This window comes from Bradyrhizobium sp. 138, from assembly GCF_023074075.1.
Classification (GTDB): Bacteria; Pseudomonadota; Alphaproteobacteria; order Rhizobiales; family Xanthobacteraceae; genus Bradyrhizobium.
Genome location: NZ_JADPKT010000053.1, coordinates 57672 through 113774, shown reverse-complemented (window position 1 = coordinate 113774; position 56103 = coordinate 57672). Strand labels below are relative to the sequence as shown.

General features: G+C 63.2%; 55 protein-coding genes, 1 tRNA gene and 1 pseudogene (2 of these 57 running past the window's edge). 23 read left to right on the top strand and 34 right to left on the bottom strand.

Annotation, left to right across the window (positions count from 1 at the left end):
• From IVA79_RS18810 to IVA79_RS18795, 4 genes are all read right to left on the bottom strand, one after another.
• On the bottom strand, positions 1-144 hold the 5' portion of the coding sequence (locus IVA79_RS18810) for an exodeoxyribonuclease VII small subunit (RefSeq protein WP_247555318.1). It extends 108 nt beyond the left edge of the window; only the first 144 of its 252 coding nucleotides appear in the window; it begins with the start codon at positions 142-144; the stop codon falls past the left edge of the window.
• A 74-nt stretch (positions 145-218) separates the two neighbouring features.
• Positions 219-1148 carry a histone deacetylase family protein gene (locus tag IVA79_RS18805; protein WP_247555316.1) on the bottom strand — a complete coding sequence of 310 codons (930 nt, stop codon included), beginning with the start codon at positions 1146-1148 and terminating at the stop codon, positions 219-221.
• Positions 1149-1281: 133 nt separating this feature from the next.
• Positions 1282-2937, bottom strand: coding sequence for a bifunctional metallophosphatase/5'-nucleotidase (locus IVA79_RS18800; RefSeq protein ID WP_247555314.1), 1656 nt, complete (start codon positions 2935-2937; stop codon positions 1282-1284).
• A gap of 245 nt (positions 2938-3182) precedes the next feature.
• Positions 3183-3941, bottom strand: a complete 759-nt coding sequence (locus IVA79_RS18795; RefSeq protein ID WP_247555313.1) for an enoyl-CoA hydratase-related protein — start codon at positions 3939-3941, stop codon at positions 3183-3185.
• 232 nt (positions 3942-4173) lie between these two features.
• Between IVA79_RS18795 and IVA79_RS18790 the strand changes: the two genes are divergently transcribed.
• Positions 4174-5412: an MFS transporter gene (locus tag IVA79_RS18790; RefSeq protein ID WP_247555397.1), complete on the top strand. Its 1239-nt coding sequence runs from the start codon at positions 4174-4176 to the stop codon at positions 5410-5412.
• Positions 5413-5528: 116 nt separating this feature from the next.
• Here IVA79_RS18790 and IVA79_RS18785 read toward each other — a convergent pair whose 3' ends face one another.
• Positions 5529-7307: an acyl-CoA dehydrogenase gene (locus IVA79_RS18785; protein WP_247555311.1), complete on the bottom strand. Its 1779-nt coding sequence runs from the start codon at positions 7305-7307 to the stop codon at positions 5529-5531.
• Between the two features lie 250 nt (positions 7308-7557).
• Between IVA79_RS18785 and IVA79_RS18780 the strand changes: the two genes are divergently transcribed.
• The 3 genes from IVA79_RS18780 to IVA79_RS18770 all read left to right on the top strand — a co-directional run bounded on the left by IVA79_RS18780 (position 7558) and on the right by IVA79_RS18770 (position 8828).
• Positions 7558-7632 (top strand) — tRNA-Gln (locus IVA79_RS18780).
• Positions 7633-7774: 142 nt separating this feature from the next.
• Positions 7775-8137 (top strand): PDZ domain-containing protein, encoded by a 363-nt coding sequence (locus IVA79_RS18775; protein ID WP_247555309.1) that lies wholly within the window; start codon positions 7775-7777, stop codon positions 8135-8137.
• Positions 8138-8615: 478 nt separating this feature from the next.
• Positions 8616-8828 (top strand): hypothetical protein, encoded by a 213-nt coding sequence (locus IVA79_RS18770; protein ID WP_247555307.1) that lies wholly within the window; start codon positions 8616-8618, stop codon positions 8826-8828.
• A 225-nt stretch (positions 8829-9053) separates the two neighbouring features.
• Here IVA79_RS18770 and IVA79_RS18765 read toward each other — a convergent pair whose 3' ends face one another.
• The 3 genes from IVA79_RS18765 to IVA79_RS18750 all read right to left on the bottom strand — a co-directional run bounded on the left by IVA79_RS18765 (position 9054) and on the right by IVA79_RS18750 (position 12877).
• Positions 9054-9947 (bottom strand): complex I NDUFA9 subunit family protein, encoded by an 894-nt coding sequence (locus IVA79_RS18765; protein WP_247555304.1) that lies wholly within the window; start codon positions 9945-9947, stop codon positions 9054-9056.
• Between the two features lie 278 nt (positions 9948-10225).
• The gene (locus IVA79_RS37010) at positions 10226-11536 is read right to left on the bottom strand and encodes a phosphoribosyltransferase family protein (RefSeq protein WP_346658192.1); all 1311 of its coding nucleotides are present in this window, start codon (positions 11534-11536) and stop codon (positions 10226-10228) included.
• 3 nt (positions 11537-11539) lie between these two features.
• Positions 11540-12877: an erythromycin esterase family protein gene (locus IVA79_RS18750; protein WP_247555301.1), complete on the bottom strand. Its 1338-nt coding sequence runs from the start codon at positions 12875-12877 to the stop codon at positions 11540-11542.
• 230 nt (positions 12878-13107) lie between these two features.
• Here IVA79_RS18750 and IVA79_RS18745 point away from each other — a divergent pair, with 230 nt between their 5' ends.
• Both IVA79_RS18745 and IVA79_RS18740 read left to right on the top strand, forming a co-directional pair.
• A complete protein-coding gene (locus tag IVA79_RS18745; protein WP_247555299.1) occupies positions 13108-13677 on the top strand; it encodes a YbhB/YbcL family Raf kinase inhibitor-like protein in 570 nt (189 codons plus the stop codon).
• 285 nt (positions 13678-13962) lie between these two features.
• The gene (locus IVA79_RS18740; protein WP_247555297.1) at positions 13963-14226 is read left to right on the top strand and encodes a DUF4167 domain-containing protein; all 264 of its coding nucleotides are present in this window, start codon (positions 13963-13965) and stop codon (positions 14224-14226) included.
• A gap of 142 nt (positions 14227-14368) precedes the next feature.
• Here IVA79_RS18740 and IVA79_RS18735 read toward each other — a convergent pair whose 3' ends face one another.
• From IVA79_RS18735 to pdhA, 5 genes are all read right to left on the bottom strand, one after another.
• Complete coding sequence (locus IVA79_RS18735; RefSeq protein WP_247555400.1) at positions 14369-14557, bottom strand: hypothetical protein; 189 nt, start codon at positions 14555-14557, stop codon at positions 14369-14371.
• A 56-nt stretch (positions 14558-14613) separates the two neighbouring features.
• Entirely contained in the window at positions 14614-14940 is a 327-nt protein-coding gene (locus IVA79_RS18730; protein WP_247555295.1) for an antibiotic biosynthesis monooxygenase family protein, read from the bottom strand.
• A 459-nt stretch (positions 14941-15399) separates the two neighbouring features.
• Positions 15400-16500: a dihydrolipoamide acetyltransferase family protein gene (locus tag IVA79_RS18725; protein WP_247555293.1), complete on the bottom strand. Its 1101-nt coding sequence runs from the start codon at positions 16498-16500 to the stop codon at positions 15400-15402.
• Positions 16501-16519: 19 nt separating this feature from the next.
• Entirely contained in the window at positions 16520-17500 is a 981-nt protein-coding gene (locus tag IVA79_RS18720; protein ID WP_247555393.1) for an alpha-ketoacid dehydrogenase subunit beta, read from the bottom strand.
• The gene (pdhA, locus tag IVA79_RS18715; protein ID WP_247555292.1) at positions 17493-18557 is read right to left on the bottom strand and encodes a pyruvate dehydrogenase (acetyl-transferring) E1 component subunit alpha; all 1065 of its coding nucleotides are present in this window, start codon (positions 18555-18557) and stop codon (positions 17493-17495) included. Before pdhA ends, IVA79_RS18720 begins: the two co-directional genes overlap by 8 nt.
• A 229-nt stretch (positions 18558-18786) precedes the next feature.
• Between pdhA and IVA79_RS18710 the strand changes: the two genes are divergently transcribed.
• Positions 18787-19005 (top strand): hypothetical protein, encoded by a 219-nt coding sequence (locus IVA79_RS18710; protein WP_247555290.1) that lies wholly within the window; start codon positions 18787-18789, stop codon positions 19003-19005.
• Positions 19006-19623: 618 nt separating this feature from the next.
• Here IVA79_RS18710 and IVA79_RS18705 read toward each other — a convergent pair.
• From IVA79_RS18705 to IVA79_RS18695, 3 genes are read right to left on the bottom strand one after another with little or no spacing between them, the layout of a single operon-like run.
• Positions 19624-21792, bottom strand: a complete 2169-nt coding sequence (locus IVA79_RS18705; RefSeq protein ID WP_247555288.1) for a S8 family serine peptidase — start codon at positions 21790-21792, stop codon at positions 19624-19626.
• Positions 21793-21818: 26 nt separating this feature from the next.
• A complete protein-coding gene (locus IVA79_RS18700; RefSeq protein ID WP_247555286.1) occupies positions 21819-22925 on the bottom strand; it encodes a phosphatase PAP2 family protein in 1107 nt (368 codons plus the stop codon).
• Positions 22926-22951: 26 nt separating this feature from the next.
• A complete protein-coding gene (locus IVA79_RS18695; protein ID WP_247555281.1) occupies positions 22952-24655 on the bottom strand; it encodes a hypothetical protein in 1704 nt (567 codons plus the stop codon).
• A gap of 622 nt (positions 24656-25277) precedes the next feature.
• On the opposite strand from IVA79_RS18695, the gene IVA79_RS18690 reads away from it, so the two are divergent.
• Together IVA79_RS18690 and IVA79_RS18685 are read left to right on the top strand one after the other, a co-directional pair.
• The gene (locus IVA79_RS18690; protein ID WP_247555278.1) at positions 25278-27068 is read left to right on the top strand and encodes a vanadium-dependent haloperoxidase; all 1791 of its coding nucleotides are present in this window, start codon (positions 25278-25280) and stop codon (positions 27066-27068) included.
• An 83-nt stretch (positions 27069-27151) separates the two neighbouring features.
• Complete coding sequence (locus tag IVA79_RS18685) at positions 27152-27904, top strand: hypothetical protein (protein ID WP_247555276.1); 753 nt, start codon at positions 27152-27154, stop codon at positions 27902-27904.
• Between the two features lie 258 nt (positions 27905-28162).
• Here IVA79_RS18685 and IVA79_RS18680 read toward each other — a convergent pair whose 3' ends face one another.
• Positions 28163-28921 (bottom strand): SDR family NAD(P)-dependent oxidoreductase, encoded by a 759-nt coding sequence (locus IVA79_RS18680; protein WP_247555275.1) that lies wholly within the window; start codon positions 28919-28921, stop codon positions 28163-28165.
• Between the two features lie 164 nt (positions 28922-29085).
• Here IVA79_RS18680 and IVA79_RS18675 point away from each other — a divergent pair, with 164 nt between their 5' ends.
• From IVA79_RS18675 to IVA79_RS18650, 6 genes are read left to right on the top strand one after another with little or no spacing between them, the layout of a single operon-like run.
• On the top strand, positions 29086-30351 hold the full coding sequence (locus tag IVA79_RS18675; RefSeq protein ID WP_247555273.1) for an extracellular solute-binding protein: 1266 nt from the start codon (positions 29086-29088) through the stop codon (positions 30349-30351).
• Between the two features lie 2 nt (positions 30352-30353).
• Entirely contained in the window at positions 30354-31295 is a 942-nt protein-coding gene (locus IVA79_RS18670; RefSeq protein ID WP_247555271.1) for a sugar ABC transporter permease, read from the top strand.
• Positions 31288-32133: a carbohydrate ABC transporter permease gene (locus IVA79_RS18665; RefSeq protein WP_247555269.1), complete on the top strand. Its 846-nt coding sequence runs from the start codon at positions 31288-31290 to the stop codon at positions 32131-32133. Before IVA79_RS18670 ends, IVA79_RS18665 begins: the two co-directional genes overlap by 8 nt.
• A gap of 22 nt (positions 32134-32155) precedes the next feature.
• Positions 32156-33253: a Gfo/Idh/MocA family oxidoreductase gene (locus tag IVA79_RS18660; protein WP_247555267.1), complete on the top strand. Its 1098-nt coding sequence runs from the start codon at positions 32156-32158 to the stop codon at positions 33251-33253.
• Between the two features lie 10 nt (positions 33254-33263).
• Positions 33264-33908, top strand: coding sequence for a ThuA domain-containing protein (locus IVA79_RS18655; protein WP_247555265.1), 645 nt, complete (start codon positions 33264-33266; stop codon positions 33906-33908).
• Positions 33905-34954, top strand: coding sequence for a LacI family DNA-binding transcriptional regulator (locus IVA79_RS18650; RefSeq protein ID WP_247555263.1), 1050 nt, complete (start codon positions 33905-33907; stop codon positions 34952-34954). The genes IVA79_RS18655 and IVA79_RS18650 overlap by 4 nt, the downstream gene beginning before the upstream one ends.
• Positions 34955-35002: 48 nt before the next feature.
• Here IVA79_RS18650 and IVA79_RS18645 read toward each other — a convergent pair whose 3' ends face one another.
• Complete coding sequence (locus IVA79_RS18645) at positions 35003-35320, bottom strand: hypothetical protein (protein WP_247555260.1); 318 nt, start codon at positions 35318-35320, stop codon at positions 35003-35005.
• Positions 35321-35430: 110 nt separating this feature from the next.
• Positions 35431-35883, bottom strand: a complete 453-nt coding sequence (locus IVA79_RS18640) for an Hsp20 family protein (RefSeq protein ID WP_247555258.1) — start codon at positions 35881-35883, stop codon at positions 35431-35433.
• Positions 35884-36213: 330 nt separating this feature from the next.
• Between IVA79_RS18640 and IVA79_RS18635 the strand changes: the two genes are divergently transcribed.
• Positions 36214-36438, top strand: coding sequence for a hypothetical protein (locus IVA79_RS18635; protein ID WP_247555256.1), 225 nt, complete (start codon positions 36214-36216; stop codon positions 36436-36438).
• Entirely contained in the window at positions 36435-36614 is a 180-nt protein-coding gene (locus IVA79_RS18630; protein WP_247555254.1) for a hypothetical protein, read from the top strand. The genes IVA79_RS18635 and IVA79_RS18630 overlap by 4 nt, the downstream gene beginning before the upstream one ends.
• Before the next feature lie 4 nt (positions 36615-36618).
• On the opposite strand, the gene IVA79_RS18625 is transcribed toward IVA79_RS18630, so the two are convergent.
• The gene (locus IVA79_RS18625; protein WP_247555252.1) at positions 36619-37506 is read right to left on the bottom strand and encodes a hypothetical protein; all 888 of its coding nucleotides are present in this window, start codon (positions 37504-37506) and stop codon (positions 36619-36621) included.
• A gap of 165 nt (positions 37507-37671) precedes the next feature.
• Between IVA79_RS18625 and IVA79_RS18620 the strand changes: the two genes are divergently transcribed.
• Positions 37672-38859, top strand: coding sequence for a CoA transferase (locus IVA79_RS18620; protein ID WP_247555251.1), 1188 nt, complete (start codon positions 37672-37674; stop codon positions 38857-38859).
• Here IVA79_RS18620 and IVA79_RS18615 read toward each other — a convergent pair.
• Entirely contained in the window at positions 38856-39578 is a 723-nt protein-coding gene (locus IVA79_RS18615; RefSeq protein WP_247555249.1) for a DUF72 domain-containing protein, read from the bottom strand. The two genes, IVA79_RS18620 and IVA79_RS18615, sit on opposite strands and share 4 nt — an antisense overlap.
• Before the next feature lie 93 nt (positions 39579-39671).
• Between IVA79_RS18615 and IVA79_RS18610 the strand changes: the two genes are divergently transcribed.
• Positions 39672-39890, top strand: a complete 219-nt coding sequence (locus IVA79_RS18610; RefSeq protein WP_247555247.1) for a hypothetical protein — start codon at positions 39672-39674, stop codon at positions 39888-39890.
• A 6-nt stretch (positions 39891-39896) separates the two neighbouring features.
• Here the strand turns inward: IVA79_RS18610 and IVA79_RS18605 are convergent, their stop codons facing one another.
• The 4 genes from IVA79_RS18605 to IVA79_RS18590 all read right to left on the bottom strand — a co-directional run bounded on the left by IVA79_RS18605 (position 39897) and on the right by IVA79_RS18590 (position 45033).
• Positions 39897-41045 carry an amidohydrolase gene (locus IVA79_RS18605; RefSeq protein WP_247555243.1) on the bottom strand — a complete coding sequence of 383 codons (1149 nt, stop codon included), beginning with the start codon at positions 41043-41045 and terminating at the stop codon, positions 39897-39899.
• 277 nt (positions 41046-41322) lie between these two features.
• The gene (locus IVA79_RS18600) at positions 41323-42411 is read right to left on the bottom strand and encodes a mandelate racemase/muconate lactonizing enzyme family protein (protein ID WP_247555240.1); all 1089 of its coding nucleotides are present in this window, start codon (positions 42409-42411) and stop codon (positions 41323-41325) included.
• A 153-nt stretch (positions 42412-42564) separates the two neighbouring features.
• On the bottom strand, positions 42565-43758 hold the full coding sequence (locus IVA79_RS18595) for a M20/M25/M40 family metallo-hydrolase (RefSeq protein WP_247555237.1): 1194 nt from the start codon (positions 43756-43758) through the stop codon (positions 42565-42567).
• A 33-nt stretch (positions 43759-43791) separates the two neighbouring features.
• Positions 43792-45033, bottom strand: coding sequence for an MFS transporter (locus tag IVA79_RS18590; protein ID WP_247555235.1), 1242 nt, complete (start codon positions 45031-45033; stop codon positions 43792-43794).
• A 266-nt stretch (positions 45034-45299) separates the two neighbouring features.
• On the opposite strand from IVA79_RS18590, the gene IVA79_RS18585 reads away from it, so the two are divergent.
• Positions 45300-46718 (top strand): TAXI family TRAP transporter solute-binding subunit, encoded by a 1419-nt coding sequence (locus IVA79_RS18585; protein ID WP_247555391.1) that lies wholly within the window; start codon positions 45300-45302, stop codon positions 46716-46718.
• A gap of 111 nt (positions 46719-46829) precedes the next feature.
• Here IVA79_RS18585 and IVA79_RS18580 read toward each other — a convergent pair whose 3' ends face one another.
• The 5 genes from IVA79_RS18580 to IVA79_RS18560 form a co-directional block, all read right to left on the bottom strand.
• Positions 46830-47231: an avidin/streptavidin family protein gene (locus tag IVA79_RS18580; RefSeq protein ID WP_247555234.1), complete on the bottom strand. Its 402-nt coding sequence runs from the start codon at positions 47229-47231 to the stop codon at positions 46830-46832.
• 10 nt (positions 47232-47241) lie between these two features.
• A complete protein-coding gene (locus IVA79_RS18575) occupies positions 47242-48774 on the bottom strand; it encodes a CYTH and CHAD domain-containing protein (RefSeq protein WP_247555232.1) in 1533 nt (510 codons plus the stop codon).
• A gap of 212 nt (positions 48775-48986) precedes the next feature.
• The gene (locus tag IVA79_RS18570) at positions 48987-49427 is read right to left on the bottom strand and encodes a CBS domain-containing protein (RefSeq protein WP_247555230.1); all 441 of its coding nucleotides are present in this window, start codon (positions 49425-49427) and stop codon (positions 48987-48989) included.
• 161 nt (positions 49428-49588) lie between these two features.
• Positions 49589-49891 (bottom strand): HGGxSTG domain-containing protein, encoded by a 303-nt coding sequence (locus tag IVA79_RS18565; RefSeq protein WP_247555228.1) that lies wholly within the window; start codon positions 49889-49891, stop codon positions 49589-49591.
• On the bottom strand, positions 49888-50541 hold the full coding sequence (locus IVA79_RS18560) for a hypothetical protein (protein WP_247555389.1): 654 nt from the start codon (positions 50539-50541) through the stop codon (positions 49888-49890). Before IVA79_RS18560 ends, IVA79_RS18565 begins: the two co-directional genes overlap by 4 nt.
• 453 nt (positions 50542-50994) lie before the next feature.
• Between IVA79_RS18560 and IVA79_RS18555 the strand changes: the two genes are divergently transcribed.
• Positions 50995-51978 carry a tripartite tricarboxylate transporter substrate binding protein gene (locus IVA79_RS18555; protein ID WP_247555226.1) on the top strand — a complete coding sequence of 328 codons (984 nt, stop codon included), beginning with the start codon at positions 50995-50997 and terminating at the stop codon, positions 51976-51978.
• Between the two features lie 34 nt (positions 51979-52012).
• On the opposite strand, the pseudogene IVA79_RS18550 reads toward IVA79_RS18555, so the two are convergent.
• Positions 52013-52261, bottom strand: a pseudogene (locus IVA79_RS18550) (NUDIX hydrolase); the annotation flags it as partial.
• Between the two features lie 117 nt (positions 52262-52378).
• On the opposite strand from IVA79_RS18550, the gene IVA79_RS18545 reads away from it, so the two are divergent.
• Positions 52379-53491 carry a DUF1236 domain-containing protein gene (locus tag IVA79_RS18545; RefSeq protein WP_247555224.1) on the top strand — a complete coding sequence of 371 codons (1113 nt, stop codon included), beginning with the start codon at positions 52379-52381 and terminating at the stop codon, positions 53489-53491.
• A 42-nt stretch (positions 53492-53533) separates the two neighbouring features.
• Here IVA79_RS18545 and IVA79_RS18540 read toward each other — a convergent pair whose 3' ends face one another.
• Positions 53534-54496 carry a lytic transglycosylase domain-containing protein gene (locus IVA79_RS18540; RefSeq protein ID WP_247555223.1) on the bottom strand — a complete coding sequence of 321 codons (963 nt, stop codon included), beginning with the start codon at positions 54494-54496 and terminating at the stop codon, positions 53534-53536.
• Between the two features lie 177 nt (positions 54497-54673).
• Here IVA79_RS18540 and IVA79_RS18535 point away from each other — a divergent pair, with 177 nt between their 5' ends.
• Positions 54674-55708, top strand: a complete 1035-nt coding sequence (locus IVA79_RS18535; RefSeq protein WP_247555221.1) for a L,D-transpeptidase family protein — start codon at positions 54674-54676, stop codon at positions 55706-55708.
• An 8-nt stretch (positions 55709-55716) separates the two neighbouring features.
• Here the strand turns inward: IVA79_RS18535 and IVA79_RS18530 are convergent, their stop codons facing one another.
• Positions 55717-55992 carry a hypothetical protein gene (locus IVA79_RS18530; protein ID WP_247555218.1) on the bottom strand — a complete coding sequence of 92 codons (276 nt, stop codon included), beginning with the start codon at positions 55990-55992 and terminating at the stop codon, positions 55717-55719.
• A 77-nt stretch (positions 55993-56069) separates the two neighbouring features.
• Positions 56070-56103: the final stretch of a VOC family protein gene (locus IVA79_RS18525; RefSeq protein ID WP_247555215.1), read on the bottom strand. It continues 824 nt past the right edge of the window; the window shows 34 of its 858 coding nt (coding positions 825-858); its start codon lies off the right edge, out of view; the stop codon is at positions 56070-56072.

Below are 56103 nucleotides of genomic sequence, written 5' to 3'. Positions count from 1 at the left end.
CAGCGCCTCGCCGCGCTCGTAGATCGTCACGGATTCTTCGAGCGGCACCTTGCCGTCTTCGAGCCGCTTCACGATCGTCTCGAGTTCCTCGATCGCGCGCTCGAAGGTGAGCCTGGAGACGTCGACTAGGGTGTTTTCGGCCATATCCGTTTCCGATTGCCCGATTCGCTTTCCTTGCAGTGAAGGCGGGTTTTGCGGGCTTAATGTGGCGGGCGTCGTCAGGCGCCCATCAGGGCGCCGACATGCGCCGTAACAGATTCTTTCAGTCCTTGCAGGTCATAGCCGCCCTCGAGCACCGAAACAACGCGTCCGCCTGCGGTCTTGTCGGCGAGATCCATCAGCTTGCGCGTCACCCAGGCATAATCCTCCGCGCGCAAATTCAGCGAGGCCAGCGGATCACGATAATGCGCGTCGAAGCCGGCGGAGATGACCACGAGCTCGGGGCTGAATTTTTCGAGTTGCGGCAGGATCAAATTCTCGAACGCGGAGCGAAATTCCGGCCCGCCGTCTTCGGAGGCAAGCGGCGCGTTGACGATGGTGTCGTGGTCGCCGCGTTCGCCTTTCGCGCCGGTCCCCGGAAACAGCGGCATCTGGTGTGTCGAGCAGTACATCACGGTCGGGTCCGACCAGAAGATGTCCTGCGTGCCGTTGCCGTGATGCACGTCGAAATCGACGATGGCCGCGCGCTTGATGCCGTATTTGCGCTGCGCATGGCGCGCGGCGATGGCGACGTTGTCGAAGAAGCAGAAGCCCATCGGCTTGCCGATCTCGGCGTGATGTCCGGGCGGGCGCACCGCGACGAAGGCGTTGCGATGCTCGCCCGCCATCACCGCTTCGGTCGCCGCCACCGCGCCGCCGACGCCGCGCATCACCGCTTCCCACGTGCCAGGGGACATCGAGGTGTCGCCGTCGATATAGACCTGTCCGCTGGTCGGCGCGATGTGACGCAGCTCGGTGACGTAATGCTCGTTATGGCAGAGCGTGACGAGATCGAGATCGCCTTCCGGCGCCTGATCGCGCACCAGAAACTGGAAGCGCTCATGCGACAGCGCTTCCTCCACCGCACGAAGACGATCCGGCCGCTCAGGATGTCCCGGCGGCGTGACATGGTCGAGGCAGGCCTTGTGGGAAAGGAGAAGCGTGCTCATCAGGTCGGCCTCACAGGAAACGGGCGTTTGGCGTCGTTGGCGCATCCGGCGCCAAAACGCAATGCAAAACGCAATCTAGGCGTTTGAACGGCAATGGCAAAGGTTTGTCCCGCGCCGGCCCGTTTGATCCGGATCAATTCACCCGCAGGATGCGGGTCAGCGGTAGCGGACCGACCGGCCCATGCGCGCGGAAGAACGCGAACAGCGCATCCGCGTCGTAGCCGCCATATTGTGGCGCCGTGCCCTGCTTGGCGACGGTAAAACCGTCGCCGCCGACGGCGAGGTAATCGTTGAGGGTGACGCGGTAGCCGCTGGCCTGTTCGATCGGCCTGCCGTTGAGCGTCATCCTCTCGGCGATCACGCGCTCGCCGAATGGCTTCGCCGCATCCCAGGCATAGCTGAATCCGTTCGAGACCTGGAGGATCCGCGGCCGCTTCGGGTCGAGCCATTGCTGCTCGAGCATGTCCTTGAGCTGACTGCCCATCAGCGTCATGGTGACGAGGCGGTTGCGGAACGGCTGGCTGGCGAAAACATCGCCGAACGTTATCGCGCCGTTCTCCTTTGGGACGATGTCGATGCGGATGCCGCCGGGATTGGTGAGCGCGATGACAGCGCTGCCATCCTTCGCGTCGCGGGTTGCGAGCAATTGCGCGTCGGCGATCACATCGCCAAGCGCGCTTTCTCCAGCCTCGTTCGGCACGCGCGACAGCGTCTGCGTCACCGAACCGGCCGGCCGGTTGGCGATCGGGGCAGAGAGCTTGTCGTAGGCGTCGATCAATGCGGTCTGCTCTGGGTCCTTGGCCAGCGAAGCGTTGGCGACGATGATATTCTCGCCCCTGGCGCTGACGATATCGCGCGTTGCCGGGTCGAGCTTCAGGTCGATCGCCGTGACCAGCGTGCCGTATTTGTCGCCGCTGGTGACGAGCCGCCCGTCGATGTCGCAGATATAGGCGCGGTGGGTATGGCCGCTGACGACGATGTCGACGGCGCGGTCGAATTTCCTGACGATGTCGACGATCGGCCCCGTGATAGCCGGGCATTCATTGTAGTCGCCGGCGGGCTCGCCGCCCTGGTGGATCAGCACCACGATCGCCTCGACGCCACGCGCCTTCAACTGCGGCACGAGCGCATTCACCGTCTCGGCCTCATCGCGGAATTCGAGCCCGGCGATGCCCGACGGCGAGACGATGCCCGCGGTCTCCTTCAAGGTCAGCCCGATGAAGGCGACGGGGATGCCGTCGAATTCCCTGATCTCGTAGGGCGGCAGCACGCTGTTGCCCGTCGCGGTCTCGATGGTGGACGCCGCGAGATAACGGAATTTGGCGCCTGTGAAGGGATGCGGTCCCTGGCAGCCGTCGAGGGGATGGCAGCCGCCGTTCTGCATCCTGAGCAGCTCGGTCTTGCCCTCGTCGAATTCGTGGTTGCCGACGGAGGTGATCGCAAGCCCCATCATCGACAGCGATTCGATCGAGGGCTCGTCGTGAAACATCGCCGACAAAAATGGGCTCGCGCCGATCAAATCGCCTGCGGCGACGAAGATCGTGTTCTTGTGGCCTTCGCGCAGCTGCTTGACCAGCGTCGCCATGTATTCCGCGCCGCCGGCCGCCACCATCACTTTTTTGCTTTTGTCCTCGGGATCTCCGATGCGGATACCACCCGGCGGCGGGCGCAGATTGCCGTGGAAATCGTTGATCGCCAGGATGCGCAGCTCGACCGGCGCGGCGGTTTGGGCCGAGGCGGGGAGGGTGGTGGTGAGGGCAAGCGCGGCAAGGATGGATCGGTATCGCATGGAACCAAGTCTAATCGCTCCACGCAAAGATTTCACGAAGCATTGTCGTGAATGGGCCGGACTTCGCCCCGACTTCAGCATCGTAGGGAGGGCAAAGCGACTTGTCCGCCGTAGCTCGAAGAGCGAAGGAGGAAGCGTGCTCACCATCTGACCGTGATCGAAGAAAAGTCGTAGGCACGGCGCAAGTGCGCCTTTGCCCACCCTACAATACCGGACTCGCGAAGATGGCCCTCACTGTCTCACCCCTACCGCTTCTTTCTGTTCGCGAACGCATTGAATGCCGCCACCGCTTCCTCTGACTTCAGCCGCTCGCCGAACAGGTGACCTTCCTGGTCGATGCGGCGGGTGAGCTCTTCGGTCGGCGCGCGCAGCAACTTGCGCGAGATCGCGACGGCTTCGGCCGGCAGCCTGCAGATATCGCGCGCCACCTTGCGCGCCTCGACCTCGGTATGTCCCGGCGACACCACGGTGTTGACGAAGCCGGCGGCATGCGCCTCCGCGGCGGAAAAAGTCCGCCCCATCACCAGCATCGCGAAGGCGCGCTGGTAGCCCATCGTATTCGGCATCAAGAGGCTGGCCGCGCCGACCGGCACCAGGCCGAGATGGATATAGGGCGCGGAAAAGGTCGCAGCGTTCGAGGCGAGCACATAGTCGCAGTGGAACAGCATCACGGTGCCCATACCGATCGAGGCGCCGTCGACGGCCGCAATGATCGGCTTGACGTTGAGAGCGAGCGAATAGAGAAACTTGGTGCCCTCCGACAGCGTCTCGGGACGCGAGGTGTCGGCGTGCATGAAATCGTCGATGTCGTCGCCGGCGGTGAACACGCCGGAGCCACCGGTGACGATCATGCAGCGGATATCGGGGTTGTTCTGCGCGGTGTCGATCGCGCGGCTCATCTCCCGGTACATGTCTTGGGTGATCGCGTTCTTCTTGCCCGGACGGCGCAGGGTGATCACGCGTGTTCCGCGCTCTTCGGTGATCACGATATTGCCATTCGGCATGAGAGCCCCCTGCGCTGGCTGCGACGCTCGCCGCTTCGCGAGGCTCGCCAAACGTCAGCCTACATCATCCCGCAGGCATGCCAATGCGCTGGCTCAACCTTTTCGGCGCCAATTTCCACATGCCGGCGCATGGCAGCCGTCACCGCAACAAATGGCTACAATGTTTCATTTGAAAAACCGGTGGTTGTGGTGCACGATCTCGCGCGGTTCCATTTGCTCGATTGCTCGATTGATGATTGCCGCAACCCGCGTCGACGAATCCTCGCTGCACTACCGCGGCTGGCGCGTCGTGCTGGCCTGCTTCCTGATGGCGTTCTTCATGTTCGGCTTCGGCCTGTACGGCCAGGGCGTCTATCTTGCCGAGCTGCAGCGCGCCCATGGCTGGCCGGGCACGCTGGTCTCCGCTGCCAGCACGTTCTCGTTCCTCCTGACCTCCGTGCTCGTCATCTTTACCGACGATCTGCTCGCCCGCATCGGGTTGCGCTCGCTGATCCTGTGCGGCCTGGTGGCGCTCGGCGCCTCGACGGTGCTGCTGGCGCTGATGCAGACGCCCTGGCAGCTCTATCTCGCCTATGGCCTGATGTCGCTCGGCTGGACCGGCATGGGCACCGTGGTGATCGCGACCGTGCTGAACTCCTGGTTCGAGCGCCGCCGCGGGCTCGCGCTCAGTCTCGCGTTCAACGGCGCGACCTGCGGCGGCATCATCCTCGTTCCGCTGCTGCTGTCGCTGTCCGGCAGCATCGGCTTTCGGTCGGCCATGCTGGCGGCCACGATGGCGATGATGGTGCTGGTGCTGCCGGTGGTCGTGATCTTCATCGGCTGGCCGGCCGGGATGTCGCTGGCATCGGACGGACGTTCCTCCGGCGGAGGCGCGGCCGCGCCAAGCCATTCCCGCAAGACGCTGCTCGCCAACGCTGCGTTCTGGACCATGGTGTTGCCGATCGCGATCGCGCTGCTGGCGCAGATGGGATTCATCATCCACCAGGTGACGTTTCTGGAGCCGCTGATCGGCCGCTCCGCCGCAGGGCTCGCGGTCACCGTCATGGCGGCGATGGCGGTGGTCGGCCGCCTGTCGCTCGGCCTGTTCGTCGACCGGCTCGATCCGCGGCTCGCCTGCGCGGCGTCGATGACGAGCCAGGCGGCCGCGCTGTTCGTTCTGCTGCAGAGCACGAACCCGACGATGCTGCTGGTGTGCTGCGCCGTCTACGGCTTCTCGATCGGCAACATGATCACGTTCCCGCCCTTGATCATCCAGCGCGAGATCGGCGCCAGCGCCTTCGCCGCCGCCATGGGATTGGGCACGTCGATCAGCGGCATCGTCAGCGCCTTCGGCCCAGGCATCGTCGGGCTAGTACGGAGCTTTACAGGCAACTACACGACGGCGTTTGCGATGTGCGTGGTGCTGGATGTTGTCGCGGCGGGCATCGTGCTGTGGCGGCCGGGGAAAACGGCAAAGCTCGCAGCCTCGTAGTCCGTAGGGTGGATTAGCGAAGCGTAATCCACCTCTTCTGTTCACCAGCAGGCGGAAACGGTGGGTTACGCCTACGGCTAACCCCACCCTAGGCATCGACGCCCCGCGGCAAACAACTACCCCAACAACACCGCATCCGCCGCCGCGACCGACTCGGCGCTTTCCGTCACCGTGCGCTCGAGTGCGGGCGCCTGCACCGTGATGTTCTCGGCGAAGAAGCGCGCGAGCGAGACGTAGCGCGCGGCGTCCGTGTTGCCGTCGGCCTTGGCGGCAAGCGCTTCGGAGGCGAGCAGGCAGCCACCGAGCGTGGCGCCGAACTGCTGCAGATAAGGCGACGCGCCTGCAAGCGCCTCGTTCGGTGCGGACGCGACGCGCTCGAGGAGCCATTTGCTGGTGCGCGTCAGCGCCCCGAGTGCCTCGCGCAGCTTCGTACCCGTGGTGCCGAAAGCGGGATCGTTGGAGGCCTCGACTTGGCTGACCGTTGCGGCGAGCTCGTCGAGCAGCGCCCACACCGAAGCGCCGCCATTGGCCGCGAGCTTGCGCGTGACGAGGTCGATCGCCTGGATACCGTTGGTGCCCTCGTAGATCGCGGTGATGCGGGCATCGCGGTAGTGCTGCGCCGCGCCGGTTTCCTCGATGAACCCCATGCCGCCGTGGATCTGCACGCCGAGATAGGCGACCTCGTTGCCGATATCGGTGGAATAGGCCTTGGCCATCGGCGTCAGCAGCGCGGCGCGCGCGGCGGCATCAGCCCGCACCTTGGGATCCCTGGCGCGCGTCGAGACGTCGATCGCGACCGCGGTCGCATAGCAGATGGTCCGCGCGGCCGCGGTCTGCGCCCGCATCCGCATCAGCATGCGCTTGACGTCGGGATGGACGAAGATCGCATCCGAGCCGTCGCTCTTGCTATCGACCGCGCGGCCCTGCTTGCGCTCCTGCGCATAGGACAAGGCCTGCTGATAGGCGCGGTCGGCAACGCCGACGCCCTCGAGGCCAACGCCGAGGCGGGCCTGGTTCATCATCGTGAACATGCAGCGCATGCCCTGGTTCTCTTCGCCGATCAAAAAGCCGATCGCGCCGCCATGATCGCCCATCGTCATGGTGCAGGTCGGGGAAGCATGCATGCCGAGTTTGTGCTCGACGCCGCTCGCGAAGATATCGTTGCGCTGCCCCAGCGAGCCGTCAGCGTTGACCATGAATTTCGGCACCAGAAACAGTGAGATCCCCTTGGTGCCGGCGGGCGCATCGGGCAGACGCGCCAGCACGAAATGCACGATGTTGTCGGTCATGTCGTGCTCGCCATAGGTGATGAAGATCTTCGTCCCCTTGATGCGATAAGTGCCGTCGGCCTGCTTCTCGGCGCGGGTGCGCAGCGCGCCGACGTCGGAGCCGGCCTGCGGCTCGGTGAGTTGCATCGTGCCGGTCCATGCGCCGGAGACGAGTTTCTCGAGATAGATTGTCTTCAGCTCGTCGCTGCCATGCGCCTCCAGCGCCTCGATCGCCGAGGCCGTCAGCAGCGGGCAGAGGCCGAAGGCGACGTTGGCCGCGCTCCAAATCTCGGTGCAGGCGGCGTTGATCGCGAGCGGCAGGCCCTGGCCGCCGAAATCCTCGGGGCCGGACACCGCATTCCAGCCGCCCTCCGTCCAGCGCTTATAGGCGTCCGGCCAGCCCGGCGCGGTCGTGACCTTGCCGGCATCGAGCTTGATGCCATGCTCGTCACCAACCTTGTTGAGCGGGGCCAGCACGTCGGATGCGAACTTACCGGCTTCCTCCAGCACGGCCGCGGCAATGTCCGCGTCGAAGTCGCCGTAATGACCGGCCTCCACGGCAGCCTTGAGGCCGGCGCCATGGTTGAGCGACAGCAGCATGTCAGAGATCGGCGCGCGGTAGGTCATGGCTCACTCCCGTGGACAGGTCTTTGCGCCGTATTCCCACGAAACGAAGGCGGTCTCAATGGGCCGGGAGAAGGGGGATGGCGCCGGCGCGGAGCGATCCGGCTATATCAGAGTGAGGTGGGGGCCGGTGGACCCGTGTGGTATTTTGCCCCTCCAGGCGGTTGAAATGCCGCGCCGCTGCCTATAGACCGGCTACGACCGGAGGGAATCCGCGGCGGCCCGTTCTTTCGCCATTCCGTCCGTCGCCTGTTGGGGCGTAGCCAAGCGGTAAGGCAGCGGATTTTGATTCCGCCATTCGGAGGTTCGATCCCTCCCGCCCCAGCCAGCAAGCTGCTGAGTTCGTTAGTTAAGCAGCTCCATTCCCGCCAGATTTTTTTTGGCGCGTTTGGAAATAGAGCTTCTAATGCGCAGTCCAGAATCGAACTAAACGTGTCGCTTTTGCTATTCCCTCCAATACGGTCAAGACAGTGATACCGCAACTGAAAGACAAGGGCAGCGTCACGCGCGGATGGATCGGCGCTGAAGTTCAATCGGTCACGCCTGATATTGCCGAAAGCCTTGCCGTGCACGATTCCCGCGGCGCCATCGTCGTCGGCGTCGAGGAGAACGGTCCGGCCGCCAAGGCCGGCCTGAAGAGCGGAGACGTGATCTCCTCGGCGGGAGCCGAGCCGATCAAGCGCGCCAGCGAACTGACCAGAAAGATCTACGCAATGGCGCCCGGCTCCGCGATAGAACTCACTGTGCTGCGACAGGGCCGCGAGAGCCGCTTGAGTGTGACCGCGGGCCGGCGTCCCGACCAGTCCAGCGCGCCAATCGCCAACCCAAGATAGTGCGATCCAAGATAATGCTATCCAAGATAATGCAAGATGTGGGGCTCTGCACGGAGCAGATTACGCGCGGGCCGCTGCCCGGCGAGACCGATCAGCGGGCCACCCTATGTCAGTACCATGTAGGCCGTCGTGATCAATGCCGCAGCGGCGATCAATGCCGTAAATAGCATTCCATAGCTTCGCGCTTGCGCGCGTAATGGCGTATCCCTAACAGGTGCGGTCGCAGGCTCAGTCGGGCCTTCACGTACCATCATTGTGCTCCAAAGAGGCGTAACAGTCCATGCTTCACAGCATATGACGTATCAGAAGTGCGATCGTTCCGGCCGTCTCAAACGCCTCTGAGCATGCCGGGATCGGTCGCAGCCTAGCAACGAGCGCTTCATCCCTCGTCTTCTCGAGAACATTTCCGACCATGACGTTTGTTCCTGTGTTACAGTTTGCCGCCGAGCAAAGGGGATGAGGCATGCCGATAAGGCGCTTGTTGGAGGACAGCAGGCTGGATCAGGACGAAATTGAGATTCTGACTCGGGCCTTCAATCACGCGCTGCATTCGCTGAGCCTGATTGACCGCCGCGACGACCCGCTTGCCGAAATGGTCGCAAGAAAAGTGATTGAGATCGGCGCTGGCGTTCGCGACCCGGTTGAGATTTCCAGGATCGCTATCAAACAGCTTGGAATATCTCCTGCGTGACTCGCATGGCGTTCTCTTTTCCGTAGATGATAGGATGGTGGTGCAGAGGGGCGGTTGCCAAGGCAGTGGCGCCCGAAACCGATATGAAGGAGAAGTGAAAACAACGTGCGTTGAATCGCGCGTTGCCGCCGCGTGAGACCAGAGGCCTGATTAGTCAGTCAACCTGTTCGGAATCGAGCATGACAACGGACCTAAGAAGTTCCGATGGCTCCCAGCATCTGTCTTTCAGCGTTCAGCGAGAGCCGCTTCGATTCCATCCGGCTCGATACCGAGCTCACTGAACCCCGAGCTGCCGGGTGAGGCGACGTTGTCGAGTCGCATCAGTTCGATCTGATTTCGCGTAACGGGAGGCTGGGGCAATCGCTCAGCGAAAGAGGCCACGGTCTGCCAAATGGCAAATGGCACCGGAAGCAGCATACGTCGCACGCCGAGACGATTGCTGACTGTCTCCAGCAGGCCTCTGTATGAGTAAACGCGGGGACCTGCGAGTTCGTAAACGGCCGCCGGTTGCGGCGCTTCGAGTACGCGTGCGATCGCTTCTCCTACGTCTTCGACATAAGCCGGCTGCAGCATCGTTTGCCCGCCACCGAACATCGGAAAGACAGGAAACTTGCGAAGCAATCCGGCCAGAGGGATTAGAAACGCGTCGTCCGGGCCGAACATGACCGCAGGGCGAATGATGGTCGCGGCCGGCAATTCCGTGCGCACGGCATTTTCGCCCTGTCCTCGGCTGCGGATGTATCGCGACGACGAAGTGGCGTCAGCGCCGATACCCGAGATGTGCACCAGACGCGCGACACCTGACTCGCGCGAACACTTCGCAAGCTGGGCGGCTGCATCGACATGAACTGCATGGAACGTCTGAGTGGAGCGCTCGAGATAGAGACTTACGGCGTTCACGACCCCGAAGACGCCTGCAACGGTGGCGCTGATTGATGCATCATCCCCGATATCTGCCCGGACCAACTCCAGTCCTGATGGCATGTCGCGAAAAACCACCTTGCCGCTCATGGGATGTCGTGACGCGGCCCGCACCGAAAAACCGTGGTTCAGGAGATGCACAACCACGCGCCGGCCCAGGAAGCCGGTGCCCCCGAAGACTGCGATCGTCTGTGTCATTGCGACCGCCTATTGCCCGCGCTTCGGTTGCTGTGACGCCCATCAGGCGGGCGATCGGCCCTTCTCTCCATGGTGCTGCCTTGTACTCTCAAGATCTTTGTTGCTCTCAAGATCTTTGTGCCGTAGTTCGCGATTGATCACTTCGGGTGATCCCTCCGCCGGATCTTGCTGTGAACTTGATGGCTCAGCCTTCATGCTGGTCATCTTGACCTCTCACGATTCGGGCGCTGGCTTTGATTGATCTCAACTGTTTCGGTTAGCGACTGAACGCAGAACGACTAAGTCCTTCCGCGACGCAAAAGATCCGCAACCTCCTGATCGGACGTCTGGCGGAAATCGCGATAGTGTATTCCGACCGCAAAGAAGGGATCGGGGCTCATCAGGCAAATGACCTCGTCCGCCTCTGCACCTAGCTCGTCGAGTGACTCGCGCGGTGCGACCGGCACGGCAAGTACGAGATAGCTCGGTTTTGCCTTCGCGAGCGCTCTAAGCACGGCTTTCACAGTGCCGCCGGTGGCGATCCCGTCATCGATCACGACGACCGTGCGCCCGGCGATGTCGAGCGGTGGTTTGCCATCGCGGTAGAGGCGACGGCGGCGCTCGATTTCGGCAAGCTGGCGGGAGGTCTCCGCTTTGAGATAGGCGGCGTCGGGCCGGACCTCGCGGACGATCTCTTCATTCATCACCACTTGCGGATTGGCGCCGTCGACGACCGCGCCGAGTCCGAGTTCCTCGTGTCCGGGCGCACCGATCTTGCGCACGAGCGCAACGTCCAGCGGGGCATTCAGCCGCTGCGCAACCTCGAACGCGACGGGCACTCCGCCGCGCGGTAGGCCGAGCACGATCGGGTTCGCATCCCTGAACTTCATGAGCGCCGACGCCAGCCGGCGTCCGGCGTCCTGCCGGTCGGCGAAGACAGATTCGGCATCGGCGACTGCTTTCGATAAAGGTGACGACAGAAACTTGCGGAACCACTGCTTCGCATGCTGCATGGCCTGCTCCAGCGCGCCAGGTTCTTCGAACAAATGGCTTGCCCCCGGCACGATCACGAGGTCCTTCTCGCTACGAAGCTCGGCGAAAGCGGAGCGGTTGAGCGGGATGACCGGCAGATCGGCCCCGCCAACGATCAGCAGGGTCGGTGCACTGACCGCGTGAAGCGCATCGCCGGCGAGATCCGGGCGACCGCCGCGCGAAACCACCGCAGCGACGTTCTGCCGTTCGGCCGCCGCTACCAGCGCGGCCGCAGCACCGGTGCTCGCGCCGAAATAGCCGATCGGCAACGTTGCAAGCTGCGGCACGTCCCGCGCCCAATCCGCGGCGTCCGCAAGCCGCGATGCCAAAAGCGGGATATCGAACACGTTGCCGCGGTTCCGCTCCTCCTCCGGGTGGAGAAGATCCAGCAACAGGGTGGCAAAGCCGGCTTCGCGCAGACCCGCTGCCACCTGGTTATTGCGCGGGCTCAGACGACCGCTACCGCTGCCATGCGCAAAAATTACGATGCCGGTCGCGCCATGAGGCACGCCCAAAATGCCCGCGAGATTGTGCGGCCGGATCAAGACTTCGCTGAACTGCTCTCGTCCACTCGACATGAGTTAGAACCCAAAAGGATAGGTCTCCACTGCGGCGGTTCCGGGTTGAGCGCCAAGCGGCATCACCGCCTTGGTCTCCTCGAACCAGACGAACGCATCGAACTGATCAGGCAACACCGCCTCGAAATAGTGGCTGAGGAGTTCCGTCTCCGGTCGGTAGATGACGCCGATTGCCCGCTCAAGCCTAGGTCCGGTCAATCTGTCGCGCAGCTCGGCTCGCCCGGACGACCGCCAATCGGTCAGGGACCGCGCCAGACCTGTGCGGCGGAACAGGTATTCATAACTCTCCTCGCGCGCCGGCCGCACCGACTTGATCTTCATCTCGCCGCCCCAGTCGGAGGCCGCCGCCACTGTGCCGCGATCCGTGCCGAAGCCTATCAAGACGGCTTCATCGCCATAGGCGCCGCGGGCGAGTTCACCGATGTTGAATTCGCCGGCCCAGCCCATCGACGTTGCCGCCGCGCTACCGATGTGGGAATTGTGGGCCCAAACCACCGCTTTTGCTTGCGGCCCGCGTTGCTGCATCACGTACTGCAGCGTGTCGAACATGTGCCGGTCGCGCAGGTTCCACGACTCTTTCGATCCGCGAAACATGATTCGATAGTACTGCTCAGCTGCGCGCACGAGCCGGGCATTCTGCACGGCATCGAAGAAGGCTTCGCCGTCCGTTTCCAGATAAGAGAGGCGACGCGCCAGAAGCTCACGCAACTGCGTCACAACCTCGTCCTCGCAGGTATCGTGCCCGGATAGAACGGCGTGTCCGTAGCCGGCGGGATCGGTCTGCCACGGGGTCAGGCAGGAATAGCGCACGCGCGCCGCGCTCGCGCGCTCCGGGTCGATGCGTTCGAGATACGCGATCACCCCGGCGATGGACCTGCTGAGACTATAGACATCGAGCCCGCGGAACTCGACCCTCTGATCCGCGCTGCATGCATCGTTGTGGATGCGCAGATAGTCGATGAATTGCTTCACTTCGGCATTGCGCCACATCCAGGTCGGAAAGCGTTCGAATGGCCGCTCTCGGGGCGGTTCCGACGGCAATTGCCGCACCAGATGATCTAGCATTGCTGCGTCCGGCCAATCGGCCTCGACCGCAACAATGTTGAATCCGTGGTGCTCGATCATCTGGCGGGTGATGGCGGCGCGTGCCCGGTAGAATTCTGACGTGCCGTGTGTGGCTTCGCCGAGCATCACGAGTTTCGCCTGGCCGAACCGATTGAAATAGGACGTAAAATCTTCCTGTTCGGGCGCCGGGAGATGTTCGCCGGCCTCGTGCAGCAGATCAATCAGCTCGCGATTGGTCCTCTCGCGAACCTGCTCGGCCGATGGTGAGAGAGCCATGCCAGGTTACCTTACTGGTTGCTCATTCCACGCTTGTCCAGCGTCCGCGGCGCCGCCGCTTGGAGAGGGGACCGTCCTGAGCGCACGTGCCGAAAACGCCGATCAGCCAAGCCGCACGGAAGCAACTCAGGCGCCGGTCTGACGTTCCTCGTATGTGTGGAGCGGCGCAAGTTGCATTGCCGCGAGCCCGTTCTGCATGATGCAAAGCTTATGAGCGTAGGAGGCTGCACATGGTATTCAAGTTGACGAGCCCGGCATTCGGCGAGGGCCAGCCGATTCCGGTCAAATACACCTGCGACGGCCAGAACGTGTCTCCGCCGCTTGAATGGTCGGATCCGCCGTCGGGCACCAAGAGCTTTGCCCTTATCGTCGAGGACCCCGACGCGCCCTCCGGCACGTTTCGGCATTGGGGTCTCTACAACATCGCTTGCGACCGAGCGCTGCTGCCGGAAGACATTGGTCACGGGCCAAAGACGGAGCCACTTGGCAAAGGCGTGAACGATTTCGGCGAGCTGGACTATGGCGGGCCTGCTCCGCCCAAGGGCCACGGTCCGCATCACTATCATTTCAAGCTCGCGGCTTTGGATATCGAGGAGTTATCGCGTTCGCCCAGCATGCCGGTAGCCGACATTTGGAAGGCGGCAAGGAGCAACGGAACATGGAACGGACCAGATCGGCCCGGTACTACAAAAGACCCCGCCATCCATTCCGGAATGACGGGGCTCGAGCTTTCACTTCTTAAAGGATTTCTCCTTTTTGAGAGTTACTTGCTCTGTCACGACAACTCGCGGCCAGCGTAGTCGTTCCCCAGAAAGTTTTGTCCGCGGGTCGGAGGGTGCCAGATACATTGGATGCTTCGAATTGACCGCTTTCAACAAATTGAAACCGGCGTCCCTAGACCCCATATATTCCATGGTGAGCAGATCATCCGTTCGGCGAGAGATTGGGTCAACAGACCCAAATGGTGATGCTTTTCCGTCCATCATCGGGCCGAACCACCGTGCCATCGCAGCGTGGGTCGCCGACCGCCGTTACACCCAGCCAGGATCGCACAGGTTCCGCCGCCGTACCAAGCGGATTGACATATGAAGACACTACCTGAACGCAAACACGTGGCCGCACGGCCGCGTCCACATTGGGAGAGCAACGTGAGGCCGCGAAGATCGCAGGTCCGAAAGGCAGCAGGGGTTTCCAGCCAGCAGCGCGTTCCACAAAACGCACAAAGGAACTATGAACGCTATTTGGCGCTGGCTCGCGCCGAAGCCGTGGCAGGCGACCGGATTGCCGCAGAGAACTATCTCCAGCACGCCGAGCACTATTTCCGGTCGATGCACCAGAATTCGCATTAAGTGGTGCGGGTTCGCTCTGGAGAAGAGCTATCGATTTACGATCTGTCCGACAAGTATGTCGGGCTGGCGGAGTCGAGCTCAGCAGAGGGTTTTTCTGCGCTCGGGTTCGGGTTTCCTGATCATCCGCCGCAGGCCAGTCAGCCTAGTCCTCGTCCGGCTCGCTCACGACCAGCGATTCGTCGGCACCGTCCTGTTCGTCTTCTTCGTCTTCGCCCTCATCGTCTTCATCAGGATCTCGGGGCGGCGGCATCGTATTGCCCATGATCGCTGCGAGATTCCAGCCGATCAATCCAGTGGAGCATTCCTTCGGGTTTTGCTGCTGCTTCCGCATGAGAAAGCGCCGCATCCTTGGCGGGGCGCTGCGTGAGGAATCCTCCCTCCAATTGCCTAACGTCCACCCTCCAACACTTCGGACACCTCGTAGAGATGCGGATCAATCTCCTCGGTCAGTTCGTCGAACCGACCCCACTGGCGGCGAAATTCCGGAGATTGATGGGCCGATCGCAGCAGATCTCGATTTTGCCATTGCACGTAGTTGACGATTCGGCGTCCGTCGAGGCTGCGGTGCAGGCTAATGGAAATGAAGCCAGGTTGAAGCGCCATGAAGCGCGCGCGCTCGGTCATAACAGACAGTGCCTCTGCCTGTTTATCCGGCTCGGACTCTATCATCGTGATCTGCGTGACGGGTTGTTTGCCGGCTTGAATGTGCGCCATGGATGGTCTCCATCGATTGTAACCGAACAGCGATGGGGTAAATCGGCGCCGCAGCCTCACGTTCCCCTACCGGGATGCATGTCTATAGTGCGCGCCGCCCGCATCGTGACTCCTGGATGCACTCGCTGATGCACCTGCCATGCTTGGATCAAGCTCCTGTTTGAGCGAAAGGTACTGAAGCATATCGGACAGCGCCAGAATGCCGACCAGGCGTCCCTGGTCGACGACGAGCAGCCGGCTGTGCCGGCTGCCCTGCATCTTCGCGCGCGCTTCCAATGGCCTTCGTCGACCGAGGCCGGGTCAGATCATTCCGTGACTGCGCCGTCGGAAACGGACGGTTCTTTCCTCTTGCTGCCACAGATCATCCTCAAAATGCCTGTCACTGTAATTATCGTGTCTCACTGGAGGGGTGCAGTCCGGGTGCGCCGACAGACTGGGAGCACGTGCAAAACAGATGATTCACGACGTCAGCTCAAGCTCCGACTTGAGTGCGACCAGGAAGCGAGCGGCTTCGCCGCCGGTCACGATGCGATGGTCGAAGGTGAGCGATAACGGCAGCACGCGCCTCACCGCAGGCTGGCCCCGATGCGCGACTGCCCACGGAGAAATCCGCCCCGCTCCTATGATTGCCACCTGCGGTGGCACGATGATCAGGTTGGCAAATCGGCCTCCGATCATCCCGAAATTCGATAGCGTAATGGTCGCGCCGCGTAGTTCTTCCGGGGGTATCGAGCGCGCGATGGCGTCAGCCCGCAGGCGGTCGAGGCCGGCCCGCAAGTCCGATACGCTGCGCTCTGCGACATTGCGCAACACGGGAACGATGAGGCCGCCCTCGGTATCGACGGCGATGCCGAGATCGACGCGTGCGATGAGACGACGTTCTCCCGTGCTGGAATGATACCAGGCATTGAGCGCGGGCTCGGCTTTGCATGCGGCAGTGATGGCCCGCACCAGCCGGATGGTCACGTCCTCTCCCGTCGGCCAATCGTCGATGTCAGCTTCGTCGGTTACGGTGGCGGGGGCGATTTCGGCATGGGATGCCGTCATGCGTTGCGCCATCGCCCGCCGCATGCCGCGCAGCGGCTCGGCGGGTCCTGTTTGCGACATGCTCCTGGCAACCCGCTCGACATCGGCGCGCGTGATGAAGCCGGCGGGGCCCGTGCCCGCGACGAGCTCAAGAGTGACGCCGAGCTTTTGCGCCAGCGCCCGCACCGCCGGAAACACGTGTGGCTGCTGTGCAGCTGGTTGTGCGGAAGGGATTGCTGCAGCGGACGCGGTCTCGTCGCCGCCAAGCTCGCCGACAATTGTGCCAGTGTCCCGCTCGGTGCCTTCGGCAAATTCGACGAGCGGCGCGCCGACCTTGACGATATCGCCCTTGGCGCCAAACACGCGCGCGATGCGTCCGCTCGACGGCGACGGTATCTCAACGACGGCCTTGTCGGTCTCGACGGAAACGAGGGGCTGATCGGTGACGACGTGATCGCCCTCGCCGACATACCAGCTGACGATCTCCGCCTCTTCGAGGCCTTCTCCAAGATCCGGTAGCGTGAACTGGCGCATGGCCAAAGTCCGTTGACATCTAGCTGAACTGGCAGACCCTGCGGGCGGCGGTCATGATGCGTCCGAGCGAAGGCATGTAGTACTGCTCCAGGCGCGCCATCGGAACGACGGTGTCGTAGCCGGTGACGCGGGTCACAGGCGCAAGCAGCGAGGATAGGCGGCGCTCGGCAATTGTCGCAGCGATCTCGGCGCCAAATCCGCCGGTGCGTGCTGCCTCGTGCACGATAACGCAACGGCCGGTCTTGGCGACCGAACCGAGCACGGTGTCTTCGTCGTAGGGCTTGAGCGTGGCGAGATCGATGACCTCCGCTGCGATGCCTTCGGCCGACAATGCCTCCGCCGCAGCCATGGTTTCCTTCAGCATGGCTCCCCAGCTGATCAGCGTGAGGTCGCGACCTTCCCTCAAGACAAAAGCGGTATCCAGCGGCAAGGCCTCGCCATTGTCCTCCACCTCGCCTTTGGCCGCGCGGTACAGGCGCGTCGGCTCCAGAAACACCACGGGATCCGGATCACGGACGGCGGCGAGCAGAAGTCCGTAGGCGCGTTCCGGCGACGACGGCATGACGACGCGCAGGCCGGGAATATGGGCGAGCATCGCCTCGGTGCTTTCGGAGTGATGCTCGGGGGCGCGGATACCCGCCCCGTGTGGTGTGCGCAGAACCATCGGACAGGTGAGCCGTCCCTGGGTCCGGTTGCGCAATCGGGACGCGTGGTTCACCAGTTGATCCAGGCAGGGATAGATGAACCCCATGAACTGGATCTCGCCGACCGGTTTCATTCCCTGCGCAGCCATGCCGACGCAAAGGCCGCTGATCAGAAGCTCCGCAAGCGGCGTATCGAGGACCCGCTCCGGTCCAAAACGCTTCTGCAGTCCCGCGGTCGCACGGAAGACACCTCCGTTGACGCCAACGTCCTCGCCAAGCACGACCACGTCGGGATCATCCTCCATCGCGCGAGCGAGCGCCAGGTTGATGGCTTCCACCAACGTTGCCTCAGGCATCGTGCCCTCCCGCGACTTCGCGGCGTTGCGCGGCATAGACCTCGGGCAGTTCGGCATAGAGGTGATCGAACATGGTTTCGGGCAGGCGCGGCACTGTTGCCAGATAGCGTTCGGCCGCCACCTCGACGCGCTCATGGCATTCGGCGGCAAGCTGCTCCTCGTCCGCCTTGCTCCACATTTTCTGGGCGACAAGATAGGCCCTCAGCCGCGCGATCGGCTCTTTCTTCCAATGCGCCTGGACCTCCTCAGCCGGACGATAGCGCGCCGCGTCGTCGGAGGTCGTGTGGTCGCCGAGCCGATAGGTAACCGCCTCGATGAAACGGGGGCCTTTGCCGTCACGGGCAGCGCGAATGGCCTCTTCGGCAGCGGCGCGCATCGCCACCACGTCGCTGCCATCGACCTGCTCGCCGGTGAATCCTGCGGCGATAGCTTTCTGCGCCAACGTTTCGCAACCGGTCTGCAGCCGCAACGGCACCGATATGGCCCATTGATTGTTGGTGACGACGAACACGACGGGCAATTTGTGCACGCCGGCAAAGTTCATCGCTTCATAGACGTCGCCTTTCGAGGTGGCGCCATCGCCGAACAGGCACACGGCGACCCGCGGTTCCTTTCGCAGCTTCAACGCATAGGCGACACCGGCGGCATGCGGCGCCTGGGATCCGACGGGAACGCAGAACGGGAAGTCGTGGGGCGGTCCTGAAAACCGGTTGCCGCGTTCGTCGCCACCCCAGAACAGCAGGATCTCCTCCAGCTTGACGCCGCGCCAGAGCAGCGCGCCATTGTCGCGGTAGGACGGCAACAGCACGTCTTCTTCCCGCATCGCACTCGCTATCCCGACCGATACGGCCTCCTGGCCGAGCGAAACGGCATAAGTCCCGAGGCGGCCAGTGCGCTGCAACGCAACAGCCTTTTTGTCAAAGAGGCGCAGCAGCACCATGGCCCGGTAGAGCGCGATGAGCAGGTTGGCATCAGAGGCGGAGGCGGGGAGCGGCCGGGTTATCGAGCCGTCTGGCGAGACGTAATTGCGATGGCGCACCTCAAAGCGCGCGATCACGGGGAGATCTTGGTTTACCCTTCGGCTGGCCACGCTCTCGCTCCCGGAGCGATTGTGCCTTCTATAACTTATTCAGTTGGTGGTTGTGCCGAGACAACGCAAGACCGAGACAACGCAAGACTATGGCGGGTCCGACTTGATGCGCGCCTGGTTGTTGCTGCACTGCGGGTTTGCGGCGATCGATCCACACGGTCGTGGAAACGACGCAGCGACGGCGGTATAAGAGAGCATGGCAAATGGTCAGGTTGTCCTGGTAACAACTGAACCCCTAGGTGGCGGCCCACCGGTTCGCTCGGTCTTTTTCGTGGCCGAAGGAGATCCGATCAAGGCCGCGGCGATCATTGCGGCCATGATGGCCCCGAATGAAAGGGTTGAAGCGTACGGACTGCTTCCGGAAGCTGCCGTCAAAGCACTCGGCTTGAAACCCGGCGACTTCACGCACGGGTGACCGGCGATGCGAAAACAGCTCTTGAGCGCGGCGGCGCAGCTCCCTCCCAGATCTTGCCGGGACTGATCCCCCGTGAAGAACTGTTTTTCATTTGGAAACGGCTGCCAAGCTATTGAAATTGCTAGAGCGTGATTTGGTCGTTTTTTCCAAATGCGCCTTGAGGTTGTTGGGTAATCAAACTGATTTTGATTCCGCCATTCGGTGGTTCGATCCCTCCCGCTCCAGCCAGTGCTTAAGCTGCTGAGTTCGTTATGTAAGTAACTCTATTCCTGCGAAGTTCTTGGGCGCGCTTGGAAATGGAGCTTCTAATGCTCGGTCCAAAATCGAGCTAAACGACGTTGTGCATGACATCGACCATTTGGCTCATTCCCTGTGGTTTCATCCCAAGAAATACCGCGGAAGCTACTTGGGCAGGTCGCTTACGCCCTCACCGTAGAGTAGGGTGTTACGACGAGCAATCGGACGACCAGCCGAAATGATGCACTTGTGCGCAATCGGCGTCGTCCTGCAGTTCGCCCAGCGGACAGCCCCGACTCGACGATCTTCTACCCGGCCTGCGATTTAGCTCGAGGTGACGCTTAGCGCGCAGTGCCTCTGCGCGACTTCTCAATTTTTGGGTCAGTCTTGAATTTCGATACTGGGCTGCCAATGCGGCGGCACAAGTACCTCTCCGAGCCGGTCCTTCTTCAAGCTGCGATGGCGCTGTTCTTGGCCATGCAAGAGACTTCGATAATTCTCGCGCTCGGCCGCCAAGACATCCTCGTCGCTAGCTGAGACGAACGTCATTGCGAGTTGTCGAGCTACGAATGGCGCAGCCATGCTGGTACCCTGCATCACCGATCGCGTTCCGCTGCGCACCCCGGCGGCCACGGTCCCCGGCAGGACCTTGGAGCGGTCAGACATCGACGAGCATGTAACTCTGGCCTCAGGCCATCCGGATTTCTGTATGCCGGCGCAGCTATAGGCGGCAGGTGCGGAGTTCTCCAACGAAAAGCTCGACCCGGACGCGAGCCTGTAGCCGGCCACGGCGATTGCCTCCTTGGAAGTTGCGAGACCGTTTAAGCTGCCGAATCGTCGAACGAGCGCGCTATAGGTATCGACTTCAAGGGGAGCTCCCAAAACGCCATAGAGAGCGTTGTCACCATCATCGAAATAGCTTTGGCGGGCTCCCGACCTCAAGCTGGCGGGGTCCGTGTCTCTCTGGATCCAGCATCTGATTGATTCTTTGGCCAGCTTTGGAGCCTTGCGCTCGCGTTTGATCGCGATCGTCCAGAGTCCGGACTGAACGGCAGGGGAATCCGGGCACTCGGGCTCCGAAGGCGCAGTCGCTATCAGCACGCGCCAGCGAAGCCCCCGACGATGCTCATCGACACTCATCTGTCCGATGGCGCGGCCGTCCTCATCCACCAGTGATATGACCTTGGCTAGACCGGCGCGCAGGAAGGCGATCCGTCCACGCTTCACTCCCATTGGGTCAAGCAATTCGACCTTATAGCCGGTTGGATTGAAGTTCTCGGGAAACCATATCTCGACATAGTTCGGTGTGCGGTCATTGGGCTGGAGGCGCCACGGTAGCCTCACTTCACCTCTGGTGAACTCCGAGTCGGCAATGCTCGCGTGCAGGCGATCCAGAAAGCTGTTGCCGGCCGGGAGCACGAGAGCGGTTGGACCGACGGTCTCACGGCGCTTCTTCACCAGTTCGCTAATCGCCTCCTCGATGTCGAATCGGCCGTCATGGGGACCGCCGAAATACCCGTAGCTGAAGTTAACCACGAGGCGCGCTCGGTCGATCGCATATCCCTCGGCAATCATTTCCGCACGGTTGAAGATGTAGTGCAATGCGGACAAGAGATACATGTCCTTGCCGATACCTGACGTGTCCATCGTCAGCAGGTTGGGCAGTTGGACGGCTATAATACGGATTTCTTCAGCTGGTGCCGCATCGCGCTCAGGCCGGTAACCTGTGGCCAGATCCATGACATGCGCACCATGAGTCGTATGCCGCCGAAGCATGCTCGCAAGGCTCTCGGTGTCTTCCACCGAGCCCGCTGCATCGTAGAGTTCATCCTCGTCGTCGCCATGGCTGGCAATGTATCCCTCGATCTGCGCACGCGTATACTCGCGGCCGAACAGCACGCTTGTTTGTTGCCGATCGGGCAAGGCTGACTGCAGCCAGCAGAACTCGACGCGAGTATGCTTTCCGCTCGCATCGCGAAAGTTTCGGTGAGCGAACGGTATCCCGTCATCGATCACTGCGATGACGGTAATTCGCTTTTGCTGTCCGATCCGGGCACGCAGCTGCGCGTCGGGGCGCCATGCCGGTGCCGTCGGCTCGCCGGGAAGCTCGGGTTTCATCGCCCTATCTGTCACCGGCAAGCCGGCACGGAAACGTGTCCCGGCGATATTCTCGGAGGCAAGATACCGCCGAATTCTTCCTTGCCGCAGTCCCGCGAACAGGCGCTTGCGAAGCGCCTCCGGATGCTCGTCACTCTTTGCCTGCCTGGCAGGCTTGCTTACGACAAAGGGAAGGAACATGAGGCCCAGCGACTTGCCGCCTTCGCCTCTCTTGCCCGGCTTCCAGAGTGTGGGGAGCCAGACGCGGTTGGAACTCCTGCCGGCTCTCCGGGGAAACTTGGATTCGGCACCGCCCGGATAATCCTGGAGCGCGGCAATTGCGGTGAGGTATCGGCGTGATGCCAATCGCGCACTCGACGGTGCGTAAGCCCTGCCGCTTCCAAAATTCCAGACATCGTAGGGACCCAGGCCGTCTGGTAAGCGGTAGATCAAGGCCCGTCGCCTGTGTCTCCGCCCGGTCATCGCACGAACTCCGTGCCGGCTTGTCGCCATAACCACTCGAAGGACTGGCTTGGATTGGGCTTGAAACTTCCCCTGCGAGCAACGCCGAACGCCTTGTTGGCGCCGCGCGCGAACTGGCTTCCCGAGAAGTCACGCTCTCCCTGTGCCGAGTACGCGTAAGACGCCACGCGGACGTTCATTCCGCATTTTCCGAGGATGATCTGACCGACCGCTCGTCCGAGGATAGCGCCGGCCCAGGTGTCGATCGGGAAATGCATGCCGGCGACGGTCCTGTTGACGGCGATGCGCTCGGCCAGCTTGCGCAGCAGGGCCTGCCGGCGTTCGAAATCGGCGAAATGGCGCTTGTGGAGCTCGACGAAGCTACAGAGCACTTCGGCGACCGCATAGGCCTCGGTTGCGTGTGCGCTCGGAAAGCTGCCATGAGCCGGTATCGGAATCATGGGCATCACCGTTGCGTCGATATGCGCAGGGCGGCGACAGGCCAGTTGGTGTTTCGCGACCATGGTTACATGGGACGCGAGCACCTGCGTCATTGCGATCAGCTCTGAAGTGAAACGATGGTTTGTTTGCAAGCCGACAATCATTGCGAAATAGGGCGTGGGAAAGCTGAGCTGCGTCATCACCTCGGGCGTGCGATCGGGCCGCTGATCAAGGTATTTGCGCATGACGTCCAGCTGCTGCTTGAACGTGTCCATCGAGGGCCGGTTGAAGATGACGAAGTCGCGCCGGCCGTAGCGGAGGACTATGCTTTCTGACCGATCGTTGATCTGCCAGTCAAATTGCCTGAGGAAGTCTGTGACGTAGATGGAGGATCTGACCCAATCGGCCCACAGACGCATATTTTCCGCCGCGGAGAACGTGAGCTCACGAGCTGTCGGGCTTGGCAGCCGGTTCGCTACATGCGTGACCGACTGCTCGGTGATTTGCAAACCATGCACCAGCGAGGGGTCGTAAATCGGGTCGGCGCCTGATCCGAGAAATGGACCAAGGCCGCTGAAGTTCAGTCCGCCGAACCCTCCGAAACCTCCAAACCCTCCAAACCCTCCGAATCCCCCAAACCCGCCAAATCCTCCAAACCCACCGAATCCCCCAAGTTGCGACATTTATGCCCCCTCGTGCTGAAATGGTCTTATGGAATCCCCGCTGCTTGCAAAGCCGCTGCGACCCGGCGTCCGCTCGCGTGATCGCCGGCCGGGTGACCGCGCAAATAGTCGGCGACGTTGAAATCGGGGTGGCGGCGCACGATCTCGGTGGCGATGGTCCGAGCCTCCGCCCCGCGATCGAGATAGTGCAGAGCTGCAATCTTGGTTCGGAGGGTCGAAATGTGCCTGTCGTGTCGTTGCAAGGATCTATTGGCAAATGACAGCGACTCTTCGTAGCGGCACGCCACGAGAAGGGCGCTTGCGGTAAGCGACTCGTAAAAATACTGAAACGGATCGATTGGAGAGAGGCGCCGCGCCCTTTCGGTCGCGCTGACAGCCGCATCCGCCTCGTCCTGGAAAGCGTGCAGTGCGCCGCTCAGCAACCAGGCAAGTGGTTCATTCGGATTGAAGCGCAAGGCGGCCGAATAGCGCTCCCGCGCTGTATCCAGGCGGCGCAACAGGTTGTTCTGAGCAAATCCGTCGATGGTCAGCGCAAAGGCGTTCTCCGGATCGATATCAAGGGAGCGCGCCGTGCACCCTACGGCGCACTCAGTGTCTCTTTTCGGGTCCGTGCTCCAGCCGTTGAAGACGCTGAGCACGTGCCACTTGCCAAACCACGCATACGTTTCGGCGGAGTGCGGAGCTCGGCGGAGCGCTTCTTCGATGAGTTCGCGCGACTTGGCAAAGTCCCGAAGAGAAGGGCGGTGCATGAGATCGACGCCTGCAAGGAGAAGCCGATGATCATCGATCTCCCTCAGGTGCCGGCCAGCGACATGCGCGATCGTATCGTCCGCGATTGCTCGACCGACGGCAACCACGATCTCGGAAATGCCTTCGGCCGACCTTTTCAGGAATGTCTCGTGCGGCCCTACAAATTGCCGGGTCCAGAGAATGCGTCCGGAGACAACGTCCAGCAGGTCGGCGTCTAGCACGATCTCGTCGGAAGCGACCCGCAAGGTGCCTGCAACGCAATAGTCGACGGCCAACCGAGTGCGGATTTCGGAGATGTCAACCGTGTGATGATCAAGCGCGCGGCTGGACAGGTGCGAGATCACAGCTATCAAGTTGGAGCGCGACAGTGAGCGGCACGCCTCTTCGGCGAGCCAGTCACCGAGCACGCCATGCCCCGCAGATCCGGTGATGGTTCGGAATGGCAGCACGGCCACCGAGGGCAGCATGGGTGCCGGCGGCGGCTGCGATGCGAGGCTGTAGAGCGAATAGATCTGCTCCTGGTTGAGACGCAAAGCGCGAAGCCACCGGCCAAAGCCGTCCTCGCGAATAACCAGTCCTTCGAGCAATTCGCCGCCCCCCGGCCTGCCGATAAAAGAGACCCGGGAAAGATCGAGAGTAATGTCGGAGTTCGTACTCGTCAGGACTTCGGAGAACGCATCTCCCATGATCTGCCTGATATCTGTAAGCGCCCGCCGCAGACTCTGGCGGCCGGTGTCGTAGCAGGCCGTGCCCCATAGTGTGTCCTGAAGAAAGGACCGCGTGCGACGTCCAAAGGGAGCGGTCGCAAGCAGAGCAAACAACCCCTTGTGCTTCGCTCCGGTTATCTCGAAGCGGCCACGCGTAGCGGAGCGCACGACGCACGCTCCGAACAGGCCGATTTCGATGCGCTTGGTGTCCACCTGCCCCACCCCGCCAAATGGATCGTTCGGCAACCTAACATTGAGCTTGTAGGCTTCCAAGCAGTTTCACGCTTTTTTCACGAGGCAAGGCACGCTACCCGGGCTAGCCTTGGCGTGATGAGAATTCCTTCGAAACGTCCGCGACGCGAGAGCACCAGAGGTAGCGGGTCTCGTCGCCTTCGAAAGGAGCCTCCTCAGGACCTCATCGACTTCTACAGGCGATGGTCCGACTTTCGCGAAATCGCCGCTGCGATCGCCCGGCGCGCGGACCTCTCTCCGCTTCAGCGCGACACCGTGAAATGGCTGGTAATGCTCGCCGACCGCATCGGCGAGCAGGACATCGGTCCGCGCGATCGCGACCCGACGTCGCGATGATCGGCAGAGTGGCGTCTTTGTTCGCGGAACAGGATCGCCAATGACATGACGTGCGATCGCCGCGACGGCAAATTTTCTCACATTTATTTCACGCATCTCCAACCGAACTCCGTGATTAGTTCGCGCTCGGTGTAACGAGCTGACGTAGAGGCCCGTGACTGCGTGCATTCCTCCCGCAAACTGCCGTCCCGGAAGCGGGACGGCCTTCTTCCGGAGGATAGCTCGCGAGTGATTTGATTGTCGCGGCCGCGCAACGAACGCGACGCAATAGCTGTCTATGCATTTTCATTAAACGATGGAGAGTCCCATGACCGACATAGCGCTCTACTGGAACAACGTCGCGCTCGAGGCAAACCGCAACGATCATACCGGTGGCATGGCGGCACGAAATCAGCGCGGACCGACGTTGAGTTCGCGTGCGCTGGCGATGGTTCACATCGCCATGCATGATGCTTATTTCGGGCTGGTCCCGCCAGGATCGGATCTGAATCCGAAAAGCTACGAGCCTATCCTGCCGGCAAATCGGATCACGCTGCCTGCGGGCGTCGGAATCGAAGACATCGTGGCCTCGGTCTCACGCGCCGCGTTTGTCGTTTTGAGCGATCTGTATCCGTCGCAGATCGATCGGTTCGAGGTTGGTTTGCGCGGAGCGATGCCTGCACTCGGTAAGGATGCAATGCTTGCCGATACGTTCGGCGCGCGCGTTGGCCGTAATGTGCTCGATGATCGCACCATGGACGGCTCTGACGTGTCCAAGTCGGCGGTCTTTTCCCAACTGAATGGGCACCACAGGGCAGACCCGTTCAACGACGAGCAGGGTCTGCTCGGCCAAGCCTATGGCGGGACACGGCACTTCGTGTTGGCTGATCATGCGCCTTTGGCCGAGCCTCCCGGTTGTCGCGACAAAGTTCTCGACGAGAACGATGCCCAATATCTGAAACACTACCGAGAGGCCAAAGAGAAAGGCCGCCGCGCGGGCAGCAGCCGAACTGCCGACGAGACCGCCATCGGGCTGTACTGGGCCTATGATGGCGCAGCGCAGATCGGCACGCCGCCGCGCCTCTATAATCAGATCGTCGTCGCGATTCTCGACGATCGCAACAGGACGAAGCCCGCTACCGAACGTTTGATAGAGAACCTTCGCGTCTTGGCGCTGGTGAATATCGCGATGGCGGAGGCCGGGATCGACGCTTGGTATCACAAGTACTGTTACAATTTGTGGCGGCCCGTGATCGGCATTCGCGAGCGCGGGCAAGGCCTTGGACCGGGACCAAACTCGAGCAGGTCGATCGATGTCGATGCGGATCCGTTCTGGGAGCCCGTCGGCGCCCCCAGCACAAATACGGCCAAGAGAAACTTCACGCCACACTTCCCCGCTTATCCATCAGGACATGCCTCGTTCGGCGGCGCCGTGTTCGAAACATTGCGATTGTACTTCGGGGTGCCAAGAGGTCAGGCCGATAAGGTCGGATTCAGCCTCGTGTCCGACGAGCTCAACGGGCTGAGCCACGATTCCGATGGAACGCGCCGGACGCGGCATTTGCGGCGATATGATCGGCTGCTCGACGCCATGTACGAGAATGCCGTCAGTCGCGTTTACCTTGGCGTTCACTGGCGGTTTGACGGCACGACCGCCAATGACGCCGACGGATTATTGACGCAGACGGACAATATCGGCGGCGTGCCGCTCGGCCGCACCATCGCGCAGAGCGTGTTCGATGTCTTGGAAAAGGAAGAAGGTCCGGATCTGGCCGATTTCTCGGTCGAGATGCAGAATCATCTCAGCTTTTCTGATCCGAAGTCGCCGAGCATCCCGAAGGAGGACAAGGGATTCGAGAATCTCACGGTCATCTTGAAGGGCGACATTCTGACGATTTCAGATGGACCTAACACCATCTATGCGCAGAAGGCTCGCCGGAAGCGGCACGCGACTGAATTCAAGATTCTGTCGAGCCTGCCGGCCGGTGTGGTGGATCCCAAATTTTTCCCAGCAGAAGGGAGCGCCGTGGTGTCCAAACTCGGAGCCAGGCTGCGGCTCTATGCGGCCGGAACGGACCCGAGGCCGGGTGCCTGGATCTTTGAGGCGGCTCAAACGTAACGGCATTGCAGCGCGCCGTCCGGGTCTCTGGGCGGCGCGCTGGCAATCTCTCCATCCGCAGGAATTCAAGGGGGGACTTTTTCATGATCGTTATTCTTGTTGCTTTGGCCGCGCTCATCGCCGTCAACCTGGTGCGTGGCGATCTCGGCGGGCTCGTCGGTTTGGTTGGGCTGGGCCGTTCCGGGACGTGGGTCGCCACGCTTGTGCTGCTGGCGGCGCTTCTGAGCCTCGCCGGATACGCGCTGAAGAAGCGCTGGGATGGCATCTTCATAGACGAACGCAATAAGATCAGCCTGTCGCGCATGCAGCTCGTGCTATGGACATTGCTTCTGGTCAGTGCCCTGTTCACCGCGGGCCTCTCGAACGTAAGCCTGGGCGCAACCAATCCGCTCGAAATAGTGGTGCCGGCGAGCGTGTGGGCGCTTCTTGGGATCGGCAGCTTCACGTTCGTAGCCTCGCCCGCGATCCTAATGCAGAAGGAGAAAGCAGGCGCACCCGAGCGCCTCGCGTCGATCAGCGAGAATCTAAAGACCGCGGACGGCCTCAAGTCCGCGGTCGAATCCCGCGGCCAAGTCGTCACGAAAGGCTCACCGGAGGACGCGCGGTGGCTGGACGTCATACGTGGCGATACCAACGATGCCGATTACGTTGATGCGGGCAAGGTGCAGCAGCTTGCGTTTACATTGCTGCTACTGATTGTCTACGGGACGGCTATTTTCAATCTGCTCAAGCCGATCGCGGCGATAACGGCATTTCCGCCCGTCGATGGCGGCTTTGTTTCGCTGCTTGGGCTCAGTCATGCGGCCTATCTCGCCTACAAGGCGGTGCCTAAGTAGCGCAATCGGCTCTGATGACTCAGGAATTCGAACCGGCAATCAACAATGTTCTCGCCAAGCCGATCGAGTCTGGTCCGCACCGAGGGCTCCATGGAGGTCCGCGCTGCAGGTATGTTGCCTGAAGTCGTGATCCGCCCAGCCAGATTTTCCGCATGGTCTGAGATCACTCTCGAAACCGGTCTCGCTGGGAACCGTTGCACAGCCCTGCATATGCTGACCGTGATTTGGCTTGTGCCCCTCGGCCATCCTCAAAGCCTCTCAAACCCAGCCGCCATCGACGATGTAGTGCTGCGCGGTGCAGGCGGAGGCCTCGTCTGACGCGAGGAACACGGTGAACTTCGCGACTTCGTCCGGCACGAGCCTGCGCTTCAGGCACTGTCGCTGCTGCAACTCGGTCTCGCCGGCCGGCGTCATCCATTTCTCGAGCTGCCGCTCGGTCATGATCCAGCCCGGCGCGATCGCGTTGACGCGGATGTTGTAGGGGCCGTAGTCGCGTGCCAGCGAGCGCGTCAGCCCGATCACGCCTGACTTGCTGGCGGTGTAGGCGGCCATGCCGCCTTGTCCTGCGATCCACGACACCGAGCCGAAATTGATGATGGCGCCGGCTTTGGCTGCCTGCATGTCCGGCAGCACGGCCTGCGATGCAAAGAACTGGTGCTTCAAATTCACCGCGATGCGGTCGTCCCAGTATTCCGGCGTCATCTCCTCGGTGCTGTGCCGCTCGTCATGCGCGGCGTTGTTGATCAGGATGTTGATCGGGCCATGAGCCTTGCGTGCCTCGACGACGCCGGCGCGGAGCGCGGGGATGTCAGTGAGATCGACGTGCTGGAAATGCGCGGCCATGCCCTGATCGGACAGCTCACGCGCCAAGCGCTGTCCTTCGTCGATCTTGATGTCGAAGAAAACCACCTTGGATTTCTGCTGCGCGAAACGCCGCACGATCGCAGCGCCAATTCCCGCTGCACCCCCGGTGACGAGCACGACCTTGCCGGCGAGGTCGGAATAGATGGCAGCCATGGGTACCTCTGTTTGTTGCGGCCGGCGCGGCGGGCCGCGACCGACTCTTTTTCCAAACCTTAGCCACTCCGTTGGTGAGGTGCATAGATCAGAATTTGTGTTGCGTACCTCAAAAATTGAGGGCAGGATTGCGTCAAAGAATAAAAGCCGGTCGGGAGGATGTGATGAGATTGCTCGGGAGACTGGGACTCGCCGCTGTCGCATGCCTGCTTTGGGCCCATTCTGCGTCAGCCGACACCACGGTGAAATGGCTGCACATCGAGGTCAATCCGGCCCAGGTGAAGATCTGGGATGAGGTCGCCCGCGCCTATGAGGCATCGCATCCGGGCGTCAAAATCGAGATGCAGTTCCTGGAGAATGAAGCCTACAAGGCCAAGCTGCCGACCATCCTGCAATCCAAGGATCGTCCGAACATCATCTACAGCTGGGCCGGCGGGGTCCTGAAGACCCAGATCGAGGCCGGCGTCCTGGAGGACATCACCGATTCCGTGAAGAGCGGCGGCTACAGCGACACGATCGCACCGGCAGCGCTCGCCGCCTTCACCCAGAACGGCCGCGTCTTCGGACTTCCGATCGCGCTCTCGCAGGTCGGCTTCCTCTACAATAAGGATTTGATGGCCAAGGGTAATGTCGATGCAAGCAAGATCAAGACATGGGACGATCTGCTCGGCGCGGTGAAAACGCTCAAGGCCGCGGGTGTTACGCCGATTGTGGTTGGCGGTGCCGACAAATGGCCGCTGCATTTCTACTGGACGCATCTCGCAGTGCGCGTCGGCGGCAAGCCGGCCTTCGATGCAGCACTGAAGGGTGAGAAAGGTGGCTTCGCCGGCGAGACCTTCCAGAAATCCGGCGAGCTGTTCAAGCAGCTCATCGATCTGCAGCCGTTCCAGAACGGCTTCCTCGGCTTCAAGAACCCGCAGGCCGTCGGCTATTTCGGTGACGGCAAGGCCGCGATGATCCTGGCCATCTCGTCCTTCTATCACACCCAGCGCGCGCTTGCCGCCGACAAGGTGGGTCTCGGCGACGACAAGCTTGGCTGGTTCGATTTTCCGGTCGTACCCGGCGGCAAGGGTGAGCCGTCAGACACGCTCGGCGGCATCACCGGCTGGCTGATCACCAAGGGGGCGCCCAAGGAAGCCACCGACTTCCTCAAGTTCTTTATCTCCAAGGACGTGCAGGCGCGGCTCGCCGCCGGCAATTTCATCGTTCCCGTCGTCAAGGGCGGCGAGGCCGGCCTCAACAGCGCCTTCATGAAGCAGATCGCGGCCAACCTGGCGAAGTCGAACTATCATCAGAACTTCTATGACCAGAGCCTCGGCCCCTCGGTCGGCCGCGTCGTCAATGACGTCACGGCTGAGATCGCCGGCGGCAGCATGAGCCCGCAGGACGCTGCGAAAGCCATCGAAGCGGCGTACAAGCAAGGTAACTGACCGTGGCGCGACGGATCGCGATGTCGTCGCCGATCGGCGTTGCCGGCGAGGCGGCTGCTCAGGTCGCGGTTCGTGGCCCAAGCTGGGATGGCCGTTTCACGGTCTTGATCCTGTTTCTGCCGCCGGCGCTGCTGCTGTTCACGCTGTTCGTGGTGCTGCCGATCGGTGAGGCCGCCTGGTACTCAGGCTTCAACTGGAATGGGTTCGGCAGGCCGACGAACTGGATCGGCCTCGACAATTACCGTTTCGTGCTGGAGACGCGGGCCTTCTGGCTAGCGCTCCGTAACAACGGGCTGATCATCGCCGTTTCGCTCGCCGTCCAGCTGCCGCTCGCGCTCACGCTGGCGCTCATGCTCGCGGAACGCTTTCGGGGGGCTGTGGCGCTCCGCATGCTGTTCTTCATGCCCTATATCCTCGCCGAGATCGCGACCGGGCTGATCTTCAGCTTCGTCTATGACGGCGACTACGGGCTCGTCGCCTCGATCTGGCGCACCTTCGGCGCCGAGCCGCCGCATCTGCTGGCCTCGACCGACACGGCGATGCTGGCGGTGCTGATCGTGGTGGTCTGGAAGTATTTCGGCTTCCACATGATGCTGTTCATCGCGGCGTTGCAAGGCCTCGACAAGAGCCTGATCGAGGCCGCCCGAATCGACGGCGCGACGCGGACGCAGGCACTGCGCCACGTCGTGATCCCCTTGCTCTATCCGACCATCCGCCTGTCCGTGTTCTTCGCCATCATCGGTTCCCTGCAATTGTTCGACCTCGTCATGCCGCTGACGCGGGGAGGGCCGGCCGACTCCTCGAATACGATGGTGAGCTTTCTCTACAACAACGGCATCTCGCGTATGCGGGTTGGCTATGGCAGCGCCATCGGCGTCATCCTGTTCGCGATCTGCGTGACCTTTGCCTTCACCTACAAGCGATGGTTCATGCGCGATGAGTAGTGCCGGGGCCAGAAGCGCAATCGATCCCGCTGCGCTGTTCAAGGCGCTGTTCCTCGGCTTGATCGCGGTCTTCGTCCTGGTGCCGCTGCTCGCGACCCTGCTCGGCGGCTTCAAGTCGCTCGGCGAACTACGTGTCAATCCGTTCGGCTTGCCGAGGCACTGGGAGTGGCAGAACTACGCCGACATCCTGTTCTCGGCGCGCTACTGGCAGCTCTTGCGCAATTCGCTGGTCATATCGACGCTGGCGGTGACGCTGACCCTGATCACGGCTTCGATGGCCGCGTTCACCTTCGCCCATGTCAAGTTCTACGGGAGCTCGATGCTGCTCAGCTATCTGACGCTGGGCCTGCTGTTTCCCGCTGCGACCGCCGTGCTGCCGCTGTTCATCAAGGTGCGGGATCTCGGCATGCTCGATACTTATTTCGGCGTGGCGCTGCCGCAGGTGGCGTTCAGCCTCGCCATGAGCGTGCTGCTGTTGCGCCGCTTCTTCAAGGACATTCCATATGAGCTGCTGGAGGCCGCGCTGGTCGACGGTTGCAGCTACATCAAGTTCTTCCGCTATGTGACGTTGCCGCTATCGCGTCCGATCCTGGCGACCGTCGGCACCATCACCTTCGTCAACAGCTGGAACGCCTATCTGTTGCCGCTGGTGATGCTGAACACCGACGCCCTGTATCCTTGGCCGCTCGGAATCATGGTCTACCAGGGCGAATACTCGTCCGAATGGCACCTGATCCTGGCCTTCATCACGCTCACCATCCTGCCCACGATCATTCTGTTCCTGCTGGCGCAGAAGCACATCGTGGCCGGCCTCACTGCAGGCGCGGTCAAGGGATGAGCCATATTCCCGGGAGATCACAATGAGAAAAGTCGGCGTCGGAATCATCGGCTGCGGTGTGATCAGCACCGCCTACCTCAAAGCGGCCCAGCGTTTTCCGGTCATGGAGGTCAGGGCGCTCGCCGACATGCGCAGCGAGGTCGCGGAGCGCCAGGGGGCAGCGTTTGGCTTGCCGGGAATGCGGGTCGACCAATTGTTGAAGCGCGACGATGTCGAGATCGTCGTCAATCTCACGGTGCCGCTGGCCCACACCGATGTCAGTCTCGCGGTGCTGAATGCCGGAAAGCACGTCCATTCCGAGAAGCCGCTCGGCATCGATGTCGCGGAAGCGCGCAAGGTCATCGAGCTCGCCGCACAGAAGAACCTGCGTGTCGGCTGCGCGCCCGACACGTTCCTTGGCGGCGGCCACCAGACCGCACGCAAGCTGATCGACGACGGCGCGATCGGCGCGCCTGTCGCGGGCAGCGCGTTCTTCGGCTGCCCCGGCCATGAGCGCTGGCATCCGGCGCCGGGCTTCTATTATTTGCGCGGCGGTGGGTCGATGCTCGACATGGGGCCGTACTACATCACCGATCTCGTGCAGCTGCTCGGCCCGGTCGCGAGCGTGATGGGCTCGACCGCGCGCCCGAAGTCCGAGCGCGTGGTTACCAGCCAGCCGATGAACGGCACGCTGATCCCGGTCGAGGTTTCGACTCATGTCGCGGGCAACCTTGAATTCGAAAGCGGTGCGGTCGTCTCGATCACGATGAGCTTCGACGTGCCGAAGCATCGGCATGCGCCGATCGAGATCTATGGCGACAGCGGCAGCATGCTGGTGCCGGACCCGAACCGCTTCGGCGGTGAGGTGCAGGTTGCCAAGACTGGCGGCGAATGGGAGACGATGCCGCTGACGCACGGTCACGTCGAGGGCGAGTTCCGCTCCATCGGCGTCGCCGACATGGCCTCCGCGATCCTGAACAACCGTCCGCACCGCGCCAGCGGCGCGCTTGCCTTCCACGTGCTGGAGGTGATGGAGGCGTTCCACACCTCCGCCGACGAAGGCCGCCGCGTCAAGATCGAGAGCCGCGTCGAGCGGCCGGCGATGCTGCCGGCCGGACGCGAAACCGGACAGATCGATTGAGGGAATGACCATGCGCAAGGCAATGATTGTGTGGGGTGGCTGGCCGGGACACGATCCCGATCTCTGCGCCTCGATGTTTCGAGGCTGGCTGAAGGCGGAAGGTTTTGAGGTTCGGATCGAGACGACGACGGCGGCATTCGCCGATCCGGCGATCCACGATCTGTCGCTGATCATCCCGATCTACACGATGTCGAAGATCGAGAAGGCGGAAGCGCTCAACCTCTGCGCGGCGGTGCGCGGCGGCGTCGGGCTTGCCGGCCATCATGGCGGCATGTGCGATGCCTTCCGCGAGTCGGTCGATTACCAATTCCTGTGCGGCGGCCAGTGGGTCGCCCATCCCGGCAACATCATCGACTACAAGGTCGACTTGACGAAACCGGATGATCCCATCATGACGGGTCTGAAGAGCTTCGAGCATCGGTCCGAGCAATATTACATGCATGTCGATCCCGCCAACGAGGTATTGGCAACGACGACTTTCACCGGCGAGCACGCGCCTTGGATCGAGGGCGTGGTGATGCCCGTGGTGTGGAAGAAGCGCTATGGCGCGGGGAGGGTGTTCTACTCCTCGCTGGGCCACCGCGCCTACGAGCTTGACGTGCCGGAGATCCGGACTTTGATGACCCGCGGCATGCTGTGGGCCGCGCGCGAATGACGGTTGGCGCGACCCAGCCGGTGATTCGAGCCACGCTCGAGGATGTCGCGCGCGCCGCGGGCGTTTCGCTCGCCACGGTCGATCGCGTCGTCAACCGGCGAGAGGGCGTCCACGCCAAGACCGTCGCGCGTGTCGAGGCCGCGGTGGCAAAGCTCGGCTATCGCGCCGATGTTGCCGCGGCCCGGCTCGCCCGCGGGCAGACGTTCCGCTTTGCCTTCGTGCTGCCGACCGGCAGCAACAGCTTCATGACCAGCCTGACCGAGCAGGTGGCTCGCACCGCCGACTGGCTCGCCGGCCAGCGCGGCTTCATCGATATCCACCATGTCGACGTGTTCGACCCCGATGTTCTTGCCGGTGCGCTGGAGAACCTCTCGCCCGCCTATCAAGGCGTCGCCGTCATCGCGCTCGATCATCCCAGGGTTCGCGCCGCGATCGACGACCTTGTCGCGCGCGGGATTGCCGTGGTAACCCTGGTGTCAGACGCACCCAGCTCGTCCCGCGTGCACTATGTCGGGATCGACAACCCGGCCGCAGGCCGCACCGCGGCGACGCTGATGGGGCGCTTCCTTGCGGGGCGCGAGGGCACCGTCGCCGTGATTGCGGGATCATTGTCGCTGCGTGATCACACCGAACGGCAGTTCGGCTTCCACCAGATCCTGACCAGCGAGTATTCGAACCTGTCCGCACTCCCGGTCATCGAGGGGCGCGACGACAGCGACCGCACGCGAAAACTCACGGCCGCGCTGCTCGCGCGTCATGCCGACCTCCGCGGCATATATTGCTGCGGCGCCGGAAACCGCGGCATCGCCGATGCGCTCGAGGCCTCGGGCCGCGCGCGCGAGGTGGTCTGGATCACCCATGAGCTCACCGAGTACACGAGGCGATTCCTGGTTCGCGGCACGCTCGACGCCGTCATCAACCAGGATGCCGGCCATGAGGCGCGGTCGGCGGCGCGAATCCTGCTCGCGCATTGTGCGGGCGAGCCGATCAGCCCCGACCAGGAGCGCATCCGCATCGATATTTTTCTGCGGGACAACCTGCCGTAATGGACAGCCAGCCTTCCTTGCCAGGATTGCGGCCGCGCGCTGATCAGATCACGGATCAAGCGTGGCGGCGGCCCATGGCCGCCGCAACCGCATCGGGACGCCGCCACGAGGCGGCGGGTCGTCGTCGTCATCGAGCTCGCGCAGCGCGGCGAGGATGTCTGCGAGCCGAACCGGGTGATCCATGCCCGGAATCTCGCGTAGCGCCGGATGGGATTCGACGGCGTACATGTCCGAGGCCCACGACGATAAAATGATCCGCTTCTCCGCTGTCGAGAGCTTGCCGTCGTCAAGGACGGCGTTCGGCGATGCATAATGCGCGGCGGGATGAAACAGTGGGCCGAGACCGCCCGTGGTGGCATTGGTCATCTCTGGTCTCCCTCTACACTCCTTTCGAAGGGATGGTTTGATCGGGCGGACGGCGAGGGGATCGCCATCCGCCGCGGTGGTCGCAGGCACGTCGACCGCGTCCGGCGCGATCAGGCGGCCTTCTTCTCGATCTGCGGTGACGCAGCGCCCGCGATCTGGATCCGGCGCGGCTTCATGGCTTCCGGAATCTCGCGCAGAAGGTCGATGACCAGGAGACCGTCCTGGAAAGCCGCCTGCTTCACCTGGACGTAGTCTGCGAGATTGAACACGCGGCGGAACGGGCGCGCCGCGATACCCTGATAGAGATATTCGCGGGTGGCGCTGTCGGGCTTGCGGCCCTCGATGGTGAGCGCATTCTGTTCGGCGGTCACGGTGATGTCGTTGACGCCGAAGCCCGCCACGGCCAGTGTGATCCGGTATTGGTCTTCGCCGGAGCGCTCGATGTTGTAGGGCGGATAATTGTCCTCGCCCGCCTGGCGCAGCGTGCTGTCGACGAGGTCGGCCAGATGATCGAAGCCGATGGTGGAGCGCCACAGCGGCGCGAAGTCAAAGGTGGTCCTCATACCAAGTCCTCCAAAGAGCAAGATGGATACGAAGGAGCGCAAGACTGGGAATCGGAAGCGGGTCCGAAGACCCCGGCCCGGCGCCCGCGCCGGACCCGATCGGGCATCCGGCACACCGCTCTCGCGGCGAAAAACGACTTAAAGCGGCGCAAAGACCTTGCAAGAGGGGACGCGAAAATTTTTTTGAGCGGCCCCCGGCGCGGTCGAGGGAGCAGCGAAACAGTGTCTTGACAGGATGATGCGCCTGAATATTTTTTTTGCGCCGGAAGATGTTTCTTCCCGCACCGCAAAATCGAAAAGGACCGTGAAAGACCGTCAGGAGTGACGACGATGCTCGATCAGGATTTCGCCCGCTTCCGCGCGCACCGTAATAATTTGTCTCGTTATCGACGCTTGCTGAAGACCAGGCTGTCGGACATTGAGCGCCAGTTTATCGAACGACGCCTCGCCGAGGAGCAGGCCGCGCTCGAGGCTTTCGCCGCCGATGCCTTCGCCGTCGCATTCAGCCTTCCGAACATGCCATCGGTGTCCACTGCTGCGGGAGCGGAACGATGAGCGACGTCCACAACCTCCTGATCCGCGGCAGCGAGAAGGTGATCGGGCACTATCGCATGTTGCTGGCCAGTGCCAGAAGCGAGAGTGAACGCGAGCTCTACCGCGCCCGGATCGCGCGCGAGCAGCGCCTGCTTGATACGCTCCAACATGGCTTGGTGGATCGATCGGCGGCGTGAGGAACTAGCCCTCGTACTGGTCCGGTCCCATCGCCCACAGCGACTGGTCGTGGCCATACGCATAGTTGCGGTTGTTGAGCGCGGGATTGCGGTTGACCATCGGCCGCATGAACATCGGATGGGTGGCGCTGCGCACCTCGTGCTCGACCGTGAACAGCGGCTTGCCGCTGTCGAGGTCGACGATGTCGCAGAAGCGGTACTGGTATTGATTGTCCTCGCGCGAGACTAGCTTGCGCGCCAGGAGCTTTCGGTACGGGCCGGAGAAATCGGTGATGTACATCTGCACGTGATGCCCGTCATAGTCGCCCTGCGACCGATCGGTCTCGCGGAACAGCAGATGCTGGTTGCGGCCCGTCTTCACGGCGGCGACCGTGCCGTCGCCATTCCACAACTCCGATGGCATGCCCATGATCTCGGGGTAGAAGGCGCAGATGCCGCCTGCCGATCCCATGGGCACGTCGAACGCGACATAGGGAATGCCGAGCGCGATGCGCCCGAAGCGTGCGGCGTCGGGTTCGTAGCAGCGCAGGCGGTTGCCCCACGGACAGATCGCCTCGACATGGTCGTTGCGCTCTGCAAAGGCGAACGCCGTGCCCTCGAGCTTCTTCGCGACCGACGCAAGCCGCGCCAGCAGCGCCTCGCGGCCCGCGATGACCAGCCCGACATGGCCGCGCAACACCTGCGCCCTGCCGCTCGGCAGGTGAAACTGGCTCCGTCCGGCGTTGATCCACATGTTGGTGTCGGACACCATCAGATAGGGATCGCGGGTCAGTCCGAGCCCTGCGACATAGAACAGGGTAGCGAGGCGCTGATCCGGAACCTGAATGTTGACGTGCTCGAAATGGATGGCATTGCCGAGATCTTCTGCGGATCGGTCGAATTGTTGCGGCATGGATGGGGGCTCCGGCTGGGGATAGTCAGGTGCATACTAGAATAGAATTTCCGCCGGCCGAAACGGGGCGCCGATCAAATATCGAGAGCAGCGCACAATGCCGGTTGCCACCTTGCCGTGGCAACCGTTCCCTGTAATCTCTGCAAAACATCAGGGAAGGGATCGATGCGGGGAGTTCTGGAGGGCGTGCGTGTCCTCGATTTCGGGCGCTACATTGCGGGCCCCTATTGCGCGACCCTGCTGGCCGAGTTCGGCGCCGAGGTCATCCGCGTCGAAAAGCGCGACGGCAGCGAGGATCGCTTCGTGGCGCCGGTCGGGGAGGGCGGCGAAGGCGCGCTGTTCCTCCAGGTCAACCGCAACAAGAAATGCATCACGCTCGATCCGATGAAGGTGGAGGGGCAGGAGGTGATGCGTCGCCTGGTTGCGACCGCGGACGTCGTCGTCGCCAATCTACCGCCGCAGACCCTGCGCGCGATGAAGCTCGACTACGAGTCCTTGAAGGCGATCAAGCCCGACATCATCCTGACGACGGCGACCGCGTTCGGCGGGCCGGGGCCGTGGTCCGATCGCGTCGGTTTCGACGGTGTCGGGCAGGTCATGTCGGGGTCGGTGTACATGACGGGCACCGGGGATCCGCCGTACCGCGCCGCGGTGAACTGGGTCGACTTCGGCACCGCGCTGCATTGCGCGTTCGGCACGCTCGCCGCTCTGATCGAGCGCGGCAAATCCGGGCGTGGGCAAATCGTCGAGGGCGCGCTGCTCGCGACCGCGCTGTCCTTCACCAATGCCACGCTGATCGAGCAGGCGGTGATCAACGTCAATCGCGTTCCGACGGGCAATCTCGGCCAGACCGCTGCGCCCGCAGACATCTACCGCACCCGGGACGGCTGGGTGCTGTGCCAGGTCACCGGACATCCCCTGTTCAAGCGCTGGGCGCGGCTGATGGGCGAGGAGGAGGTGTGGCTGAACGATCCGCGCTTTGCCGACGATATCAGCCGCGGCAACAACGGCCCCGTCATCAGCGAGCGGATGGCGCGCTGGTGCGCCGAGCGTACCACGCGGGAGGCCGTCGATGCGCTGGGCGAGGCCATGATTCCGACCGGGCCCGTGCTCTCGCCGCAACAGGCGCTGGACCACCCGCACATCCGCGCGGCGGGCTTCATGCAGGACGTCGACTATCCGGGTCTGCCGAAGCCCGCACCGGTGTCGCGTGCCGCGGTCCGGCTGTCGGAAACGCCGGGTGAAATCGAAACCCGCCCCCCAACGCTCGGCGAGCACACCGATCTCGTCCTCGGCGAGCTCGGCTATGATGCGGCCGCGATCGCGGCGCTTCGGCAGGGCGGCGTCATCTAGAGCAATTGCTTCAACGCCTGCGCGTCGGCTGGCGCCGCGCTCTTCTGGTCATTGTCGAAATAGACATAGACGTCGCAGCCCTGCCGCTTCCAGGACTTGATGCGCTTGGCCCATTGCGCCAGCGTGGCCTTGGTATAGTGCCCGTGATAGCGCCCGCTTGGCCCGTGTCCGCGCACATAGACGAAATCCGCGGTGCGCTTCCAGGGCGAAGGCGCGTCGTGATGATCGGACAGGCAGAGCGAGATGTTCTCGTCCGCCAGCATGCGCAGGATGCGCGGCTGATACCAGCTCGGATGACGGAATTCGAAACTGTAACGCCGTTTCCGCGACAGCAGCTTGAAGAAGGCGGCGAGGCGGTCGGCATTCGCCTCGAATTGCGGCGGCAGCTGGAACAGGATCGGGCCGGCCTTGCCGCCGAGCCGTGAGACGCGGTCCTCCAGCAGCTCGAGACTGTTGACGGAGCGCTCCGACAGGCGCTTCCAGTGCGTGATGAATTTGGACGCCTTCCAGGCGAAGACGAAATCGCGGCCGGTCTGCTCGCGCCAGCCTTTCACCGCTTCTGGCGTCGGGGTGCGGTAGAATACGCCGTTCAGCTCCGTGGTGTCGAACTGTCCGGCGTAATAGCGCAGCTGCTGCTTCAGCGTCACGCCCTCGGGAAAGAACGGGCCGCGCCAGGAATCGTAGTGCCAGCCGGAGGTGCCGATCAGAACGCGCGCCATGGTTCACGTGCCATCCGTCGCCATTTGCCGGGAAGGAACGTCCGGGCCGCCGATACGTTGCTCGTGAACTTTATCAACGCAGGACCGGAACCGATGTACGCGCTGTTCGAAGGCAACAAGCAGATCGGCGATCCCTTTCCCACCGAGAAAGAGGTGTGGGAGGCCGCCTTGATCGAAGGGCTGGTGACCGACGTACCCGTGGCCGACGAGGAGGGCGGCGGTCGGCTGCTGCCCGGGGGATATCACGTCGCGCGGGTCGATGAGACGTTCGCGCCGCGGCCGGACTGGAAGCTGCCGCGCGAGATCTCGTGAGCAGCTCTAGTTCGACGCCAGCGCCGCCTTGGCCACTTCGGCCATCCAGCTCGATGCCACCGGCAGGATCGCGTCGTTGAAATCGTAGCGCGGGCCGTGTAGCTCGGCGCCGTCGCGCAAGGGCCCGTTGCCGATCCAGACGAAGGCGCCGGGCCGCTGCTGCAAATAATGGGCAAAATCCTCGCCGGCCATGCTGGGCGCGAGGTCGCGCCGCACGGGCGCCCGCACTTTTTCCGCAGCTATGCGCGCGAGCTCCGCTTCAGCGGGCGTGTTGATTACCACACCCACACCCCAGACGATCTCCGGCGCGACCTTGACGCCGAAGCTCGTCGCGATCCCGGCGCAGGTGCGCTCGATCCCGTCGAGGATGATGTCCTTGACGGCGTCGCGGTGGTACCGCAGCGTGCCGCGGATGGTCACGTGTCCCGCGATCTGGTTCGGCGCGGTGCCGCCTTCGATCGTGCACAGTGACAGCACGGCGGTGTCGAGCGGATCGACGCTGCGCGAGGTGATCGCTTGCAGCGCCACGATCAGATGACCGGCCGCCATCACCGGATCGCGCGTCAGATGCGGCATGCCGGCGTGGCCGGCATGGCCCTCGATGGTGATGGTGATGCGCCCGCCGGAGGCCATGACGACGCCGTCATGCACGGCGATGGTGCCGGCGGCAAGGCCCGGCCAATTGTGAAAGCCGAATACGCGCTGCATCGGAAAGCGATCGAACAGCCCGGCCGCGACCATCGCGCGCGAGCCGCCAAAGCCTTCCTCGGCCGGCTGGAAGATGAAATCGACCGTGCCGCTCCAATCGGTGTCAGCGGCGAGCATCGCGGCGGCGCCGAGCAGCGAGGCGGTGTGTCCGTCATGGCCACAGGCATGCATCAGGCCCGATGTCTTGGAGGCGTAGGCAAGTCCGGTATCCTCGGTGATCGGCAGCGCGTCCATGTCGGCGCGCAAGCCGACACGGCTTTGCGCAGGCCCGCGCGTCAAGGTCGCGACGATGCCGTGGCCGCCGATGCCTGACTCGAAGGGAATGCCGAGCTCGGTGAGCTTGTCCTGCACGAAGGCGGCGGTCTCTTTCTCCTGGAGCGACAGCTCGGGATGCGCATGCAGGTGCCGGCGCCACGCGGTCAGTTTCTGGTGCAGCTCGGGTGTCAATGCAGGGGTCTCTCGCAAGATGTCGGTTGCCGCCACCATAGCGGATTATCCGTGCCCTGCATCAAGCGCCTTGGAATACCTCGCGTGCAGCAAAGCGATTTGCCTAAGCAATATCGAGCGAGAAGTTGCCGCGAAGACGGTGCGCTCCCTCCCCCGCTTGCGGGGGAGGGTTGGGGAGAGGGTGTCTCCGCGTTGGGAGTCCCCCAGAGGATAGAACCCTCACCCGCGCCTTCGGCGCGACCTCTCCCGCTTGCGGGAGAGGTTCAGGGCATCGAGCTTATGCCGCCAGCTTGGCCAGCCCCTTCCAGTCAAAGCTGATCCCGTGGCCGGGCCTATCAGGCGCCAGTGCCTTACCGTCCTGAAGCACCAGCGGGTGCTCGATGTACTTGTCGAGCCCGAAGCCGTGTGCCTCCAGATAGGAGCGGTTCGGGCAGGCCGCGAGCAGATGCACGGTGATGTCGTGCGCGCCGTGGCTGGTCACGGGCAGGTTGAAGGCTTCCGCCAGCCGCGCGATCTTCATGAAGGTGCTGACGCCGCCGCAATTGGTGACGTCGGGCTCGGGATAGGACACCGCGCCACTGGCGATATAGCTCTTGAACTCCCACAGCGAACGCAAATTCTCGCCCGCCGCGATCGGCACGCCGCCGGCCTGCATGATGCGGGCGTGGCCAGCGACGTCATCAGGGATGATCGGCTCTTCCAGCCAGGTCAGGTCATAGGGTACGAAGGCGCGCGCGGCACGGATCGCTTCTTCCACCGTCCATTTCATGTTGGCATCCGCCATCAGCGGAAAACCGTCGCCGAGGTGCTGTCGCATCGCGGAGACCTTCGCGACGTCGGCTTTCAGGTCGGGACGGCCGACCTTCATCTTGATCGCGCGAAATCCCTTGGCGAGATTGCCGTCGGTCTGCTTGAGCAGCGCATCGACGGAGAGATCGAGGTCGATGCCGCCGGCATAGCATGGCACCTGCGCGTCGAAACCGCCGAGCAATTGGTACAGCGGCAGCTTCGCGCGCCGCGCCTTCAGATCCCACAGCGCGATGTCGAGCGCGGAGAGCGCCAGCACCACCGGCCCGCCGCGGCCGCCATAATGCAGCGCCCACCAGACGTGATGCCAGATCGCTTCGGTGTCGTCGGCCTCGCGTCCCTCGATCAGCCCCGGAATCTCGCGCTTGAGAATGTCGGCGACAGCGCCGCCGTTACGGCCCACCGTGTAAGTGTAGCCAACACCTTCGGCGCCATCGGCATCACGGACGCGGCAGGTGATCAGCTCGAACGCCGCGATTTCGCCATGGGTGGAGTCGGAGAGCGTGATGGGGAGGGGGATCCGGTAGAAACCGGTCTCGATGCCTGCGATGTGTGGCATGTAGTCTCCCTTTTCTTTTTGTTTCGTAGTTTCGTAGGGTGGGTTAGCCGAAGGCGTAACCCACCACTGTTCATCCCGCGGAAGCAGAAGTGGTGGGTTACGCCAGCGGACTGCGCTTCGCGCAGCCGCTAGCTAACCCACCCTACAACACACTCACCGCATCGTCGCGAGCTGCACGGCCAGCGCGCAGGCCCGATCATATTCGTCGAGATTGATCCATTCGTCGATCGTGTGGGCCTCGTTCTGGCCGGCACCGAAGGTCACGGTCGGAATGCCGTGACGAACCATCCAGTTGGCATCCAGGCCGCCATTGGCCGCGCGCACGTTCGGAGTCCCGCCGACCGCGGACACCGCCTCGATCGCGCGTTTGACCACCGGCAGGCTCTCCTTCATGCGAAAAGGATAATAGTCGGTCTCCGCCTTGAACTTGACCTTGCCGGACTTGCCTTGCGCGTTCGTCACCTTCTTGGCCGCCTTCTCGAACGCGGCCTTGTAGGCTTTCGTGATCTCCTTGAAGAACTTTCCGTCGTGGCTGCGGCTTTCGCCGCGCACATGCACGTAATCGGTGACGACGTTGGTGGCATCGCCGGCTGGGCGACCCTCGCCGCCGGTGACGGGGCCGACATTGCTGGTGCCTTGCAGCTTGCCCTTCACCACCTTGCCGAACCAGCCGCCGGCCTTCACGTCCGCAAGCGCGAGCGCCATGATCATGGTCGAGGAGATGCCGCGCTCCGGCGCCACGCCGGCATGCGAGGCGCGGCCGAAGATCTCGACGGTCCAGCGGTCGGCGCCGACGGCGCCGATGACGACGTTGGAGGCGGAGCCGCCGTCATAATTGAACGCCATCACGGGCGAACCGAGCTCGTCCAGCTTGACGTGGCGCGCGCCGTAGAGCCCGCTCTCTTCGCGCACGCAGAACAGCAGCGTGATCGGCGGATGGTCGAGCTTCTGCTTGGCGAGCTCCGCCGCCAGCGTCACCAGCACGCCACAGCCGCAGCGATTGTCGCCGCCGAGCGCGGTCCTGGCTTCGTTGACAATCTTGCGCCCGGATTTCTTCGGCTTGGCGCCGGCGCAGAGCGGCACGGTGTCCATGTGGGTCATGAACATGATGCGAGGCTGGTTATGCAGCGCGCCGCGGCCGGGCAGGTCGACGATGAGGTTGCCGGTCTCAGTCGGCACCGGAATGCGCGTGTTGGCATCGTCGAGCCGGATCGCCTTCGCCGGCACACCGCTCTCCTTCAGCGCAGCCATGAGCTCGCGCCCGATCGCCGCCTCCTGTCCGGTCACGCCCTCGACGGCGAGGAACCGCATGAGGCGGTCGGTGGCGGCTTTGGTGTCGACAGGCATGAGTGATTCCTTTGGCGAACGGAGCAAGCCATCCTATGGGCTCCGCGAGGTGTAAGCCAAGAAGATCAGCACGCCGAACGCCAGCATGGCAGCCATGAACAGCAGCACCGCCGGCAATCCCGCGAGCGCCGCCACCGCGCCGGTCACCGACTGCATCAGCGCCGCGCCGAGAAAGAAGGCGAGGTTCATGGCCGCAAGCGCCTTGCCCGCCACTTGCGCGTCGACCAGTTGGCGGGACATGCCGAACAGCAGCGGCTGGGCGGAGGTCGCAAGACCAATCAGCACGAACAGCACGAGGTCGTATTGCGGCGGCATCACGGAAATGCCGAACAACAGGGAGACCGCATAATGTGGCGCCCCAAGCGCCATCAGCGCCAATAGCAGCGCCCCAATCATATGCGAGGCTGCCACCAGGTCGCGACGGCGGCCGAGCCTGCGGTCGACCATGCCGATGAGAAGCGGACCTATGATCATCGCCAGCGTGAACGCGCCGAGCTGGTTGCCGGCCTCGACCCGCGACAGGTCCTTGACCTGCATCAGCCACGGCCCGCCCCACAGGCCGCGCAGCACCAGCGGGGCTGCCAACGAGACCAGCGCCAGCGCGATCAGGCCGCGCAAGGGGCGCGAGAGGCCGAGCCTGAGCACCTCGATCATCTGCGCCAGCGGCGAGGATTCGTCCTTGTGCTCGGCCGGCTGGTTCGGCACCAGCGCGAACACCGCGAGTGCCACCGCGATTCCGCCAAGGGCGGACATCCAGAACCCGGTGCGCCAGCCGTAAGCGTCGACCACGAAGGCGAGCGGACTCGACGACAGCAGCATGCCGATATTGCCGACCGAGAGGATCGCGCCCGACCACAGCCCGAAGCGGCCTGCCGACAATTGCTTGGCCGCCAGCGTCATCGGGCACATCAGCATACCTGAGGTGGCGACCCCCAGCATGAACTGCCCGACTGCAAAGCTCGAAGGCCCCGTGGCAAAGCCCGACGCCACCGCGCCGAAGACGGTCCCCGCCAGCAGGCTCAGCGATACCGGTCGCACGCCAAACCGGTCCATCGCCGCACCGACCGGAATCTGCGCCGCGGCAAAGGCGAAAGGATAGATCGACGTGAGGCTGGCGAGGGCCTGCGGCTCGATGTGGAAATCCGCCGCCATGAGGTCGAGGCTGACCGCGGGAATGGTGCGCAGCAAGGTGGAGAGCATGTGGCCGCAGGCCAGTGCGACGAGTGCAAAGATCAGCGTGCGGGTGGCGGTGCCCGCGTCGTCGGTGGTGGCCATCGGCGTCCCGTCCCGAAATGATTTTGGATGGGCGTACATGATGGCGAGGCGGGCGCCAATGGCGGCAGCGCGCCCCCCTCATTCCGGATTGTGGCTTCAGCCGGCCTTTGCCAAGTGCCTCTGACCGTCATGGCGACGCGCCTGGCAGGCAATATTGCGGGCCTCAGGGGCCGGTCATGAACCAGGACGACCGCCAGACGTTATACCCGGGAAAACCTGGCATCCTGCCAAGCGGGAAGCGCCTTCATCTGCGGCCAGCGGCGCCAATGTCTTCGTCCGAGAGTACAGGTCAGACGACCAGCGAGGCGGCCCGTCGCGAGCGGAGGAGGAGTAATTTTTTGCTCCTGGTTCTCGTCGTGGGATTCCTTGTCTTTGGCGCCGCGGCGGGCGCACTTTATTATGCGTTGCGGCCGGACATCCTCCGGATCGCCGTTGGACCACCGGGCAGCGACGACTACAAAGTCATTCAGGCAATGGCCGATGCCTTCGGCGGCGAAAGTCGGACTGTCAGGCTGCTCCCGATCAAGACTGATGGAGCGGTGGAGTCTCTTGCTCTGCTTGGGGCTGGCAAGGCCGACCTCGCCGTCGGCCGCGGCGATCTGGACATGCCTGCGGAGGCGCAGACCGTCGCCGTCGTACGCAAGAACTTCGTCGTGCTGTGGGCTCCGTCTGGACCCGTCGGCAAAAGCTCGAAAAGAAAGTCCTTCCCGAGAATCAAGGAGGTCGCCGATCTCGCGGGGCGCCGCGTTGGCGTGATCGGCCGGACCCCGGCCAACGCTGCATTGCTACGCGTCATCCTCAGTGCCGCCGGAGTGGAGGCGGACAAGGTCGTCGTGACACATTTTGGCACGGACCAGACTGAGGAGTTGGCGCGGGACCCCACCATCGATGCGTTCATGGCGGTCGGGCCGCTCGACAGCAAAATCACATCCGATGCCGTGGCTGCAACGGCGCGGGTGCGCGGTGCGCCGAAGTTTCTCGCCATCGAGACATCGGAAGCGATCGCCCTGAAGCACCCCCGGTATGAAGCGGAGGAAATTCCACCCAGTGTCTTCAATGCGGATCCGGCTTGGCCGGGTGACAAGGTTGAAACAATCAGCGTCAGCCATCTCATCGTAGCGAGAAAGTCCCTGCCTGAACCGACGGTGGCCGCCTTTTTCCGCCAGCTCTTTGTCGTTCGCCAGGCGATTGCGAGGCAGGTGCCGGGGGCTGCGCACATTACCAAGCCGGACGTCGATAAGGACGCCGAACTGCCGGTCCATCGTGGAGCGGCGGCTGTGATCGACGGCAACGAACGAACCTTCCTCGATCGGTACGGCGATTACTTCTGGTTCGGGCTGCTGCTTCTCTCCGGGATCGGCTCGGCCGCCGCCTGGTTGCGTCGCTATTTGAACCGCGACGAAAGAGAGGAAACCAATAGCCACCGCAAGAGAATCCTGGCCATGGTTTCCAGTGCGCGCACCGCGGGATCGAACCAGGAGCTTCTGGTTTTGCAGGGCGAGGCCGACGCCATCATAGGTGAAACGCTCGAATGCTACGATGACGGCGCTATCGAGCAAGACGAACTCGCGGCACTTGGTCTGGTGCTCGGGTTGTTGAGCAATGCTATCGCGGAGCGACGAGCCGCGTTGCAGCGCGCCAACTTCGAGCCCGTTCGAGGCGCGGCGACCGCGCCGCGCGGATGAGGCGATCATCTGACGCTGCCGCTGTCGATCTCCGCGACGGCCGCGCGCCAATGGCGGCAGCGGGACGCCGTCATTCCGGAATGTGACTTCTCCGGATCACTGCGTGAAAGATCAGGTACGGGTAGCACCGCTTGAGATCCGTTCGAACGTATCCACGTTCATCGTCACGGCGCGCCACCAGTTCACCGGCTTCAGCTTTGCCGGCTCGCCCTCCCTGAACGCGCTCAGCGCCTGGTCTGCGATCACGAACCATGCGGTTTGCATTTTTCCGTCACGCAGCAATCCGGTATAGGAGACGGCCCTGTCGCCCGTCGCGGAGGCGCCCACCGCGACGAGGGCAATGCAATTGCCTTGGTGAAAGCCGGTGATCGGCACCGCTTGCCCGTAAAAGCCGCTGTCCTCGAGTGCGGTCTCGAAATTGCCCTCGATGCGGCCGTTGGCATCGTCGGTGATGCGCAAGATTGAGCCGAATTGATTCCGCCAGTTGCCGACCCAGGTCATGTCGGTTTTCATGCCGCTTCTCCTACGCTCTCTCATTCGGCACCGCGCGCAGCCGGTGTAACCGATGCAGCTGCTTTGCTGCCTCCTTCACCAGGCCGTCGGCCGCCTCGCGCTCCTGGCCGACGATGACCCCCGATGCGAAGGCTTGGGCGCGGCGGTGCGCAGGCGGCGCCGTCAGCGCTGCCTCCGTTGCCAGCTCGCGGTGCGCCATGAAGTCGTTCAGCGATCCCAGCGCGGATTGGATCTGCTTCAGCCGGTCGGAGAGGTCCGCAAGCTCCTTCTGGCCGCGACGGCCGTAGAGGCTCTCGAAGAAGTCGACGGCGTAGCGAATCTTCTTGATCCTGATCCGCAGCTTGTGGCGCTGCATCGGCTCGAGATCGTTCAGTCGCTTGCCCTGCTTGCGCGCCTTGCGGATGCGCCGATCGAGCACCTTTGCGGCATAGGCGGTGATCGAGCGATCCTCGTTGCGACCATCATTGACGTGAGGCCGCCCGGCTTCAATCCACGCGATCACGTCGATCAGCAGGCGGCGGTATCGGGCCGACATGATTGCGTCGCGTGCACGGCTGAACGCCGCCTGTCGTTGCCCTGAGAACCTCTTGCGGATCGCGCGGGCGCCGCGTCTCGGCACGCCGTGCTCGGTGATCGGCCTGATGCTCTCCGTCAGGAATACGTCGATTTCACGCGCCGGCGCCAGTTCCCCCGTGAGCCATTTCAGCTCGGTCTTGATCCGCGCGGTGCTCGCCCGCGGCAGGACGTCGGCGAACAGCGATATGGCCGCGCGCAATCGCCGCAGGCCGACGCGCATCTGATGGACACCCTCGGCGTCCATGTCGCGCACAGGGTCGGCGTTCGCCGTGATCTGACGCAGTGTCGAATGCGCGATCGTGCGGAAGGCCTCGCGCGGCGGGAGCTCAGCCTTCAGCGCGATTGGCTCGGCATGCTGCGCACCGCCACCGCTTGCCGCGACGAGCTGGTAGCCTCGTTCGGCCTTCGAGCGCAGGTCGAGCTCTGCACCCGTTCTGCGTTCGAGATCGCGGGCGAGGCGGAACAGGTCCGCGACATGTCCGGACTTCAGTTCCAGCTCCAGCTCGGCAACGGCGCGTGACTTCCGCCCGGCGCTGATGCGGCCACGGTCGACCGCAAGTTCGATCCGGCTGTTTCGGACGCGCCGCCCCTGCGCCATGCGATGAATGTCGGTCTGGAACAGCGGCCTCAGCTTGCGGGGAAGCTTTCCGCCTGCAAGATCCCGCAGCGGCGTGTGCCTCGCTTTGTCCAGGTCGGGGCTTGCATCGGAAATCTCGTGCTCCCACTCGCCGCGCGTCAGGCCGCCCGTGCCGCCTGCTTTCACGGTTTGCACGTAACGGCCCTCGATCTTGCGGACACGCAGTGTCAGGCCATGGCGCCTGAACTTGTGCTTGCTCGTATCGTAGTAGGTCGACACCAGCGACTGCTCAGACGGAGCGCGGCGCCGCCCGCTCGAGCCGCCGCTCCGCAACACTGACGACAGCTTGCGCGGCGCGACGCGGAATTTCAGCTCCGTTTCTGCGGTCATGGCGAATTCTTCCGTTTGCCGACTTCAAAGTGATGCCGGCGCGGGAAGTTCCACGTACCGCGATCATCTCGATCCGGACCGCTGCTGCGCTCCCAGGGGGCATGGAAATTTCACGGAACGTGGCGCGCGCGATCGCGATACGCCTCCCTGTGCAGCAGCAACTGCCGTGCGGCCCTTGCGCTGCCGCACGGCGTCTGTGTTGGAACGCTGCTTCAGCCGGTGATGCCGCCCGCGTGTTGCCCGCCAGCCTGCGAAATTCCGTGCAGCGCCGTCGCGGCACCATCGCCGGGCCTGCACACGGCGACGTCGCCGAGCGCGATGATGCCGACCAGCCGCTTGTCGCGATTGAGCACCGGCAGCCGCCGCACCTGGATGTCGGCCATGTTGCGGGTGACCTCATCGATGTCCTGGTCCTCGAAGCAGTATTTGACATCTGCCGTCATGACGTCACGGACCGAGGAATCAGGCCCCAGGCCCATTGCTATCCCCCGCGTGGCGATATCGCGGTCCGAGATCATTCCGACCAGGCGATCGTTCTCGGCCACCGGCAACAGTCCGACATTGAGCGCGGCCATGGCCTCGGCCGCCTCCTTGATGCTGTCCTGGGGAGTGCACAGCTGCACGTCGGGTGTCATTGCGTCGCTGACTCTCATGGCAAATCTCCATCGCTGATAGGCGGCCAACACAAAGCGCAGACGGACGTTCCACCAGGAGCGTGTCACGGAAAGTGGAAAATTCATGGAGCAATGATGTCGGGCCCGAAGGCGCGATGCTCGAGAGCGACAACGCATCTGACGGAACATCCACGCTTTGTCTAACTAGATTGCCCCTTCGCCGGCAGGCTGTCTGACGCCAGTTCCGCCAGCAGCTTTTCCGCCTCGCCGAGCAGCGTCCGGATCGCCCTTCGCTCCGCGATCCGCTCCCGTGTGAAGGCGCCATGCTTGCGCGCATTGCGGTTTCTCCGCGGCGCGCCCGATCCCGCGGCGCCGCCATGCATGCGGCAGCGGCGCTTGCCGCGCACGGCCGGCGCGCGGCAGGCGAGGCCGCCGCGCGTGCCGGCGCCGCAGCGCGGGCTTGCTGACATCGCGCTCGTGTTGCGGATGTGATCGGCACTCATGCGGTGGCGCCTGTCGTCGCTTCGGCCCGGTCGTGCTTGGATTCGCCGGCTTCGCGCGACGGGACCAGTCCTGCGTCTATCGCGGTGCCCGGCTCGGCAACCGTCAGATGCGCATGCTGTGCGACGTTCCCCACGATCGCACTGCCGCCGTCCTGCACCGACAGGTTCTGCACCGTGATCGGGCGCTCACCGTTGCCGCGGTGGCGGTTGAGAGCCTCCATCTGGGCCGCGAAGGTGCGGGCCAGCCGGGTCAATGCGCGGGAAATGCCTTCTTGCTGCGGGATGCCTTCCGCAAAGGCGAGGCGGCAGGCAAAGCGCATAGTCGCGACGTGGACGGACACCATCTGCGCCGTCAGCATGGCTTCGAGGGAATCCCGTGGCGCGATGCTCTTCATCATCGAGATCATGAAAGCGAGATTGGCCTCATCGGGCTCCTGCAGGATCACGCTGGCTTTCATCAATTGCTTCAGGATGCCATGCAGCGCGTCGCTGTCGACGGCACCGAGCGCCTCGGCCATCAGGCGTTCGCCGGTCTCCGCGTCCGGATGCTGAATTGCGATTCGTTGTCCGGTGAGCTTGACCCGCGGGGTGGGCCTGCTGCCGTACCTGGGGACGGGAGTCGTGCTGTTGCGTGTCATGGCTGTTGTCATGTCGATATGTCCTTTGGGTCGACGGCACGCGCGAGCAGGCCCGCTGGTGCGAAGCCGACCCGCGCAGTTGCCGTGCGGCGGTTGTGTTTTCAGATGTCGATGCAGGGCTTGTGCGCGATCGAAGCGAGGCACACATGGCTGTGGAAGCCGTTTGCTCACGCAGATCGCGATGATGCCAGTATGCCCCTGTTTTGCCCGACGAGTCAAAATCGATTTCGCAACATCCGAAAGAATGTTGCCTCCCGTTAAGTCCTTGTTCCGACAGGGGCCGTCTACTGTGCATGGGGTTGTTTTCGCATTTTTTGTTTGGAGGCGGCGCGCGCCTGCCGTGCGGCGGAATGCCGGCGCGGAAACGCGATTGCGAAATCCAGCGCGGCCACTATTCATGATCCTCGGATGCGTCGCACCAACAAGCCTGCACAAGCGGCGCCGTGAAGTCTGGGGAGAGAACCAATGCAACGAACCGCCCGCCTGCTGGCAGTCATCGCCGGATTGTGTGCCTCTGCACTGTCGACAGAGGCCGTGGCGCAGAAATATCCGGTGCGGCCGGTCAAGGTCATGGTCGGCTTCAGCGCGGGCGGTCCGGTCGATGTCGTCGCACGCATCATCGGCGACCGCTTAGGCAGCAAGCTCGGGCAGCCCTTCGTGGTCGAGAACCGCGCCGGCGCCAACGGCATGATCGCCGCGGAGGGCGTCGCGCGTGCGGAAGGCGACGGCTATACGATGCTCGCCTGCAACTCGTCCACGATCACGCTCAACAAGACGCTGTTCAGGGATATCCGCTACGACCCGCAAGGCGACTTCGCGCCGCTCACCACCGTCGTGTCGGCACCGCTCGTGCTCGTGGTCAATCCGGAGAATCCCAAGACGGCCAACGTCAAGACCGTGGCCGATCTCGTCGCAGCCGCAAAGGCCGCACCCGGCGCACTGCCTTACGGCTCGGGCGGCAACGGCAACCTCGCCCATCTCGCCATGGAGCTGCTCAGCCAGAAGGCCGGCATCAAGCTGATCCACGTGCCTTATCGCGGCGGTTCGGCCGCCGAGGTCGGCATTCTCGCGCAGGAGGTGCTGGCGGTGTTCGATCCGCTCTCCGCCGTGCCGCTGGTCAAGGCCGGCAAGCTGCGCGCGCTCGCGGTGTCGTCGGCCGAACGGCTGCCGGCGCTGCCCGATGTGCCGACCGTTGCGGAAGCAGGCTATCCCGGCTTCGACATCTCGTTCTGGGTCGGCTTCTTCATGCCGAAGGCGACGCCCGCGCCGATCCTGGAGACGCTGCACCGGGAGATCGTCGCGGCGGCCAAGGATCCGGCGGTCGCGGAGAAGCTCGGATCGCAGGGCGTCGTGAGCGTGCTCAGCCCGTCCGAGTATGCGGCGAAGATCGCCAAGGAGACGAAAGAGCTCGCCGAGGTGGTGACGGCCGCGAACATCAAGGCGGAGTGAGACGCGGTCGGCGAGCGCAAGCAGGAACGAGGCGCTAATCGCCGCCGAGCAATTGCTCCAGCCGGTCGAGCAGCGGGCGTTGTCCTGCGTTGATCCTCGTACGCGCCTCTTCGAGCGTGAACCATTCGGCACGATCGACCTCCGGGAAGGTCTGTCGGTTGCCACTCCGAGGCGGCCATTCGACCTCGAACGTGTTGCTGCGAATGCTGCGCATGTCGAGATCGAGCTCGGCCGCGAATGCGGTGACGAGCTTGCCGCCGCGCTGCTTGACCTGATCCAGCGATGGCATTGCAGGTTCCGCGCAGGCGTGGAGGCAGCCTTTTGGCTCGGGAAAAAGTGGAACGGAGCGTCTTAGCGCAGGTTAGTAGCCAACGTTCATTTAGATCAAAGGGAGTGAACCATGATCCGCCTGTTGGCAACCACCGCATTGGGGCTGGTGCTGGCGAACGCCGCTTTCGCGCAATCACCCAGCACGAACACGAAGCCCAATCAGACACCGCAATCCCAAACAAATTCCACGGCGCCAGCGACGACCTCGCCATCCGACACGCAGCAGACCACATCGCAGCCGCAGCAACCACCGGCGACAGGAAACGCGGCACAGACGACGCAGAGCACCGCGCCGTCGTCTGGGCCTGCCAATCCCGGCTCCGGCACATCCAACAACGCCGCGAACAGCACGGACACCTCGCGGCCGCAGAGCGGCACGGCAAGCTCGAACACGACCGGCAATCAGCCGGCGGCCCAGCAGAGCGCCAACCCGCCACCGGCGAACACGAACCAGGCGCAGGATCGGTCCAATCCGCCGCCGACCACCAGCAATCAAGCCCAGCAGGCGCCCGCAGCGGCCGGCAACCAGGCCCAGCAGGCGCCGAATGCGCCAGCCAGCAATCAGGCCCAGGGTGAACGGGCCGGTACCGGCTCACAGGGGGCCGCGCAGACCGATGTCAATCTCAACCGGCAGCAGGAGACCAGGATCAGCACCTCGATCTCACGCCTGAACGTTCGGCCCGTGACCAGCGTCAATTTCTCGCTGAATGTCGGAACGGTGGTGCCGCGCGACGTGCATCTCTCGATACTGCCGCCTGACGTCGTGGAGATCGTGCCGCAATATCGCGGCTACAGCTTTGCGCTGGTCAAGGATCAGATCGTCGTGGTCGATCCCGCGACCTACAAGATCGTGACGGTGCTGCCGTATTCGGGGCAATCCACGGCGACAACGACCACGCGCGAGCGCAGCGCCAGCAAGTTCTCCGATCGTGATCGCGAGGTGATCCGCAAGCACGCGAAGACCCGCACCGAAGGGCGGAGCGAGGCACGGACCACCGGCAGCACGGCGCGCACGGATATCCGCGTCGGAGACCGTCTCCCCGAGAGCGTCGAGGTGGAGGAATTCCCGAGCACGGTCTATCGGGATGCGCCTGGCTTGCGGGAATACCGCTACATCCACCGCGACACCCGGACCTACGTCATCGAGCCCGGCGAGCGTCGCGTGATCGAGGAGATCGACTAGCGTGATGGATATCGGAGCCACCCAAGCGGGTGGCTCCGAACACTAGCCCGACGGCCGTTCGCGTGATGCGAAGCGAACGGCGCGGGCCTTCGCGCTCTTTCCGGCCGCGCGTGCCGCGATCATGCTGTGTGCCTTACCACGGGCCGTGGCATTCTTCCGAAGCATAATCGCGAGCCGTTTGCGCGCGCGGTTCGTCGGTTGGCGCGTGGCGAGCTGTTCGGCCTTGCGAATGATGCTGGCAACCGAGGGCGTCAGGTTGACCGGAACCCAGGCGACGTCCTTCGTCTTCGAAAGACTGCCGATGCCTTCGCAAGGCGCTTCGCGCGGCAGGTCGATCCTGATCGCAAGGGCCTCAGAGCGTTCGGTCCAGTCCTCGGCCTTGGTGCCGGTGATGATGCGGACATAGTCGCGCGTCTCGCGCGGCAACTCGCTCTCTTTGGCAAGCCATTTCTGAACGCGGCCGGGACCGGCGTTATATGCCGCCGCTGCGAGGCCGAGATTGCCGAAATCGTCACGCAGCTTGCGCAGGAATTTGGCCGATGCAGGCAGCGCCTTCATCGGATCGAAGGGATCGTCGAGCCCGACTTCGGCGGCCGTCTCCGGCATGAACTGCGCAACGCCCCGTGCGCCGGCGTGGCTGATCTCGTTGGACTTGAAGCGGCTCTCCTGCCAGAGCAGGCGGGCAAAGAAGGGAACGGGGATGCCACTGGCCTCGGCAGCCTCGCGAAGCGCGTGGCAGAATTTGTCCGTCGGTGTAAGTGGCACCGAGGCGACAGGTTCGGCCGCACGCGGTGGCTCGATTGTTTCCTCATACGCCGCGCGTGCGTTGGCGAGCTCCAGGGCCTGCACGTTGGCAAGGAAGAGCTCGACCACAGGAACAAGTGACGAGGCATGATTGTTCTTGAGAACGGCGGTATCGATAGTTGATGTTTGCCGGGACGCCGACGGATCGAGGTCGCACATCAGAACCAGAAACGCGGCGCACGCCGCGACGACAAATCGCATTTGCTGGGACAACCTCGAACTGTGGGGTGAACGGCCAGCGATGCGCCGGCGATAGGACGTTCTTAAGCTTCCGATTGCGGCAAAGCTGCGATCTCGTTGGTTCCTTCGGTGTTACTACGGTGTTCCCGAAAAGAAACTGCCCGCGATTTTGCGGATCATTGTTTGGGACGAACGATCATGATGCGATGGATGCTTGGCGTGATGATGTCGCTGTGGATCATCTGCCCGGCGCTCGCAGGCAATCTCGATGCGAGAGCAGTGAACGACGCTGCGCGTCCGGAAAAGCAGCTGGCTGCCGACAAGATCAGCGCGCCGGTGACGAAGCTTCAGATCCTGCTCGATCGTGCGCAATTCTCCCCCGGCCAGATCGACGGCAAGCTCGGCGAGAACGCGCAGAAGGCGCTGAAGGCGTTTGCCGAACAGAATGGTGCCAGCTTCGATAAGACGATCGCTTCCGAACTTTGGGACAAGCTGAACGCAGCGAGCGAGGGTCCTGTCCTCGTCGACTACAAGATCACCGACGCGGATGTGAAGGGACCATATCTCAAAAAATTGCCGGCCAGGCTCGACGACATGAAGTCGCTGAAGGCCTTGAGCTACACCAGTTCGCTCGAAGGGCTCGCGGAAAAATTCCACATGAGCGAAGAGCTGTTGAGGGCGCTCAATCCGGGAAAGGCTTTCGACAAGGCCGGCGAGACAATTGCCGTGGCCAATTTGCCGGCGAGACGGGAGCTTCCGCGCATCGTTCGGATCGAGATCGACAAGACGCACGCGACGCTGAAGGCCTACGAGGGCTCTGGTCGGCTGGTGGCGTTCTATCCGGCGTCAATCGGCAGTCCGGATCGCCCGACCCCGACGGGGACGCTGAAGGTTACCGGCACCCATGAGCAGCCGACCTACCACTACAATCCGGAGTACAAGTTCAAGAGCGTCAAGTCCAAGAGGCCGTTCGACATCAAGCCGGGGCCGAACAATCCCGTGGGTTCGTACTGGATCGGTTTGTCGGCGCAGGGCTACGGCATTCATGGAACGGCGGATCCCGACAGGGTCAGCAAGTCCGCCTCCCATGGCTGCATCCGGCTGACCAATTGGGACGCGCGCGTGCTCGGCGAGAACGTCAAGCGCGGCACGCCGGTCGTCTTCCTCGATGCGCCGACGGAATCCTCCTCGAAGCAGCAGGGCAGGGCGGCCGCCAAGCGCGCCGCGAACTAGTCCTCGAACTAGTCCTTGGGGAAATCCTTGCGCATCGCGATCTCGGCGGCATCGCCGGGCGACAGCACGGTCTGCTCGAAGGCGGCTTGCGGCTTCGTCATGATGTCGTAGAGCGAGATGCCTTTGATCGGCTTGCCCATGAGCTCGCGGACGCAGTCGGCGAGCGTGCCGTTGTAGACGAGATAGGGTGGACCTCTGTCCTTCTGCCTCTCGCCCTTCAGCGACGGCCACTTCTTCAATTCGGCCGGCGCGTCATAGGCGATCGGCGATCCCTCTTTGAACATGCGTTTGGCCCCGATGGCGTGGATCTCGGAGAATCCTAAGGCCGCCGGGTAAACAGGCGTTAAAGAATTGGCTCAAATCAGCCGGCAATGAAGGCGAGCAGGGTGCCGTTG

Coding starts and splice junctions, on each gene's coding strand:
- IVA79_RS18590 (WP_247555235.1), bottom strand. CDS start 45,033: ATGGCCACCACCGACGACGCGGGCACCGCCACCCGCACGCTGATCTTT.
- IVA79_RS18700 (WP_247555286.1), bottom strand. CDS start 22,925: ATGTCGCAACTTGGGGGATTCGGTGGGTTTGGAGGATTTGGCGGGTTT.
- IVA79_RS18720 (WP_247555393.1), bottom strand. CDS start 17,500: ATGCCTGAGGCAACGTTGGTGGAAGCCATCAACCTGGCGCTCGCTCGC.
- IVA79_RS18745 (WP_247555299.1), top strand. CDS start 13,108: ATGGTATTCAAGTTGACGAGCCCGGCATTCGGCGAGGGCCAGCCGATT.
- IVA79_RS18800 (WP_247555314.1), bottom strand. CDS start 2,937: ATGCGATACCGATCCATCCTTGCCGCGCTTGCCCTCACCACCACCCTC.
- IVA79_RS18750 (WP_247555301.1), bottom strand. CDS start 12,877: ATGGCTCTCTCACCATCGGCCGAGCAGGTTCGCGAGAGGACCAATCGC.
- IVA79_RS18675 (WP_247555273.1), top strand. CDS start 29,086: ATGAGATTGCTCGGGAGACTGGGACTCGCCGCTGTCGCATGCCTGCTT.
- IVA79_RS18650 (WP_247555263.1), top strand. CDS start 33,905: ATGACGGTTGGCGCGACCCAGCCGGTGATTCGAGCCACGCTCGAGGAT.
- IVA79_RS18805 (WP_247555316.1), bottom strand. CDS start 1,148: ATGAGCACGCTTCTCCTTTCCCACAAGGCCTGCCTCGACCATGTCACG.
- IVA79_RS18630 (WP_247555254.1), top strand. CDS start 36,435: ATGAGCGACGTCCACAACCTCCTGATCCGCGGCAGCGAGAAGGTGATC.
- IVA79_RS18765 (WP_247555304.1), bottom strand. CDS start 9,947: ATGACACAGACGATCGCAGTCTTCGGGGGCACCGGCTTCCTGGGCCGG.
- IVA79_RS18530 (WP_247555218.1), bottom strand. CDS start 55,992: ATGTTCAAAGAGGGATCGCCGATCGCCTATGACGCGCCGGCCGAATTG.
- IVA79_RS18665 (WP_247555269.1), top strand. CDS start 31,288: ATGAGTAGTGCCGGGGCCAGAAGCGCAATCGATCCCGCTGCGCTGTTC.
- IVA79_RS18580 (WP_247555234.1), bottom strand. CDS start 47,231: ATGAAAACCGACATGACCTGGGTCGGCAACTGGCGGAATCAATTCGGC.
- IVA79_RS18595 (WP_247555237.1), bottom strand. CDS start 43,758: ATGCCTGTCGACACCAAAGCCGCCACCGACCGCCTCATGCGGTTCCTC.
- IVA79_RS18625 (WP_247555252.1), bottom strand. CDS start 37,506: ATGCCGCAACAATTCGACCGATCCGCAGAAGATCTCGGCAATGCCATC.
- IVA79_RS18690 (WP_247555278.1), top strand. CDS start 25,278: ATGACCGACATAGCGCTCTACTGGAACAACGTCGCGCTCGAGGCAAAC.
- IVA79_RS18660 (WP_247555267.1), top strand. CDS start 32,156: ATGAGAAAAGTCGGCGTCGGAATCATCGGCTGCGGTGTGATCAGCACC.
- IVA79_RS18600 (WP_247555240.1), bottom strand. CDS start 42,411: ATGCCACACATCGCAGGCATCGAGACCGGTTTCTACCGGATCCCCCTC.
- IVA79_RS18710 (WP_247555290.1), top strand. CDS start 18,787: ATGGCAAATGGTCAGGTTGTCCTGGTAACAACTGAACCCCTAGGTGGC.
- IVA79_RS18640 (WP_247555258.1), bottom strand. CDS start 35,883: ATGAGGACCACCTTTGACTTCGCGCCGCTGTGGCGCTCCACCATCGGC.
- IVA79_RS18685 (WP_247555276.1), top strand. CDS start 27,152: ATGATCGTTATTCTTGTTGCTTTGGCCGCGCTCATCGCCGTCAACCTG.
- IVA79_RS18545 (WP_247555224.1), top strand. CDS start 52,379: ATGATCCGCCTGTTGGCAACCACCGCATTGGGGCTGGTGCTGGCGAAC.
- IVA79_RS18570 (WP_247555230.1), bottom strand. CDS start 49,427: ATGAGAGTCAGCGACGCAATGACACCCGACGTGCAGCTGTGCACTCCC.
- IVA79_RS18565 (WP_247555228.1), bottom strand. CDS start 49,891: ATGAGTGCCGATCACATCCGCAACACGAGCGCGATGTCAGCAAGCCCG.
- IVA79_RS18680 (WP_247555275.1), bottom strand. CDS start 28,921: ATGGCTGCCATCTATTCCGACCTCGCCGGCAAGGTCGTGCTCGTCACC.
- IVA79_RS18615 (WP_247555249.1), bottom strand. CDS start 39,578: ATGGCGCGCGTTCTGATCGGCACCTCCGGCTGGCACTACGATTCCTGG.
- IVA79_RS18575 (WP_247555232.1), bottom strand. CDS start 48,774: ATGACCGCAGAAACGGAGCTGAAATTCCGCGTCGCGCCGCGCAAGCTG.
- IVA79_RS18740 (WP_247555297.1), top strand. CDS start 13,963: ATGAAGACACTACCTGAACGCAAACACGTGGCCGCACGGCCGCGTCCA.
- IVA79_RS18635 (WP_247555256.1), top strand. CDS start 36,214: ATGCTCGATCAGGATTTCGCCCGCTTCCGCGCGCACCGTAATAATTTG.
- IVA79_RS18735 (WP_247555400.1), bottom strand. CDS start 14,557: ATGCGGAAGCAGCAGCAAAACCCGAAGGAATGCTCCACTGGATTGATC.
- IVA79_RS18785 (WP_247555311.1), bottom strand. CDS start 7,307: ATGACCTACCGCGCGCCGATCTCTGACATGCTGCTGTCGCTCAACCAT.
- IVA79_RS18555 (WP_247555226.1), top strand. CDS start 50,995: ATGCAACGAACCGCCCGCCTGCTGGCAGTCATCGCCGGATTGTGTGCC.
- IVA79_RS18560 (WP_247555389.1), bottom strand. CDS start 50,541: ATGACAACAGCCATGACACGCAACAGCACGACTCCCGTCCCCAGGTAC.
- IVA79_RS18645 (WP_247555260.1), bottom strand. CDS start 35,320: ATGACCAATGCCACCACGGGCGGTCTCGGCCCACTGTTTCATCCCGCC.
- IVA79_RS37010 (WP_346658192.1), bottom strand. CDS start 11,536: ATGTCGAGTGGACGAGAGCAGTTCAGCGAAGTCTTGATCCGGCCGCAC.
- IVA79_RS18610 (WP_247555247.1), top strand. CDS start 39,672: ATGTACGCGCTGTTCGAAGGCAACAAGCAGATCGGCGATCCCTTTCCC.
- IVA79_RS18535 (WP_247555221.1), top strand. CDS start 54,674: ATGATGCGATGGATGCTTGGCGTGATGATGTCGCTGTGGATCATCTGC.
- IVA79_RS18790 (WP_247555397.1), top strand. CDS start 4,174: ATGATTGCCGCAACCCGCGTCGACGAATCCTCGCTGCACTACCGCGGC.
- IVA79_RS18730 (WP_247555295.1), bottom strand. CDS start 14,940: ATGGCGCACATTCAAGCCGGCAAACAACCCGTCACGCAGATCACGATG.
- IVA79_RS18725 (WP_247555293.1), bottom strand. CDS start 16,500: ATGCGCCAGTTCACGCTACCGGATCTTGGAGAAGGCCTCGAAGAGGCG.
- IVA79_RS18620 (WP_247555251.1), top strand. CDS start 37,672: ATGCGGGGAGTTCTGGAGGGCGTGCGTGTCCTCGATTTCGGGCGCTAC.
- IVA79_RS18540 (WP_247555223.1), bottom strand. CDS start 54,496: ATGCGATTTGTCGTCGCGGCGTGCGCCGCGTTTCTGGTTCTGATGTGC.
- IVA79_RS18795 (WP_247555313.1), bottom strand. CDS start 3,941: ATGCCGAATGGCAATATCGTGATCACCGAAGAGCGCGGAACACGCGTG.
- IVA79_RS18655 (WP_247555265.1), top strand. CDS start 33,264: ATGCGCAAGGCAATGATTGTGTGGGGTGGCTGGCCGGGACACGATCCC.
- IVA79_RS18585 (WP_247555391.1), top strand. CDS start 45,300: ATGTCTTCGTCCGAGAGTACAGGTCAGACGACCAGCGAGGCGGCCCGT.